At 61.5% G+C, this 57,671-nt stretch carries 44 protein-coding genes (2 of these 44 running past the window's edge); 21 read left to right on the top strand and 23 right to left on the bottom strand.

Going from position 1 to position 57,671, the window contains the following annotated elements; genetic code table 11:
- Window positions 1-838: the 3' portion of a histidine ammonia-lyase gene (gene hutH, locus M2360_RS14130; RefSeq protein WP_280775830.1), read on the top strand. 656 nt of this gene lie to the left of the window's left edge; only the last 838 of its 1,494 coding nucleotides appear in the window; its start codon lies beyond the left edge, outside the window; it ends in the stop codon at window positions 836-838.
- A 14-nt stretch (window positions 839-852) separates the two neighbouring features.
- On the opposite strand, the gene repC is transcribed toward hutH, so the two are convergent.
- From repC to repA, 3 genes are all read right to left on the bottom strand, one after another.
- Complete coding sequence (gene repC, locus M2360_RS14125; RefSeq protein ID WP_280775958.1) at window positions 853-2,004, bottom strand: plasmid replication protein RepC; 1,152 nt, start codon at window positions 2,002-2,004, stop codon at window positions 853-855.
- A gap of 396 nt (window positions 2,005-2,400) precedes the next feature.
- Window positions 2,401-3,465, bottom strand: coding sequence for a plasmid partitioning protein RepB (gene repB, locus M2360_RS14120; RefSeq protein WP_280775829.1), 1,065 nt, complete (start codon window positions 3,463-3,465; stop codon window positions 2,401-2,403).
- Between the two features lie 2 nt (window positions 3,466-3,467).
- Window positions 3,468-4,712 (bottom strand): plasmid partitioning protein RepA, encoded by a 1,245-nt coding sequence (gene repA / locus M2360_RS14115; RefSeq protein WP_280775828.1) that lies wholly within the window; start codon window positions 4,710-4,712, stop codon window positions 3,468-3,470.
- Window positions 4,713-5,285: 573 nt separating this feature from the next.
- Here repA and M2360_RS14110 point away from each other — a divergent pair.
- The 8 genes from M2360_RS14110 to M2360_RS14075 are packed head-to-tail and all read left to right on the top strand — an operon-like array spanning window position 5,286 to window position 13,745.
- Window positions 5,286-6,701 carry an aldehyde dehydrogenase gene (locus tag M2360_RS14110; RefSeq protein WP_280775957.1) on the top strand — a complete coding sequence of 472 codons (1,416 nt, stop codon included), beginning with the start codon at window positions 5,286-5,288 and terminating at the stop codon, window positions 6,699-6,701.
- Window positions 6,702-6,750: 49 nt separating this feature from the next.
- Window positions 6,751-8,052, top strand: a complete 1,302-nt coding sequence (locus M2360_RS14105) for an ABC transporter substrate-binding protein (protein WP_280775827.1) — start codon at window positions 6,751-6,753, stop codon at window positions 8,050-8,052.
- A gap of 15 nt (window positions 8,053-8,067) precedes the next feature.
- On the top strand, window positions 8,068-8,820 hold the full coding sequence (locus M2360_RS14100) for an ATP-binding cassette domain-containing protein (protein WP_280775826.1): 753 nt from the start codon (window positions 8,068-8,070) through the stop codon (window positions 8,818-8,820).
- On the top strand, window positions 8,817-9,545 hold the full coding sequence (locus M2360_RS14095) for an ABC transporter ATP-binding protein (protein WP_280775825.1): 729 nt from the start codon (window positions 8,817-8,819) through the stop codon (window positions 9,543-9,545). The genes M2360_RS14100 and M2360_RS14095 overlap by 4 nt, the downstream gene beginning before the upstream one ends.
- Window positions 9,542-10,438 carry a branched-chain amino acid ABC transporter permease gene (locus tag M2360_RS14090; RefSeq protein ID WP_280775824.1) on the top strand — a complete coding sequence of 299 codons (897 nt, stop codon included), beginning with the start codon at window positions 9,542-9,544 and terminating at the stop codon, window positions 10,436-10,438. Before M2360_RS14095 ends, M2360_RS14090 begins: the two co-directional genes overlap by 4 nt.
- Window positions 10,435-11,481 carry a branched-chain amino acid ABC transporter permease gene (locus tag M2360_RS14085; RefSeq protein ID WP_280775823.1) on the top strand — a complete coding sequence of 349 codons (1,047 nt, stop codon included), beginning with the start codon at window positions 10,435-10,437 and terminating at the stop codon, window positions 11,479-11,481. Before M2360_RS14090 ends, M2360_RS14085 begins: the two co-directional genes overlap by 4 nt.
- A gap of 5 nt (window positions 11,482-11,486) precedes the next feature.
- A complete protein-coding gene (locus M2360_RS14080) occupies window positions 11,487-12,272 on the top strand; it encodes a coniferyl-alcohol dehydrogenase (RefSeq protein ID WP_280775956.1) in 786 nt (261 codons plus the stop codon).
- 24 nt (window positions 12,273-12,296) lie between these two features.
- Window positions 12,297-13,745, top strand: coding sequence for an aldehyde dehydrogenase (locus M2360_RS14075; RefSeq protein ID WP_280775822.1), 1,449 nt, complete (start codon window positions 12,297-12,299; stop codon window positions 13,743-13,745).
- A 38-nt stretch (window positions 13,746-13,783) separates the two neighbouring features.
- Here M2360_RS14075 and M2360_RS14070 read toward each other — a convergent pair whose 3' ends face one another.
- The gene (locus tag M2360_RS14070; RefSeq protein ID WP_280775954.1) at window positions 13,784-14,680 is read right to left on the bottom strand and encodes a LysR family transcriptional regulator; all 897 of its coding nucleotides are present in this window, start codon (window positions 14,678-14,680) and stop codon (window positions 13,784-13,786) included.
- A 4-nt stretch (window positions 14,681-14,684) separates the two neighbouring features.
- The gene (locus M2360_RS14065; RefSeq protein ID WP_280775821.1) at window positions 14,685-15,155 is read right to left on the bottom strand and encodes an Lrp/AsnC ligand binding domain-containing protein; all 471 of its coding nucleotides are present in this window, start codon (window positions 15,153-15,155) and stop codon (window positions 14,685-14,687) included.
- Between the two features lie 156 nt (window positions 15,156-15,311).
- Here M2360_RS14065 and putA point away from each other — a divergent pair, with 156 nt between their 5' ends.
- Window positions 15,312-19,007, top strand: a complete 3,696-nt coding sequence (putA, locus tag M2360_RS14060; protein ID WP_280775820.1) for a trifunctional transcriptional regulator/proline dehydrogenase/L-glutamate gamma-semialdehyde dehydrogenase — start codon at window positions 15,312-15,314, stop codon at window positions 19,005-19,007.
- Window positions 19,008-19,019: 12 nt separating this feature from the next.
- Here the strand turns inward: putA and speB are convergent, their stop codons facing one another.
- The gene (speB, locus tag M2360_RS14055; RefSeq protein WP_280775819.1) at window positions 19,020-19,967 is read right to left on the bottom strand and encodes an agmatinase; all 948 of its coding nucleotides are present in this window, start codon (window positions 19,965-19,967) and stop codon (window positions 19,020-19,022) included.
- 184 nt (window positions 19,968-20,151) lie between these two features.
- Here speB and M2360_RS14050 point away from each other — a divergent pair, with 184 nt between their 5' ends.
- On the top strand, window positions 20,152-20,676 hold the full coding sequence (locus M2360_RS14050; protein ID WP_280775818.1) for a gluconokinase: 525 nt from the start codon (window positions 20,152-20,154) through the stop codon (window positions 20,674-20,676).
- Here the strand turns inward: M2360_RS14050 and M2360_RS14045 are convergent.
- The 7 genes from M2360_RS14045 to M2360_RS14015 all read right to left on the bottom strand — a co-directional run bounded on the left by M2360_RS14045 (window position 20,671) and on the right by M2360_RS14015 (window position 32,620).
- On the bottom strand, window positions 20,671-22,644 hold the full coding sequence (locus tag M2360_RS14045; protein WP_280775816.1) for a CHASE2 domain-containing protein: 1,974 nt from the start codon (window positions 22,642-22,644) through the stop codon (window positions 20,671-20,673). The genes M2360_RS14050 and M2360_RS14045 overlap by 6 nt on opposite strands.
- Entirely contained in the window at window positions 22,644-26,291 is a 3,648-nt protein-coding gene (locus M2360_RS14040) for a FecR domain-containing protein (protein WP_280775815.1), read from the bottom strand. The genes M2360_RS14045 and M2360_RS14040 overlap by 1 nt, the downstream gene beginning before the upstream one ends.
- Window positions 26,292-26,393: 102 nt before the next feature.
- A complete protein-coding gene (locus M2360_RS14035) occupies window positions 26,394-27,986 on the bottom strand; it encodes an ABC transporter ATP-binding protein (protein WP_280775813.1) in 1,593 nt (530 codons plus the stop codon).
- Between the two features lie 2 nt (window positions 27,987-27,988).
- The gene (locus tag M2360_RS14030) at window positions 27,989-29,131 is read right to left on the bottom strand and encodes an ABC transporter permease subunit (RefSeq protein ID WP_280775812.1); all 1,143 of its coding nucleotides are present in this window, start codon (window positions 29,129-29,131) and stop codon (window positions 27,989-27,991) included.
- Window positions 29,124-30,047: an ABC transporter permease subunit gene (locus M2360_RS14025; RefSeq protein ID WP_280775811.1), complete on the bottom strand. Its 924-nt coding sequence runs from the start codon at window positions 30,045-30,047 to the stop codon at window positions 29,124-29,126. The genes M2360_RS14030 and M2360_RS14025 overlap by 8 nt, the downstream gene beginning before the upstream one ends.
- A gap of 109 nt (window positions 30,048-30,156) precedes the next feature.
- Window positions 30,157-31,698 (bottom strand): peptide ABC transporter substrate-binding protein, encoded by a 1,542-nt coding sequence (locus M2360_RS14020; RefSeq protein WP_280775953.1) that lies wholly within the window; start codon window positions 31,696-31,698, stop codon window positions 30,157-30,159.
- A 274-nt stretch (window positions 31,699-31,972) separates the two neighbouring features.
- On the bottom strand, window positions 31,973-32,620 hold the full coding sequence (locus M2360_RS14015) for a TetR/AcrR family transcriptional regulator (protein ID WP_280775810.1): 648 nt from the start codon (window positions 32,618-32,620) through the stop codon (window positions 31,973-31,975).
- Between the two features lie 96 nt (window positions 32,621-32,716).
- On the opposite strand from M2360_RS14015, the gene M2360_RS14010 reads away from it, so the two are divergent.
- From M2360_RS14010 to M2360_RS14000, 3 genes are read left to right on the top strand one after another with little or no spacing between them, the layout of a single operon-like run.
- A complete protein-coding gene (locus M2360_RS14010; RefSeq protein ID WP_280775809.1) occupies window positions 32,717-33,844 on the top strand; it encodes an efflux RND transporter periplasmic adaptor subunit in 1,128 nt (375 codons plus the stop codon).
- Window positions 33,841-34,914 (top strand): efflux RND transporter periplasmic adaptor subunit, encoded by a 1,074-nt coding sequence (locus M2360_RS14005; RefSeq protein ID WP_280775808.1) that lies wholly within the window; start codon window positions 33,841-33,843, stop codon window positions 34,912-34,914. The genes M2360_RS14010 and M2360_RS14005 overlap by 4 nt, the downstream gene beginning before the upstream one ends.
- Window positions 34,914-38,021 carry an efflux RND transporter permease subunit gene (locus tag M2360_RS14000; RefSeq protein WP_280775807.1) on the top strand — a complete coding sequence of 1,036 codons (3,108 nt, stop codon included), beginning with the start codon at window positions 34,914-34,916 and terminating at the stop codon, window positions 38,019-38,021. The genes M2360_RS14005 and M2360_RS14000 overlap by 1 nt, the downstream gene beginning before the upstream one ends.
- A 67-nt stretch (window positions 38,022-38,088) precedes the next feature.
- Here M2360_RS14000 and M2360_RS13995 read toward each other — a convergent pair whose 3' ends face one another.
- The 6 genes from M2360_RS13995 to M2360_RS13970 all read right to left on the bottom strand — a co-directional run bounded on the left by M2360_RS13995 (window position 38,089) and on the right by M2360_RS13970 (window position 45,972).
- A complete protein-coding gene (locus M2360_RS13995; protein WP_280775805.1) occupies window positions 38,089-39,003 on the bottom strand; it encodes a DMT family transporter in 915 nt (304 codons plus the stop codon).
- Between the two features lie 61 nt (window positions 39,004-39,064).
- Window positions 39,065-41,101 carry an NADH:flavin oxidoreductase gene (locus tag M2360_RS13990; RefSeq protein ID WP_280775804.1) on the bottom strand — a complete coding sequence of 679 codons (2,037 nt, stop codon included), beginning with the start codon at window positions 41,099-41,101 and terminating at the stop codon, window positions 39,065-39,067.
- 154 nt (window positions 41,102-41,255) lie between these two features.
- Complete coding sequence (locus M2360_RS13985; protein ID WP_280775803.1) at window positions 41,256-42,233, bottom strand: PDR/VanB family oxidoreductase; 978 nt, start codon at window positions 42,231-42,233, stop codon at window positions 41,256-41,258.
- A 36-nt stretch (window positions 42,234-42,269) separates the two neighbouring features.
- Window positions 42,270-43,013 (bottom strand): GntR family transcriptional regulator, encoded by a 744-nt coding sequence (locus M2360_RS13980; RefSeq protein ID WP_280775802.1) that lies wholly within the window; start codon window positions 43,011-43,013, stop codon window positions 42,270-42,272.
- A gap of 3 nt (window positions 43,014-43,016) precedes the next feature.
- Window positions 43,017-44,075: an aromatic ring-hydroxylating dioxygenase subunit alpha gene (locus M2360_RS13975; protein WP_280775801.1), complete on the bottom strand. Its 1,059-nt coding sequence runs from the start codon at window positions 44,073-44,075 to the stop codon at window positions 43,017-43,019.
- A 118-nt stretch (window positions 44,076-44,193) separates the two neighbouring features.
- Window positions 44,194-45,972 (bottom strand): sigma-54-dependent Fis family transcriptional regulator, encoded by a 1,779-nt coding sequence (locus M2360_RS13970; RefSeq protein WP_280775800.1) that lies wholly within the window; start codon window positions 45,970-45,972, stop codon window positions 44,194-44,196.
- Here M2360_RS13970 and M2360_RS13965 point away from each other — a divergent pair.
- The 4 genes from M2360_RS13965 (at window position 45,971) to M2360_RS13950 (ending at window position 49,418) form a co-directional block, all read left to right on the top strand.
- On the top strand, window positions 45,971-46,300 hold the full coding sequence (locus M2360_RS13965) for a hypothetical protein (protein WP_280775799.1): 330 nt from the start codon (window positions 45,971-45,973) through the stop codon (window positions 46,298-46,300). The genes M2360_RS13970 and M2360_RS13965 overlap by 2 nt on opposite strands.
- Entirely contained in the window at window positions 46,297-47,769 is a 1,473-nt protein-coding gene (locus M2360_RS13960; protein ID WP_280775798.1) for a benzaldehyde dehydrogenase, read from the top strand. Before M2360_RS13965 ends, M2360_RS13960 begins: the two co-directional genes overlap by 4 nt.
- 81 nt (window positions 47,770-47,850) lie before the next feature.
- Window positions 47,851-48,618, top strand: coding sequence for a coniferyl-alcohol dehydrogenase (locus M2360_RS13955; protein WP_280775797.1), 768 nt, complete (start codon window positions 47,851-47,853; stop codon window positions 48,616-48,618).
- Between the two features lie 149 nt (window positions 48,619-48,767).
- Window positions 48,768-49,418: a TetR/AcrR family transcriptional regulator gene (locus tag M2360_RS13950; RefSeq protein WP_280775795.1), complete on the top strand. Its 651-nt coding sequence runs from the start codon at window positions 48,768-48,770 to the stop codon at window positions 49,416-49,418.
- A 28-nt stretch (window positions 49,419-49,446) separates the two neighbouring features.
- Here M2360_RS13950 and M2360_RS13945 read toward each other — a convergent pair whose 3' ends face one another.
- Window positions 49,447-49,935 carry a MarR family transcriptional regulator gene (locus M2360_RS13945; protein WP_280775794.1) on the bottom strand — a complete coding sequence of 163 codons (489 nt, stop codon included), beginning with the start codon at window positions 49,933-49,935 and terminating at the stop codon, window positions 49,447-49,449.
- 83 nt (window positions 49,936-50,018) lie between these two features.
- Window positions 50,019-51,590 carry an NAD(P)/FAD-dependent oxidoreductase gene (locus M2360_RS13940; RefSeq protein ID WP_280775792.1) on the bottom strand — a complete coding sequence of 524 codons (1,572 nt, stop codon included), beginning with the start codon at window positions 51,588-51,590 and terminating at the stop codon, window positions 50,019-50,021.
- 287 nt (window positions 51,591-51,877) lie between these two features.
- On the opposite strand from M2360_RS13940, the gene M2360_RS13935 reads away from it, so the two are divergent.
- From M2360_RS13935 to M2360_RS13925, 3 genes are read left to right on the top strand one after another with little or no spacing between them, the layout of a single operon-like run.
- Window positions 51,878-52,663 (top strand): cyclase family protein, encoded by a 786-nt coding sequence (locus tag M2360_RS13935; RefSeq protein ID WP_280775790.1) that lies wholly within the window; start codon window positions 51,878-51,880, stop codon window positions 52,661-52,663.
- 60 nt (window positions 52,664-52,723) lie between these two features.
- A complete protein-coding gene (locus M2360_RS13930; protein WP_280775789.1) occupies window positions 52,724-54,313 on the top strand; it encodes an NAD(P)/FAD-dependent oxidoreductase in 1,590 nt (529 codons plus the stop codon).
- 13 nt (window positions 54,314-54,326) lie between these two features.
- Entirely contained in the window at window positions 54,327-54,833 is a 507-nt protein-coding gene (locus M2360_RS13925) for a MarR family transcriptional regulator (RefSeq protein ID WP_280775788.1), read from the top strand.
- A 74-nt stretch (window positions 54,834-54,907) separates the two neighbouring features.
- Here the strand turns inward: M2360_RS13925 and M2360_RS13920 are convergent, their stop codons facing one another.
- Both M2360_RS13920 and M2360_RS13915 read right to left on the bottom strand, forming a co-directional pair.
- A complete protein-coding gene (locus tag M2360_RS13920) occupies window positions 54,908-55,840 on the bottom strand; it encodes a dihydrodipicolinate synthase family protein (protein ID WP_280775787.1) in 933 nt (310 codons plus the stop codon).
- 313 nt (window positions 55,841-56,153) lie between these two features.
- A protein-coding gene (locus tag M2360_RS13915) for an indolepyruvate oxidoreductase subunit beta family protein (protein WP_280775786.1) crosses the window boundary here: on the bottom strand, window positions 56,154-57,671 show its 3' portion. Its footprint extends 42 nt past the window's final position; 1,518 of the gene's 1,560 nt are visible here — the last part of the coding sequence; its start codon lies beyond the right edge, outside the window; its stop codon occupies window positions 56,154-56,156.

Genomic DNA, 57,671 nt, shown 5'->3' with positions numbered 1-57,671 from the left:
GACGCTTGAAGCCGCCGGCGCGCAGGTCGACGCGCTCTCTGAATTCGCTGTATCGATGCGCCCCTCACCCGGAAGTCTGGAGGTCGCCCGGAAGATCGAGACCTATATCTCCGGCAGTGGCTTAATTGCCGCAGCAAAAGGTCGTCGCACCCAGGACGCTCTCAGCCTCAGGGCCATACCGCATGTGCATGGCGCGGCGCGCGATGTCTTTGCCGCCGCTGCGGTGACCGTCAATCAGGAACTGGCCTCGGTTACCGACAATCCCTTCGTCTCGGGAACGCCCGACCAGCCTCATGTCCAGTCGGAGGCGCATGCGGTGGCCCCGCATCTCGCCCAGGCCATGGACAGTCTCGCCATTGCGCTCGCGCAACTGTCGATCATGAGCGAACGCCGCCTCGACAGACTGGTCAGTCCCCTGGTCAGCGGTCTGCCCGCCTTTCTCGCAAAGGATGCCGGCGCCCATTCCGGCTTCATGATCGCGCAATATACGGCCGCCGGCCTCGCCAATGAAAACCGCCGGCTGGCTATGCCTGCCTCCGTGGATGGCGGCGTCACCTCTGCGCTGCAGGAGGATTTCCTGGCCAACCCGACGCCGGCAGTCAACAAACTTCTCGCTGCCCTGGACAATGCCGAATATATCTTCGCCATCGAGCTGATGGCCGCAGCGCAGGCCCAGGATTTCGTGGCGGGGGAGGGCCAGCGGGCACCTACCACCGAGAAACTTTACAAGGCCGCCCGCCGCCAAGCTTCATTTTACGCTGACGACCGGCCTCTGAACCCGGACATCGAGGCGCTGCGGGTCATGCTGCACGCCTCCGACTGGTCTGAATTCCGATAAAGCAGGACCGAGCCCTATTTGACCTTTCTTTCGAGCGCCTGAAGCATCGGCAGGATGCTGAAGGCGCCGGCTTCCGCTTTGGCCGTGAGATTGCGCAGGTAGCCGCCAGGCGATTTGATCTCTTCCGCCCTTTCCAGCATCACGGCAATAACAACGGCGGCCGCCTCTTCGCCCATGGCTGCGCGCGCTTTACGCCACGCATCCGGTGATACGCCCAACATCGAGCGGACGAGATCCGCTGTTTTGATGAGATCGCTCCAGCCTCTTACGCCCTCGCGGGCATAGTCCAATATTTGCGGGCAAATCTTCTGCAATCGCGCCAGGCTGACCATCGCCTTGCGCTGAGGCGCTTCGCTCTTTTCTATTTCATTGCCGTTAGATTCAATAATCTTATCTGTATTTGAATTCTGATTATGGCGCTCAATTTGAGAGTCATTGGCGCTCATTTCTTCTTCAGACAAGGCCTTTAGATAGGTGTTTTCTACCTTGCTTCTCAATAGGTTGAGCTCGGTCCTCGTTTGCCGGAGCAATTCCGTATCGGCTTTGCGCGCAGCCTTCGAGCGAATAGTGGCGAGTTGGGCGGAGAAATCGAGCCAGTCGCCTACGCGTCCCTCCTCAAGAGCGATCTCAACGATCTTGGCGATGTCGCGTTGATGCAGCGTGATTTCAGTTCTGAGAGACCGCTGCAGTTTCTCGACTTCGCGGGCCTGTTCCGCCAAGTCGAAGATTTCGTCGGCTTTGAGCGCTAAAGGCGAAAGATCGAAACCGAACGCCTCTTCGACGGCGCCATGATCGCCTCGGCGGCAGTAGCGTTTGCCATTGGCGCTGTCGCGTCGGAAGATGAGCCCAGCCTCCACGAGCGCCGCAACATGCCGTCGAATGGTGGCAGGCGACATGCCTCGCGCCCGCAAAGACAATTCGCGATTAGACGGGAAAACGATGATCGGCTTGGCGCCATCGAGTTCACGTTCGGCAGCGAAACTCGCCAGCGCATCGAGAAGGGCGATCGCCCGATCGTTCAGCCCGTAATGCGACTTGGCCTCGGTCAGCGCCCTGAGCAGCCGCCACTTGTCGGCGCGGCCTGTTTCGTTGCCGCCCTCGCCGCCTTGCAGCGCTTGCTGGCGCTCCGTCACGTCGATCTGGCGCTTGAAAAGGCGCGCAGACATCTTGCCGCCGCCGAAAGGCGTCGTTCCAGGTCGTTCGATCATGTCCAGTCCCCTGATCAAGAAGACAAGCGGGCCTGAAACGGCATTTCGACGGGACACAGGTCATCATTGCCCGCAAGCATGCCTGCGAAGCGCGTCAAGCCATGAAATTCAAGTCGCAACAAAGGGTTCGTCGTCTGCGAAAGGCTCCGCAGGAAGCAACGAATGAACTTTGCGGCGCACGAAAAACGCGGCCGACTCTTGACTTTGATCTCGGGAAGTGATTCTCTTGGAGTGCTACATCAAAGAGGGCTTCCGAAATGGCAACGTTTTGGGGCCTTTTTTCTTGTCTCGATGTTCCCTTTCTCTTATGTCAACGCCGCCACAGGGGCTGTGTCCAGCCCCCGCGACCTGTCGTCACGACCCCGCCTTTGCGGTGAATCGCGCATAGTCCTCCGCCATCCGTTCGATCGCGACCTCGATAAAGGCCTGATCCGCATCGGCGGCGAATTCTATTTTTACAGTCTTGCCCTGGCGGTTCACGCGCGCGAACACCTTGCCATCAGGCGCCATCAGTGCTTCCGGGGCGGCTTTATCCGAACGGGCCTTTCTCGACAGGCGTTCGAACAGCATCTGGAACCGTTCATCGCTCGCCGACGATTTAAAGCGCTCCGATGCGATTTCCGACTCCGCTTTGTTTTTGGCGCCGTCGTCGTCGAACAATTGACCCAGCGCCATCCAGCGCTCGCGGCCGATCTTCGGGGCGGGACCAATGGCCCGGATCAGCGCGTCGGGCACACTGTCGGCCACCTGCAGGAGACGGGACAATTCGCTTTTCTGCACCGCGAGCGCATCGCAGGCGATCTTGCGTTCGAACCCGCGCGAAATCAGCGCCTTGGCGAACAAAGCGCGTTCGATGAAAGAGAGATTGCGCCGCTCGGCGTTTTCCTTGCCTTGCGCCAGCACCAATTCGTTGTCGGAGAGATTGCGAATGACCGCCTTGACCTTGAGGCCGAGGCGATGCACGGCGCGCAAGCGACGATGACCATAGGCAACTTGGAAATGGCCCTGCTTTTCCGGATGCGGACGCACCAGGATCGGCTGCTGCTGGCCGCTTTCGCGAATGCTGTCGACCAATTGCAGAAAATCGGGGTCGTCGCGCTCTTCCTCGCTGAGGCGATCACTGATGAAAGAGCCCGACAGCTTATCGGTGTCGAGCGATACGATGCGTTCGCCCTCCTCCAAAGCCTGGCGCAGGACGCGAGCTTCCTCCGCTTCCCGGGTGATATTGGTGAGCGACAGACCCATGGCCTTGATCGCGCCGGAAGCGGCGCGCGGCGGCGGCGCGGACGGTTCGGCGACAGGCGTCTGGGGCGCGCCTTCGGGAGTGATGGCCACGGTGAGATTGGTCACGTCGCCCGAAGGGATGGCCGCGTCACCGAACAGCGCTTTCAGCGAATTCTTGCGATCACGCCCCGCCATTTTCAGCGTCCCCATGCCGTGTGAATGAGCTTTTCGATCTCGGCGTTGACGGCGTCGAGGGACTCCATCGCACGATCATAGGTTCCGCGGCTGAAATTCTCGCGTCCCACTTCGTAAAGCGTCTGCTTGGTGAGGCCGGCGTCGGAGACCGCCGTCGACTTCAACATCGGCGCGGTCAACACCCGATCGCCGAACAGCGAGCGGAGGAAGCCGACGATCTGGGTCTGCGGCCCGTCATGCGGCTCGAAACGCGTCACGAGATAGCGGAGAAAATCGAAGTTCAGCGAACCGCCGGCTTCGCGCACCACGGCGAGCAGATCAGCCGTCATGAACAGAAACTGGCTCATCGAGGCGACATCGAGCATCTGCGGATGCACGGTGACGATAACCGATGTCGAGGCGCAGAGTGACGACAGAGTGAGATAGCCAAGTTGCGGCGGGCAATCGAGAACCACCACGTCATAATCGTCCGCCACCGTTTCCAGCGCCTGCTGGACCCGGGCGAAGAACAGGCTGTTTTCATCGCCCGGCTTCCGCGTCGACAGCGCTCGCGGCGTCTGGTGCTCGAATTCCTGCAATTCGAGATTGCCGGGCACCAGATCGAGCCCATGAAAATAAGTCTTGCGGATGATTTCCCGCAACGGCCGCACTTCGTCGTCGTAGCGGATGGCGCCGTAAATCGTGTCGTTGCCGCTCAAATCGAGTTCAGGCTGATAGCCGAACAGCGCCGAGAGCGACGCCTGGGGGTCGAGATCGACCGCGAGCACGCGATGTCCCATCATGGCAAGATATTGAGCAAGATGCACCGCCGAGGTGGTCTTGCCGGAACCGCCTTTGAAATTGGTGACCGAAATCACCTGCAAATGCTCGTTCCGCGCCGGGTCGCGCCATTTGAGATAGGTGCGCGCCTTGGCCTCATTGCCCTTGGCGAGCGCCTGATCGGCCAGGAATCGCCGGAGCGCGTCGATGTCGGCGAGGGAATAGTAACGCCGCCCGGCCGAGCCAATCTGCGGCTGAGGTCCTTCGCCGGCCAGCGTCAACTGCCGCAGATAACCATCAGAGACGCCGACCAACCGCGCGGCCTCGCCGGAGGTGAACGACCTCAGGGTCTTTTGAGACGCGGGCGCAAACAGACGTTCGCGCATCGCCTTTAACTGCGCCGACAACGCCTGCGCGTCGAGCGCGATTGTCTCGTCGGCGGACCGGCCTGCTGCTTTGTCGACGTTCATGCTGGACGGGATAGCCATCCAAATCTCCGTAAGTAATGGTATTGTCCCCGCAAGCCCGGCGTCATGCCGGCTCTTAACGGTGCGTCAACCTTTGACGCATCCCTTCCACGATTCTCGCCGATTTGAAATACGCGCAAGGACGAAACTAACAGGAAGCGATGTCAATTACGGCGAAACAAGCATTCTTCGCCAAACTCCGTAACAACGGTGCGACAGACGATGAGTCGCGTCAAGATTTTTTTGGGCTGGCGCCGGGATGCGGCTGCCCACGACGCAAGCCTCGCACAAGCCTCCATCTCACGCAGTTTCGCCAGAGAGATCAATTGCTCCACACTCGAAGTGAGCTTTTGCCGCGCCTTGAGCCGGGAGAAGGATGCTTCGTGACACGAGATGACCTGTTTACAACATGTATCACCCATTTTTTCACATTCTTTAATCCTCCCTCGCCGCTAGTGTTGCGGCTGCCTTTGGGAGGAGGCGTCAATGGGCACAAAGCCGATAGCGACGGAAAGGGATTTGACAGGGCGGACATCAGACCGCCGTCGCTCCTTCGCGCCATTCCAAACGAATCTGCTGATCAACGGCCAGTCGATGGCCGCGCAGAATGGCGCCGTTTACGAACGGATCGGCCCAGTGTCTGGCGATCCGGCAACGATTGCATCGGCAGCCACGATCGAAGACGCGCAGACAACTGCGCTTGCCGCCGCAGCCGCCTTTCCGCAATGGTCCGCAACCTCTCCCGCCGCACGCCGTTCATTGCTGACAAAAGCTGCGGAGATCTTGCGAAACAAGCGCGAGGCCGCCGCCGAGCGAATGATGGCGGAGATTGGCGCGACCCGCCACTGGTGCGACGAAAATGTCGATTTCGGGGCTGAAATCCTGCTGGACGCAGCCGCAATGACCACCATGATCAGCGGTGCGGTGCTTCCGACCGACAAGACCGGCATGACCTCCTTTGCCTTGCGGCAGCCGGCGGGCGTCTGTCTGGCGATGGCGCCCTGGAATGCCCCTTTGCTGCTCGGCGTCCGTTCGATCGCCATGGCGATCGCTTGTGGAAATACGGTAATCCTCAAATCCTCGGAGTTATGCCCGGCCAGCCATCGATTGATTGGCGACGTAATGACCGAGGCGGGCTTTCCCCCCGGCGTCGTCAATGTGATCAGCAATGCGCCGGCGGACGCTTCCGTCGTGGTGGAGGCTCTGATCGGGCACCCGGTCATCCGGCGCGTCAATTTCACCGGTTCCACGCGCGTGGGCCGCACGATCGCTATGATGTCGGCGAAATATCTCAAGCGCAGCCTGCTGGAGCTCGGCGGCAAGGCGCCCTTCATCGTACTCGATGACGCAGATCTCGATGAAGCCGTTCGCGCTGCGGCCTTCGGCGCATTTTACAATCAGGGACAGATCTGCATGTCGACAGAGCGGATTATCGTGGTCGACAGCATTGCGGACGCCTTTGTCGAACGTTTCACCGCCAAAGCGAAAACGCTGAGGGCTGGGGATCCGGCTCGCGGCCACCTGCCTCTCGGAGCGCTGATCGCCGCCGATTCCACGCGCCGCGTTCGTGCGATGATCGACGATGCAGTGAGCAAAGGAGCGGTGCTTCGCGCCGGCGGCGACGCGCGCGACGCCTTCATGGACGCGACCGTCGTTGACCAGGTGACGCGACCGATGCGGCTTTATCATGAAGAGAGCTTCGGGCCGGTCGCCTCGATCATCCGCGTCGAGGACGTGGAGGAAGCAATCTCGGTGGCCAATGATTGCGACTACGGCCTGTCGGGCGCTGTGTTTGGACGCGATGTCGGACGCGCGCTGCAGGTGGCGCAACGCATCGAATCCGGCATCTGTCATATCAATTCAGCGACGGTCGAGGACGAACCTCACATGCCGTTCGGCGGCGTGAAAGCGTCGGGTTATGGCCGCTTTGGAGGACAGGCGGCACTGGATGAATTTACGGAATTGCGATGGGTCACCATCGCGGAGGGGCCGCGCCACTATCCGATTTGACGGTTAGGCGCGGAAATTTGGAAACGAAATCCACATGGGAGGTGGAAAAATGACGGTTCATGACAAGACTATTACTGGCGTAACGCGCCGCGAACTGATGGCGGGCGCTGGCGCGCTTGTCGCTGCTACGGCCATGGGCGCGCGCCCTGCATTCGCAGCCGACGTCATCAAGGTCGGCTTCATCAGCCCGCGCACGGGTCCGCTCGCCGGCTTCGGCGAAACCGACGGCTACGTGCTCGACCTCGTGCGCAAGTCGCTCGCCAATGGGTTGGAGATCGGCGGCAAGACGTATCAGGTGGAAATCCTCGACCAGGACACCCAGTCCGATCCGTCACGCGCCGGCCAGCTGGCCAAGGACCTGATCAACAATCAGGGCATTGACCTGATGCTGGCCGTCTCGACCCCTGAGACCATCAACCCGGTGTCCGACGCCTGCGAAGCGGCGGGTGTGCCCTGCCTCTCCACCGTCATGCCCTGGGAAGCCTGGTATTTCGGCCGCGGCGCCAAGCCGGGACAGCCCTCGCCGTTCAAATGGACCTATCATTTCGGCTTCGGCGTCGGCGAGTTCCACAAGACCTATGTGTCGCAATGGAATCTGATCGAGACCAACAAGAAGGTCGGCGTGATGTATCCCAACGACGCCGATGGCAACGCTATTCGCGCCAATCTCGCGCCGCTGCTCGAGAAGGACGGCTTCACCATTATCGATCCCGGCGCTTACGAGACCGGCACCACCGATTTCTCCAGCCAGATCGCACTGTTCAAGCAGGAAGGCGTCGAAATCATCAACACTTTCCCGATCCCGCCGGATTTCGCCACCTTCTGGCGCCAGGCGGCCCAGCAGGGCTTGCATCGCCAGGTGAAGATCATCCAGGTGGCCAAGACAGGCCTATTCCCCTCAGGCGTCGAGGCGCTGGGGCAGTTGGGCGTCAATCTCGGCAGCGCCGCCTATTGGCACAAGGCTTTTCCCTACAAGTCCAGCGTGACGGGCGTCTCCGGCCAGGAATTGGCGGACGGTTACGAGGCGGAGTCTGGCAAGCAGTGGACGCAACAGCTCGGCGCGACGCTGTCGCTGCTCGATGCCGGCTTCGATACGCTGAAGAAATCCGCCGATCCCAAGAGCAAGGATGCGGTGGTCAAGACGCTGTCGACGCTGAACACGGTGACGATCGCCGGCAAGGTCGACTTCACATCCGGCCCGGTGCCGAATGTGTCGCCCGGTCCGATTATCGGAACACAATGGGTCAAGGCGCCGGAAGGCTCGAAATTCCCGCTGGATTACGTGGTGACCGAAAACGCCACTGATCCGAACGTGCCGGTGGGAGCCAAGCTCCTGCCCTATAACGGCTGAGGCGCGCGAGGCGACATGCTATATGCGGAAGAGACAGGAACCGGCGCGGGCCGGTTCTCGGGAAAAGGCATCTACAAGCGTTTCGGCTCGCTGAGCGTTCTGGAAAATGTCGATTTCTCGATGGGAATGACCGAGGCAGTCGGCATTGTCGGTCCCAATGGGGCCGGCAAGACCACGTTGCTTGCAACGCTTGCGGGCGCTTTTCCGCCAAGCGCTGGCAGCGTGGAATTCGCCGGCCAGAACGTGACGCGCCGATCTGCTGCGGAGCGCTGCCGGTTGGGCGTGGTGCGCACGCATCAGGTTCCGAAACCGTTTCTCGGCATGACGACCTTCGAAAATGTCTATGTCGCGGCGTCTCATTCCGACGTGAGAAACCGCGATGAAGCCTATGACCGGGTCATCCAGTCACTTGACGTCTGCGGCATGCTGCCCGTCGCAAACCGCAAGGCTGAGACGCTCGGCCTGCTTGACCGCAAGCGGCTCGAGCTCGCCCGGTCGCTCGCCACCCATCCCAAAGTGATTCTGCTCGACGAGATCGGCGGCGGCCTTACCGATTCAGAAGCGCAGGAGCTTGTCCACACGATCCAGGGGCTGAAGGGCCGCGGCGTCGGCATCGTCTGGATCGAGCATATCGTCCATGTACTGCTGCAGGTGGTCGATCGGCTGATCTGCATGGACGCCGGCCGCATCATCGCCGATGGCGAGCCCAAAGCGGTGATGTCGCATCCCGAAGTCGTCAAGGCCTATCTCGGCGGAGGCCCCGCATGAGCATTCTTGAGATCCAGAACCTCACGGCCCGCCATGGCCTGTTGGAAGCAGTCCGCGGCGTGTCCTTTTCCGTCTCCAAGGGCGAGACGCTGGCGCTTGTCGGCGCAAATGGCGCAGGAAAAACGACGTTGCTCAGAACGCTTGCGGGAGGCCATGCCGCAGCCGGCGGCAAGATCCTGTTGAACGGCGATGATGTCACCGCCCTTCCCTCCCATAAACGGGTCCGCGCCGGCATCGCGCTCGTGCCGGAGGGCAGACGAATGTTCGCCTCGATGACCGTGCGGGAAAATCTCCTGCTCGGCGCGGAAGCCGGTCGCAAGGGCGACTGGTCGGTCGAGCGCGTGCTGGAAATCTTTCCAAATCTTCAGAAGCGGCTGCATTCCAAGACCGGGCATCTTTCAGGCGGCGAGCAGCAGGCGACCGCCATCGGCCGCGCCCTGATGAGCAATCCCGATATCCTCATTCTCGACGAAGTGTCTCTCGGCCTGTCGCCACTGATCGTCGATCGGGTCTACGCATCGCTCGATGGCCTGATGAAGTCGGGAACCACCATTATCCTGGTCGAACAGGACCTGACGCGCGCCATGCGCGTCGCCGATCGCCTGCTCTGCATGCTGGAGGGTCGCGTGGTTCTCGAAGGCCCCGCAGCATCGCTGACGCGGGACCAGGTGACCGACGCCTATTTCGGTCTCGGCCGCGCGCAGGGCAAGGAGATACACGCATGATCAACCAGCTCATCCAAGGCCTTCTGCTCGGCGGCTATTACGCGCTGATCGCCTGCGGCCTCTCCTTCATGTTCTCTGTCATGCGGATCATCAATCTGGCCCATGGCAGCCTAGCGGTCGCCTGCGCCTATCTGTTGTTTGTTCTGACCGAGAAGGCCGGGCTGCCGCTCTGGCTCTGCTTCATCATCGCCATGGCCGTGATGGCCGTGGCCGGCTGGCTGATCCAGCGCCTCATTCTCGACCGTTCGGCGCGGGCTGGACAACTCCTGCCGATCCTGTCGACCTTCGGCCTCGCCATGGTCATCGACAATGCGCTGTTCGAGCAATTCGGCGCAGACACCCGCTCGCTCGCCAACGCCATCGGCGATCTGTCCTGGGAGAGCTGGGAGCTGCCGGGCGGGCTCTATGTCGGCAAATTGCCTGTCTATATCTTCCTCACCGCTGTTGCTCTGCTGGCAGGGCTGCAACTGATGCTCAGCTACACCCGGCTCGGCCGCGCGATCCGCGCAACGGCTGAAGATCCTGACACCGCCGGGCTCGTCGGCATCGACGCCGCCAAGGTCAATGCGGCGGCGGCAGCGATTGCGATGATGACGGTGGCCATCGCCGGAATGTTTCTGGGCATGCGCGCCACCTTCGACCCCTATTCCGGCGCGCCGCAACTGCTATTCGCCTTCGAGGCCTCCGTTATCGGCGGCGCGGGCTCGCTTTGGGGCACGCTGATCGGCGGCATCGTGCTGGGAATCGCCCAGTCGCTCGGCGCCTCCATCCATCCGCTCGGCTTCCTGATCGCCGGTCACGTCACCTTCCTCGTCGTGCTGCTCGGCAGGCTGTTCCTGCCTGAACTCGCATTGCTTCCGGCCAAACTTCTCGCGAAAGGACGCGCCGCATGAGCCGCTCCGCAACAGATTCCCTGCCGACCGCAGCGTCGGTCGAACGTTGGACGCCTGCGTCACGCCGCGCGGCCTGGTCGGTCGCAGCAATCCTTGTTCTGCTCGCTCTAGCCCCTGCGGCGATGGGACCGGGCCTGATCGACCGCATGACCACCCTCTTCATCTATGTGATCCTGGCGGCAATGTGGAACGCTCTGGCCGGCTTCGGCGGATTGGTGTCGGTGGGTCAACAGGTGTTTTTCGGCCTGGGCGCCTATTTCACCGTGCGCATCGCCGATCAGGGCCTCGACCCGTTCGTATCCATGGGCATCGCAACCGTAATCGTCGCCGGCGTTTCCTATCCTCTATCGCTCGTCATGCTCAGGCTCAAGGGCGGCGAATTCGCCATCGGCATGTGGGTCGTCTCGGCGCTGACCCATATGCTGGTCAATCTCGACAGTCTCATCCAGGGTGAAACCGGCACCTCGCTGATCTCGCTCAACGCCTATGACGCCGGCCCTCGCCGCGCGATCATCTACTGGCTGGCGCTTGTTGCGATGACGGCGATTCTGGGCGCGCTCTTCGCTCTGCTTCGCAGCCGCACCGGAGCCGCCATCCAGGCGATCCGCGACAATGAGGACGCAGCTCGCGCTCTTGGAGTCAATGTCGACGGCGCCAAAAGATTGATTTTCGTGCTCGCCGCGCTCGGCATTGGCGCCGCTGGCGCGCTCTGGCTCGCCAGCGCCACCAGCTTCCAGCCCAAAACTTATTTCTCGGTGCAATGGACCGCCTACATGATCTTCATGGTGCTGGTCGGCGGCATCGGAACCTTCGAAGGCGCGATCCTCGGGGCGATCATCTTCTTCATCATCGAAACCTGGTTTGGCGCCTTCGGCGTCTGGTACCTGATCGGGTTGGGGCTCGCCGCCCTGCTGTTTTCGCTGTTTGCCCCCAAGGGCATCTGGGGGGCGATTGAACAGCGCACCGGACTGTCGCTGATGCCGGTGGGCTACCGGCTCAAACTACCGCAACATCTGCAAAAAAGACTGAGAGAAAGGGAGTGAACACCATGCTTCTCGGCAAGACCATCGTCGTGACCGGCGCCTCGTCCGGCATCGGAGCCAGAACCGCCGAACTCGCGATTGCCCAAGGCGCTGACGTCATCGGCGTCGATATTCGGGAGCCCGCCGCGCCGCAGGCAAATTTCATCGCCGGCGATCTATCGAATCCCGCCGGTATTGCAGCCGTCGTAGACCGCATGCCCCAACGCGTCGACGCCGTGCTCAATGTTGCGGGCGTGTCGGGCGTGATCGGCGCCGAAAGAACGCTGGCGATCAATTTTTATGGACTGCGCGCCTTCAGCGAAGCCATTGCGCCCAAAATCCGTGAAGGCGGCTCTGTCGTCAACGTTGCCTCCATAGCCGGCTATGGATGGCGCGCCAATCTCGCCCGCGCCAAGGCGATGGTCGGCGTAGAAGGCTTTCCCGACATCGCCGCAGTAATTGCCGCAAACGGCGTCAACAATGAGGAAGGCTATCCGCTCTCCAAGGAATTGCTTCTGCTCTGGACGATGATGGCGGCGCATCAGCCGCTGTTCAAGTCGCGCGGCATTCGCGTCAACGCCGTCAGCCCCGGCCCGGTCGAAACGCAAATTCTCAAGGAATTCCGTTCGGTGCTGGGAGACGCGAAAGTCAATTCCGACATCGACCGCGTCGGGCGCGCCGGCAATGCATCCGACATTGCGCCCGTGGTGCTGTTCATGGCCTCCGACGCCGCGCGCTGGATCAACGGCGCCAACATCGCCAATGACGGCGGCCTTGAAGCTTCCATCAACGCCGACGTTCTCGGCTTCTAAGTTTACGTGAAGAAAGGACTGAACATGATTGAAATTCAACAGATCATCGGCGGCAAGAAGGTCGGCTCCGAATCCGGCGCGACCTTCGACCGGATGGATCCCTTTACCGGCGAAATCGCCACCCGCGCCCCGGCCTGCACGGTCGAGGATGTGAAGGCTGCGGTGGCCGCAGCACAGGCCGCCTTTCCGGCCTGGTCGCAGACCGGCCCCGGCCAGCGCCGCACGCTTCTCCTCAAAGCGGCCGACATCATGGACAGCAAGGCAGGCGACTTCATCCAGCTGATGATCACCGAAACCGGCGGCACCGCGCCATGGGGCGGCTTCAACACCATGCTCGCCGCCAACATCCTGCGCGAAGCTGCAGCGATGACCACCCAGATCCAGGGCGAAATCATTCCTTCGAACAAGCCGGGAACGCTGTCTATGGGCGTGCGTCAGGCGGCGGGCGTCTGCGTCGGCATCGCGCCCTGGAATGCGCCCATCATTCTCGGCACCCGCGCGGTGGCCATGGCGATCGCCTGCGGCAACACCGTCATCCTCAAGGCGTCCGAAGCCTGCCCGGGCATGCATGTGCTGATCGGCCAGGTGCTGGTCGAGGCCGGGCTGCCGGATGGCGTGATCAACGTCATCACCAATGCGCCGAAAGACGCCGCACAGGTGGTCGAGGCGCTCATCACCGCGCCGGAAGTCCGCCGCGTGAACTTCACCGGCTCCACCAAGGTCGGCAAGATCATCGGCGAACTCTGCGGTCGTCATCTGAAGCCGGCGCTGCTGGAACTCGGCGGCAAAGCCCCGCTGATCGTGCTCGATGACGCCGATATCGACGCGGCTGTCAACGCCGCCGCCTTCGGCTGCTACATGAATATGGGCCAGATCTGCATGTCCACCGAGCGGTTGATCGTGCATGAGGCGGTGGCCGACGAATTCGTCGCCAAACTCGCCGCCAAGGCGTCTGGCCTGCCCTCTGGCGACCCACGCGGTCATGTGGTGCTGGGTTCGCTCGTCAATCCCGAAGCCGCCAAGAAGATGGAAGACTTCATCGCCGACGCCATCAACAAGGGTGCAAACCTTGTGGCTGGCGGTAAGGTGACCGGCAGCGTGGTCGAGGCGACCCTGCTGGACGGCGTCAAGCCGGGCATGCGCAGCTATGACGAAGAAAGCTTCGGCCCGGTCAAGCCCGTTGTCCGCGTCAAGGATGAAGAAGAAGCCATCCGCGTGGCCAACGACACGGAATATGGTCTGTCCGCCGCCATCTTCAGCCGCGACATCCAGCGCGCGATGTCGGTGGCTCAACGCATCCAGTCCGGCATTTGCCATATCAACGGCCCGACGGTTGGCGACGAAGCCCAGATGCCGTTCGGCGGCGTCAAGGATTCTGGCTACGGCCGCTTCGGCGGCAAGGCGGCGATCGCGGAATTCACCGATCTCCGCTGGATCACCATCGAAGATCCGCATCAGCACTATCCGTTCTGATCGATCGCGCAATAACGGCGGCGCGGGCGACCGCGCCGTCATCTCTCATTGGCGGTCTCCAAAAGCAGCCATTCTCGAAAAGCCTGCAAGGGCGGATAAGAAGCGCGCTCGCTCGGCCAGACGAGATAATAGGCGCCGTCGCTTCTCATCGGCAGGTCGATGACTTTGACCAGCCTCCCCGACGCCAATTCGTTTTCAATGAGAAAGTCCGGCAACAGCGCCACGCCCATCCCGGCCATCGCCGCCTCGCCGATGGTGGAAAACTGATCGAACAACATGCCTCGAACGCTGTCATCAGCTGCGCCGTGATGCCGAAGCCACCGCTCCCAGGCATCGGGACGGGTGGTCAGATGCAGGAGCGGCGCGTCCCGCACTGATGCCGCGTCGCGGAAATCATAACGAGACTTAAGATCCGGGCTGCACACCGGCGACACGGTTTCGCCGCGCAGCATTTCCATCTCGCCGCCCTGCCATTCCGGTCCTCCGAAATGGATCGCGGCATCGACGGGGTCGAGACGAAAATCGAAATAACTCAGCCGGGTCACCAGATTGAAGCTGACGCCGGGATGCGCCTCCAGAAATTTTGGCAATCGCGGCGCGAGCCAGCGCGCGCCAAATGTGGGCAGCACGGCGAGGTTCAATGTCCCACCAAAGGGATTGGCGCGTAGATTGAGCGAGGCGGTGCTGATCAGCCTCAAAGCATCTCGGATGTCCCGGGCATAGGCCTCGCCGCCGGCAGTGAGCCGGATCGTCTGCTTCTCACGGTGAAAGAGTTCGACGCCCAATTGCTCCTCGAGCGCTCTAATCTGCCGGCTGACCGCGCTCTGGGTCAGCGACAATTCACGGGCCGCCGCCGTAACACTGCCGGTGCGCGCCGCCGCTTCGAAGGCCGAGAGATAGTGAAGGGCAGGAAGGAAACGCCGGGGGCTCTGCATCATCTCAACCCCAGTTTTCCTTGACCGATTCCATCACCACATTGGTCGAGGTGCTGGCGACGAAGGGCAGGCTGGAGATCTTTTCGCCAAGAACCTGGCGGTATCGGTGAATGCTCGGCGTACGAATTTTCAGGAGATAATCGAAACGCCCGGCGATCATGTGGCATTCCTCCACCTCCTTGATCCGCTTTACGGCGGCGTTGAAACTGGACAGAGCCTCTTCACGGGTGTCGGTCAGTTTCACCTCGGCGAAGGCGACGTGATCGAGGCCTATCTTGATCGGATTGAGCACCGCCTTAAAGCCGTCGATATAGCCATCGTCGATCAACCGACGCATGCGGATCTGGCAGGGCGTTTTCGATAGGCCGACCCTCGAGGCGAGATCGGTCACGGAAATGCGGCCATCCTCGGCGAGCACATCCAGGATCCTGAGATCGAATTGGTCTAAATCACCATCCGTGACGGCTTTTCTCATCTCTTTGCCTGATTAATGACTACACTTTAGTCGATACGTTTATTTTCCAGCATATTTTTAGTCAAGCAATTCCGCATGAAAGGCGCTATGATCCTCGTCGAGAAAACCCGTGCATCCGCCCGGTTTTGCGCCCTTGAGCCCCCAAAGAGGTGATCCATGTCCCAGACCGCCGCTTCGCCCGCACTTCAATCCGAACCGACGCCGTTCAGCGATTTCGCGCCGCAGGTCCGGGCGCAATCGGCGTTGCGTCACGCGATCACGGCGGCTTACAGACGGCCTGAGACGGAATGCCTGCCGCCGCTGCTGGATGCTGCAACGCTTTCTTCGTCGACGAGCGCCCAGGCGCAGGCCACCGCCCGCAGCCTGATCACGGCGCTCCGCGCCAAGCATAAGGGAACCGGCGTCGAAGGATTGGTGCAGGAATATTCGCTGTCGAGCCAGGAAGGCGTCGCGCTGATGTGTCTCGCCGAAGCGCTGCTGCGTATTCCCGACACCGCCACCCGCGACGCGCTGATCCGCGACAAGATCGCCGAAGGCGATTGGAAGTCGCATATGGGCGGCGGCCGCTCGCTGTTCGTCAACGCTGCGACCTGGGGACTGGTCGTGACAGGCAAACTGGCCTCCACCGTCAATGACCATTCGCTGTCGGCGGCGTTGACCCGGCTGATCGCCCGCTGTGGCGAGCCGGTGGTGCGTCGCGGCGTAGACATGGCCATGCGGCTGATGGGCGAGCAATTCGTCACCGGCGAAACCATCGACGAAGCGCTCCGTCGCGCCCGGCCGCTGGAAGAGCGCGGCTTCCGCTATTCCTATGACATGCTCGGCGAAGCGGCCACCACAGCCGCCGACGCCGACCGCTATTATCGCGATTATGAAAACGCCATCCATGCCATCGGCAAGGCCGCCGCTGGCCGCGGCGTCTATGAAGGCCCGGGCATTTCCATCAAGCTGTCGGCATTGCATCCGCGTTATTCCCGCGCCCAGGCGGCGCGGGTGATGGGCGAGTTGCTCGGCAAGGTGAAGGCGCTTGCCGCACTCGCCAAGCGCTACGACATCGGCCTCAACATCGACGCCGAGGAAGCCGATCGCTTGGAGCTCTCGCTCGATCTGCTGGAAGAATTGTGCCTCGACGAGGCGCTGTCGGGCTGGAACGGAATGGGCTTCGTGGTGCAGGCCTATGGCAAGCGCTGCCCCTATGTGCTTGATTATATCATTGATCTCGCCCGCCGTTCGCGTCGCCGCATCATGGTGCGTCTGGTCAAGGGCGCTTACTGGGACGCCGAGATCAAACGCGCACAACTCGACGGGCTGGATGGCTTTCCGGTTTTCACCCGCAAGATCTATACCGACGTCTCCTATATCGCCTGCGCCCGCAAGCTTCTGGCGGCGACTGACGTGATCTTCCCGCAATTCGCAACCCATAACGCGCAGACGCTCTCGACCATACTCCATATGGCCGGGCCGGATTTCCATGTCGGAAAATATGAGTTCCAGTGCCTGCATGGCATGGGCGAACCGCTCTATGAGGAAGTCGTCGGCGCCGACAAGCTCGACCGTCCCTGCCGCATCTATGCCCCTGTCGGCACGCATGAGACGCTGCTCGCCTATCTCGTCCGGCGCCTGCTGGAAAACGGCGCCAACTCCTCCTTCGTGAACCGCATCGCTGATCCGAATGTCTCGATCGACGAGCTGATCGCAGATCCCGTCGACATCGTCCGCGCCATGCCCGTGGTCGGCAGCCAGCATGATAAGATCGCCGCGCCCGCAGACCTCTTCGGCGCGCGTCGCAATTCAGCTGGTCTCGACCTCTCGAATGAAACGACGCTGGAACAGCTGTCGGCGTCCCTTAAGGCGACCGTTTCGACCGGCTGGCTCGCGGAACCGATGCTGGCGGGCGTTGAAACGCGGGGCACGACGCGGCTGGTGCTCAATCCCGCCAACCATGCCGACGTCGTCGGCCATGTCACCGAACTCGGAGCCGAGGATGCAGGTGCAGTGATGGCGGCCGCGGCGCTGGGAGCGGCGGACTGCGCCGCCACGGCGCCCGCAGAACGCGCAGCATGCCTGGACCGTGCCGCCGACCTCATGCAGGCGCGGATCGAAACGCTGATGGGAGTCATCATGCGCGAAGCCGGCAAATCCGCGCCCAACGCCATCGGCGAAGTGCGCGAGGCGATCGACTTCCTGCGCTATTACGCCGATCAGGCGCGTCGCACGCTTGGGCCTGCGCATCTGCCGCTCGGCCCGATCGTCTGCATCAGCCCCTGGAACTTCCCGCTGGCGATCTTCACCGGCCAGGTGGCGGCAGCCCTCGTCGCGGGCAATCCCGTCGTCGCCAAGCCCGCGCCGGACACGCCGTTGATCGCCGCCGAAAGCGTCAAGATTTTGCATGAAGCGGGCGTCCCCGTCTCTGCCCTGCAACTCGCACCCGGCGGCGGCGAACTGGGCGGCGCGCTGATCGCCGCGGCCGAGACGGCTGGTGTGATGTTCACCGGCTCGACCGAAGTCGCCCGCCTCATTCAGTCCAACCTTGCCGGACGGCTGTCAAAATCGGGCCGCCCGATCCCGCTGATCGCCGAAACCGGCGGCCAGAATGCGATGATCGTCGATTCCTCAGCGCTTGCCGAACAGGTGGTGGCCGATGTCATAGCCTCCGCCTTCGACAGCGCCGGCCAGCGCTGCTCGGCGTTGCGCGTGCTCTGCCTGCAGGACGATATCGCCGACCGCACGCTGACCATGCTGAAAGGCGCGTTGAACGAACTCAGCATCGGCTCCACCGACAGGCTCGCTGTCGATATTGGCCCCGTCATCAACGCCAAGGCCAAGTCAATTATCGAGGCGCATGTCGAGCGCATGACCGCGCTCGGCTGCAAGGTCGAGCGGCTTCCGCTCGGAGCCGATACGGAAAAGGGGACGTTCGTCGCCCCCACGATCATCGAAATCAAATCGATCGCCGACCTGAAGCGCGAAGTGTTCGGCCCGGTCCTGCATGTCATCCGTTACCGTCGCAAGGATCTCGACCGACTGCTCGACGCCATCAACGCCACTGGCTACGGCCTGACCTTCGGCCTGCACACGCGGCTTGACGAAACCATCGCGCATGTGACGAGCCGCGTTCGCGTCGGCAACATCTATGTCAACCGCAATGTCATCGGCGCGGTGGTCGGCGTGCAGCCCTTCGGCGGTCGCGGCCTGTCGGGAACAGGGCCCAAAGCAGGCGGCCCGCTCTATCTCGGCCGTTTGGTGGAGAAAGCGCCGGCGCCGCCGCAGATCAGTTCGGCCCATAGCGATGCGGCGCTGCGCGACTTCGCCTCCTGGCTCGACGCGCAGGGGCATGAAGACGAAGCGGAGTTCGCCCGCACGCTCGGCAGCCGTTCGGCGCTTGGTTTTGAGACCGAACTCGACGGCCCGGTCGGAGAACGGAACCTCTATGCACTGCACCCGCGCGGCCGCATCATGCTTGCGCCGCTCACGAAACAAGGGCTATTCCGCCAGTTGGCGGCGGCACTTGCGACCGGAAACACGGCCGTCGTCGACAAGGACGCCGGGCTTGGCGACCATCTCAAGGATCTGCCGCAGAGCCTGTCCGGCCGTCTCGTCTGGGCGAGCAACTGGGCTGCAGCCGGCCCCTTCTCGGGCGCGCTGGTGGAAGGCGACGCCGGCAGGATCACCGAAGTGAGCCGCCGCATCGCCGATCTCCCCGGCCCGCTGGTGCTGATCCAGGCGGCGACGAGCGAGGCTGTCGCCAGCGATGCCGACGCCTATTGCCTGAACTGGCTGCTCGAAGAGGTCTCGACCTCGATCAACACCGCTGCCGCAGGCGGAAACGCCAGCCTGATGACCATCGGCTGACGTTTCCGGATCTCAACGAAACTTCGCGGCGATCACGCAGAGCAGTTCAAACATCATGGTCGCGCCGGCAAGCGCGGTCATGCCGCCGATATCGAAGGGCGGCGCAACTTCGACAACGTCAGCGCCGACAATGTCGAGGCCCTCTAGCAGACGCACCATTGCCTGCGCCTCGCGGGTGGTGAAGCCGCCAATCTCAGGCGTGCCAGTGCCGGGGGCCTGTGAGGGATCGATGCAATCGATATCGAAGGTGACGTAAATCGGCTGGGCGCCGACGATGTCGCGCGCCTCGGCCATCACATCCTCGACGCCGCGGCGGACGAATTCCTCCATATAGATGATGCGGATGCCCTGTTCGAGCGCCCAGCCATGTTCGTGAAGCTCGTAATTGGATCCGCGAATGCCAATCTGCACGATGCGCTTGGGGTCGAGCAGACCTTCTTCGATGGCGCGGCGGAAGGGCGTGCCATGGGTGAAGCGGTTGCCGCCGAAATAGGTGTCGTTGGTGTCGGAATGGGCGTCGAAATGGATCATTCCAATCGGACGGCTTCTCGCCACGGCGCGCAGAGACGGTAGCGTTGTCAGGTGATCGCCGCCCGCCGCAAGTGGAATGGCCCCGGCCGCCACGATCGAGGCGATGCCGTCCTCGATGCGCTTCAGCCCGTCCATCAGATCAATCGGATTAACAGAGACGTCGCCGACATCCGCCACATTGGCGAGGTCGAAGGGCGCGATCTTGGAGACGTGATGGATGCGCCGCATCAGGCTCGACTGATTGCGCATTTCGCGCGGTCCATGGCGCGCGCCTGCCCGGTTGGTCGTGCCACCGTCCCAGGGAATGCCGACCAGCGCGATATCGAGCCCTTCGGCGGTGGGAACGGCCGGCAGGCGCATGAAGGTGGCGTGTCCGGCAAAACGCGGCACTTCGGCGGCGTCGACGGGCTGATGCGTGGTCTTTTTCATTTTGGTTCCCTTGGAGGCGCATTGTCTTTCGCAGCCGCGAAAGATTTCCCGATTCGGCTTCGGAGTAAATCGATGGGCGCCGTTTCATTCGTGTTTCGGAGCGTGCTATTGGGAACGCCTTGCCGGGCGACACATTTCATCTGGGCGATGACCAAGCAGCTGAGGCGACAGGGAGAGACGACATATGACCCAAAGCGATGCGAGCAAGCCCATCGCCATCAATGTCATGGGCGTGTCCGGCTGCGGCAAAACCACGATCGCCGAGGCGCTGGCGGAAGCTCTCGACGCCGATTTCATTGAAGGCGACGCCCTGCATCCGGCGGAAAATGTCGAAAAAATGTCCAGGGGCGAACCGCTGACCGACGACGATCGCGCCGGCTGGCTCGAAAGCATCGGGCGGGCTCTGGATGGCAACCTTGCCAAGGGTCGCTCGACCGTCACCACCTGTTCAGCGCTCAAGAAGAAGTATCGCGATGCGTTGCGCGACCATGCGCCTGAGCTGATCTTCGTCTTCCTCGACATCAGCCGCGAAACCTCGTTTGAGCGCGTGTCGCACCGTCCGGGGCATTTCATGCCGGCAAGCCTCGTCGACAGCCAGTTTGCGACGTTGGAGCAACCGCAGGCGCCCGAACGGCATGTCCGGGTGGATGGGACTTGGTCGGTCGAAGAAATCGTGGAGAACGTGCTTCAGCGCATCCGGACGCTATAGCGCGCGCCCCTCTCCTGCGATCACATCGAACCGCGCATAATAGCCCGCGAGCGCCGGGTTATCCTCGGCAAGCGTCGCGGCGCATTGCTGAGCCAAGGCTAGATCGCCGCCGTAATAGGCGTCGAGAAGCGCCCGGTGGCGAGCCAGAACATCCGGCGAGGCGGTGCGCAGAACCGTGAACACCGGCGCTTCCTCGGTCTTGCCTTTGACGACGATCCGATCGAGTTCAAACACGGCGAGCCTGTCGCCGATGATGCGAGCCGTCTCCGGACCGATCAGCAGCGGCACATCGTAAAGCTTGGACGCGCCTTCGAGGCGGGAGGCGAGATTGACCGCGTCGCCCAGCACCGAATAGTCGAAGCGCGCCATTGAGCCCATATTTCCCACGACGCAATCGCCCGTATTGACCCCGACGCCGATGCGCAGCGGGAAATGGCGCCTGCCATGCGCGCGCGCGTCCGCCTCAAGCGTATGATTGAGCGCATCCATGGCGTCCAGCATGTCGAGCGCCGCCGAGACCGAGAGAAAAGCGTGGTCGGGCGATTCCAGCGGCGCATTCCAGAACGCCATCAGGCAATCGCCGATATATTTGTCAATCGTTCCGCTGCGCGCCAGCACTATGTCCGAAAGCGGCGTGAGCAGGCGGTTGATCAGCGTGGTCAGTTGCTCGGGATCATCCTTGAGCTGCTCGGCAATGGTGGTGAAGCCGCGCACGTCGCAGAACAGGATGGAGAGCTCGCGTTTTTCGCCGCCCAACCTCAAGCGAGAGGGGTCGCGGGCCAGCTGATGCACCAGTTCCGGGGCGAGATATTGCGCAAAGGCCTTGGTGATGCGCTGGCGCGACTTTCGTTCCTGCGCGTAATCGATCATCGCCTGGCCGGCATGGATGGCGACGAAGGCCGCCAGTGACGGCATGGGCGAGATGAACAGCCGACCGAAGCGCAGCATGAACCAGGTCGCAACGAAGACGGCGGTGATCAGGGCCAGCCCGACGCCAAACCCCTGCCAGCCGGAATTTGTCGAGACGATCAAAGCCGAGGCGATCGCCACGAACAGCAGCAGCCCCAGCCGCAGGGCGTCCGAGCCGTCACGGACCGCGAGGGAATAACGGAGATTGTCGAAAATCGTCGCCTGGATTTCCGCACCCGCCGTCAGCCGCCCGTCATGCACCGTATGCGCCGTGGCGAACGCGTCGGCGCCGCCGCTGTCGAGCGTCGGGGCGTTCTGCAGACTGAGACCCACAACCACGACGCGGCCGCGGATCAGGCCGGGCGGTAGAAAATTGTCGGGATCAAGCGCCTGGTAATAAGAGATCGTCTGGTAGCTGCGTGGCCCTCCAAACACCTGGATCAACCGGCCCGGCTCTGGCGGATCGAAGGCCTCGCCTGCGGCTTTCGCCAACATGGCGGCGAAACCGTCGGGATAGGCCGGCGCCTCGCGCAACACGCCGTCCCGGCCGAGAGTGACAGAGGCGATGCCCCCCGCGGCGCCTGTGTCGGAAAACATCTGCAGCGGCATGGCGCGGATCAACTGATCGGCCTGATCTGCGGTGACGAGCGATTCATCGGCGGCCAGCACAACGTCTGAGCCGAGCGCCTGCTTCAAGGCCTGATCTTCCGCCTCGGTTGAGGGCTCGGAAAACACGATATCGAAGCCAATCGCCTTCGCGCCAGCAGTCCGTAGCGCCTTGATGAGACGGCCGTGCAGGCTGCGCGGCCAGGGCCAGCGTTGATTGATGTCGGCAAGCGACGGCTCGTCGATCGCCACCACAAGCGGCGCATCTTCCGGCAGCGGCGGCGCGCCGACGGTCGAAAGATAGTCAAAGGCCCGATAATCCACGAGCGCCCAGAAAGGCAGCCGCGCCAGGCCGGCAACGGCGAGAAAGAGCAGCGTCGAAAGGATGACGATCTGGCCGCGTCGACCAACGAAGCCGCGCCATCGCCGCCAGAGCTTGGCGAGTGCCATCATCAGAAACGGGCCTTGAACATGCCGCGGAAGGAGGGACCCCAACCGGGAACCCCATCGGAAATCTCGAAATCGGCGTCGAGAATATTGTAGGCCGTGAGCTCAAGCGAATAACGCTTGCCGAATGGCTCCCAGGTCAGCCCGGCGTCGAGCGTCCAGACATCGTCAAGTTTAACGCCCGCGCCGTCGATACGCTTGCCGAGATAATTGCCCGCCACAGTCAGACGAAGATTGTTTTCATTGACCCAGGTTGCCGCGACCTGCCCGGCCCAGGAGGGCATAAACGGCATGCGGTCGCCTACGTTGCGCGAAAGCGGATCCTGGTTTTCCGACCACGTCCGGACTGCGGTGGCGGACAGGCCGAGCCCGCCGCCTAACGCCAGATTGCCGGTTGCGCTCAAGCGGTCAGATGAACCTTGCGAGACGGAAATGCCGAAATTCTGGCTTGGGACCAGCGCGAAAAAATCGTCGATCTCCTGATGCTGATATTCGACAGCGGTGAAAACGCTTCGCGTCCATTCCGCATCCCATCGTGCCGCGAGCGTATCGACGCCGCCATTCGAATCCACCGGAACCTGTGCAGCCTGCAATCCAACAACGCCAATTGGCGATAGAGTCGGCGTCGTGAATTCGGAACTTTCTCCGAGATAGCCGAGACGAAGCCATTGGCCATTGACCGGCTCCCAGGCAAAACCCGCGCGGGGATCAAGCCTTCGAGCGCCATCCTCTCCCCCGCCTGACATCGACGCCGTGAAGCCATATTCTGCCTTCCAGCCGGGCGCAAAGTCGTGCAAGGCGTCGAGATAGGCGCGGCCAATCATCTTGTCGCCGATGACGGACGAACCGGTTATGATGGCAGGGCTTCCTGCTCGCACATAAGCATATTGGCTATTCTGCCACTGCCAGCCGGCTTCCACGCCGTACCGCCAGGTGACGTCGCCTGTCTCGACCGTACGCCCGAGGGAAGCGAGCGCGGCTTGATGATCGACATCCTCGATGCTGACCAAAAAAGGAACGGGAGCGCCGGGAGTGGGAAAGAAATTGACCGTTTGCAGTACATCGCTCTTGGCCTTAGTGTAAAACAGAGCCGCATTGACGACGTCGTGATAGGCGAGCGTGTGGCTCCAGCCGAGACCGGCAGCGATGACGTCGCCGTCGCCGTCGATGTCAGATTCGCCGGGCGGAACGCTTCGCAATGTCTGCAGAAAATCATCATTTTCCGTGGAGCGATTGAAAAAGCCGATCACCCGATCGTAGGGTGTCGGACTGGCCGTGATGTAGACCAGACCATTCGCGATTTCGTTGGTCGACGTGATGTCGCCTGACGCGTCAACGGTCCGCTCATCAGTCGCACGTTCCCAGTCGACATTGGCGTAAATGCTGAGCGGGACGCCGGAATTTGAAAACGCCTGCACCTCGGCATTGACCAAAGGCCCCACATCCGAACCCGATACCACCACCCCGCCGCCAATTGTGGTCTCGACGAAAGGCGCCCGAAACAATTGCGGATGCATCGTGGGGCCGGACACCATATGCGGCTCCAAGAGCAATCCCTGAAACAGCGCGGAAGCGGAGCGGCTGGTTGTGGCGTTCTGGACGATGTCGACGCCATAGGAATAATTGGTGAAATAGCCGGGCGGACTGCCGCGTAACGCCTGATCGATCAATGCCGAACCCGAGAAGGCATCAAAAACGGCGTCCGAATAATACTCAGCCCAGGCATTGAGACCCTGAAAGCGGAAGGCGCCGTTGAGGGTCGAGCCAGACTCCTGATTGGCCCCGAGAGCCCCGTAATAGCCGCCTCGCGCACGAGACAGGCGAACATAGTCGCGTGCATACCGAATGGCGTTGACGGAATCATAGTCGTCGAGCGCCATGCGCGCCCGCACGGCGGACACCACAGGATCATTGCCGTCGAGCCGCTCGGCGTTGTCGAGCGCCTGATCGGCGGCAACGCGGTCGCCTTTCTGATACTGAGCCGCAGCGAGCCCCAGCTGGGCCTGAGCATAGCCGGGATCCGTCACTGACCCAGCGAACAGATCCTCGACGCCGATATCCGTTTTGCCGGTCTGCAGAAAATATCGGCCACGGGCAACCAGCGCCGGCGAGAAACCCGGATCCAGCGACAATGCTTTGTCGATCAGGGGCTTCGCATCGTTGACCCTATCGAGATCGAGATAGAATATCGCGAGATTAGTATGGCTGACGGCATCGAACGGATCGAGAAAAATCGCTTTGCGAAAAGCGGCCTCTGCTTCCCGCGCGCCACCCAATTCCGATTGAATATTGCCAACTTCATTCCAGCCGGAATCAGCCCCCGGCTCGATCTGAACCGCGCGTTCCACGGAGGCAAGGGCTCCTTTCAGATCGCCCTCAATGCCGGATTTGAAGTGTGACGAAACCTCCATCGCCACCGGTTCGTCAGGATCAAGCGCCAGCGCGCGCGCAATCGCTTCCTTGGCCTGGCCACGGTCGTTAAGAAGCAGCGCGATCCAAGCGCGATAGGCCGGCAATACGGGATCCTCGGGGAAGCGGTTTTCCGCGCTCTTAAATTCCGCTATCGTCGCCCTGAGATCCTTCAGAAACCCCAGAGCATACGCGCGCAAGAACGCCGCTTCAGGACCATCCACGGAAGTCGGCAGCGGCTCGACATGGTTTGGATCGGCGAGCGTGCGGGCGTAGTAGCCGCCATAAAGCGCTATCCCCTGCCGGCGTTTGTCGAGCCCGGGCTTCGCCTCCGCGAACAGGCGGGCGGAGGTCTTATAATCACTCTTGAAACCGGCGATGATCGCCTTGACCAACGTCAGACGGGCGCGCTGGCTGCGGCTGAATTTGCTGTCGTCGAGATGGGCCAGCGTCTGCTCCGCCGCCAGAACGCCGTCGAGCCGCAACTGTCCCTCGACCAGGGAGACCCACTCTTCGGCGCTGCGCGCGGCGGCGTCTTTCTCGGAGATAGCGATGATCGTGCGACGGACCTCCACAGGCCGACCGAATGTGGGCGACATTCGTTCGAAAGGTTCGCGACGCGGCAGATAGAACAGCATCTGCTCGCGGTCGTCGGAATCGACGATCGCCAGCATCTCCGGCGCCTGGCCAACCGTCGCCGCAGCCGCCTGGCCCTGCGACACATCGACCGAGCCCTGGGGATTGCTGAGCGACACGCGGCCGTCGAGCACGCGCAGCGCGGTGCGAGCTCCCGCAACCGTCATCGTCCAGTCCGTGCCGCGGATCGCGGCGGTGGCCGCTGGGGTCTCGACTTTCACGCTTGAGCCGCCGCGCTCGGCCCGCGCCCAGATCGAGCCCGATTGCAGTTCGAACACCGTCTCTTCAGCGTCCGACGCAGCGAGCTTCTTGACCACCAGCGAGGAATTGCGGCCAAGCCGGATCTGCGTGCGGTCGGAAAACAGGATCGCAAGTTGGCCCACGGCATTGGTGCGCAACACGTCGCCGGCCAGGAGGTCCTGTTTGACATCCACGAACCGCCATTGCGAGGCGTCGATAAACCGGACTTCCTCGCCGCTCTTGCGAGCGATGACGGCGCCTGCTGCGGGCGGCGGCCTGGGGAGGGGATCGGCAAGCACAGTGAGGCTGGACGCGCTGATCAGCGCCCCGCCCAATAGTGCCGGTATCGTAAATCCACGTGCCCCCATGCCGTATCAGTGGAAGGGCAGCATTCGCTTGTCAAGCGTTTGCCGATATGAGGCAATGACGGACAGCCAGGCCGCGATCACGCGCCGCCCGGAAATCCAAAACTACCCGCCCATGGCGGCAGCCATCAATTCCTTGGTGTAATCCATGGAAGGCTGATCGAAGATCTCGTCCGTCAACCCCTGCTCCACCACCCGGCCGTTCTTCATCACCATGATATAGTCCGACAGCGCCCGGACGACCGCGAGATCATGGCTGATGAACAGATAGGCGAGCTTATGTTTGGCCTGCAGATCCCGCAGCAGTTCGATGATCTGCTTCTGCACCGACCGGTCGAGCGCCGAAGTAGGCTCATCGAGCACGATGACCTTGGGCTTGAGGATGATGGCGCGCGCGATGGCGAGACGCTGGCGCTGTCCGCCCGAGAATTCGTGCGGATAGCGATTGCGGCTCTTCGGATCGAGGCCGACCTCGATCAGGCTCTCGATCGCGCGCTTGTCGCGCTCGGCCTTGCTCAGATGCGGCTCATGGATCAGCAGGCCCTCGGTGATGATTTCGCCCGCCGTCATGCGCGGCGAAAGCGAGCCATAGGGGTCCTGGAAGACAAGCTGCAATTCGCGTCGAAGCGGACGCATCGCCGCCTTGTCGGCCTTGGAGATGTCCTTGCCGCAGAACACCACCCTGCCCTCGCCGTCATAGAGGCGCAGCAGGATGCGGCCGAGCGTCGATTTGCCGGAGCCGGATTCGCCGACCACGCCGATCGTCTGGCCCTCCTTCAGCATCAGCGACACCTTGTCGACGGCGATCAGATATTTCACCCCGCGCCCGAGGAAATCGCCGCCATATTTGAAGCGGATCGACATGTTGCGCGCATCGATCAGGATCGGCGCATCAACCGGCGGCGGATCCTTGCGACCGGTCGGCTCTGCGGCCAGCAGCATCTTGGTGTAGTCATGCTGCGGATCGGCGAAGATCGCCTCCGCGCCGCCCGTTTCCACCACCTCGCCGCGCCGCATCACCGCGACGCGATCGGCAAACCGCCTGACGACGCCGAGATCATGGCTGATGAAGACGATGGCGAGGCCCAGGCGATCCTTCAATTCCTTGAGGAGATCGAGAATTTGGGCCTGGATGGTCACATCGAGCGCGGTGGTCGGCTCGTCGGCGATCAGCAATTCCGGATCGTTGGCAAGCGCCATGGCGATCATCACGCGCTGGCGCTGGCCGCCCGACATCTCATGCGGATAGGAATCGAGCCGTCGCTCGGCATCGGGAATACGCACGAGATTGAGCAGTTCCAGGGCGCGCGCCCGGGCTTCCGCTTTGGAAACCTTGCGGTGGTAGCGGATCGGTTCGGCAATCTGATCGCCGATCGTGTAGAGTGGATCGAGCGAGGTCATCGGCTCCTGGAAGATCATCGTCATCTTCACGCCGCGCACGGTGTTGAGCGTCCTGACCGGCTGGCCGATCAGCTCCATGCCCCGATAACGAGCCGAGCCGGTGACGCGGCCGTTGGCCGCCAGCAGGCCCATCACCGCCATCATGGTCTGGCTCTTGCCGGAACCGGATTCGCCGACCACCGCCAGCGTCTCCCCCTTGGCGACCGAAAGGCTCACGCCTTTCACCGCATGGATCTCGCCGTCTTCGCCGTCGAAACGGACATTGAGGTCGCGTATGTCGAGTACAGTGTCCGCCATGGTCAACGGTCCTTCGGATCGAATGCGTCGCGCAAGCCGTCGCCGATGAAGTTCAACGACACCAGCGTCACGACGAAAAACAGCGACGGATAGAGAAGCAGCCAGGACGCCGCCTCGATGGAGCTCGCGCCCTCTGCAATCAACACGCCCCAGCTGGTCAGCGGCTCCTGCACGCCCAGTCCGAGGAAAGATAGGAAGCTTTCGAGCAGAATGACCTGCGGCACGAGCAGCGTCACGAACACTACCACCGGACCGATCGTGTTGGGGATGATGTGCCGGCGGATGATCTGGCCATCCGTCAGGCCCATGGCCACCGCAGCGCCGACGAATTCTCGGCGTTTGATGGCAAGCGTTTGTCCGCGCACGATCCGCGCCATATCCAGCCAGTTGATCGCGCCGATGGCGATGAAAATCAGCGCGATATGGCGGCCGAAGAACACCACCAGCATGATGACGAAGAAGATGAAGGGCAGCGAATAAAGGATCTCGACAAGCCGCATCATGATATTGTCGACGCGGCCGCCCAGATAGCCGGAAATCGCGCCATAGACCACGCCGATCACCAGCGAGACGAGCGTGGCGAGAATACCCACCATCAAGGAGATCTGTCCGCCGACCATGATGCGCGCCAGCATGTCGCGGCCGTTGCGATCGGTGCCGAGCAGAAAGTACTGGCCGTTTATGCGTCCCTTGACCGTGGCGGTCAGCCCGTCGGCGCCGGTCTCGGTAATCTCGGCGCCATCGAATTCGTCAGGACGATCGAGATAGCGCACGATACGCGGATCGATCGGTTTCTCGGCTTTGACCCGCACCGTATAGGTCGAACCGTCGACGTCAAAACTCTCCATTTGCGCACGTCCGCGTTCGATCGCCGCGTTCATCACCGGCTCCATCGTGTCCCTGTGCGGATATTGCTCAAGGCTTGGCGGCACGGCGACATAGCTCGGATAGATGTCGGCATAGCCATGCGGATTGAACAGCGGGCCAAGGAAGCAGATCAAGGCGACCAATGCGAGGGCGAAAATACTGGCGACGGCGGCTTTGTTGCGGCTGAGCCGAACAAGCGCCAACCGCGTCAGGCTGCGGCCCGCGCCGGAGTCAGGACTTTCGAGAGCGGGGGTTGTCGGATGGATCGCGTCACTCATAGCGCACCCTCGGATCGATGAATGCATAGATGACATCCACCAGCAGATTGAGAACGACAATGAACACCGAGATCAGCACCACCGTGCCCATCACCAGCGTATAGTCCCGATTGAGAGCGCCGAGCACGAAGTAACGGCCAACGCCCGGCAGCGAAAACAGTGTTTCGACAATGATCGAGCCTGTCAGCACCGAGGCCGCCGTCGGCCCGAGATAAGAAATCACCGGCATGAGGCCGGCTCTCAGCGCATGGCGTCCGACCACGCTCGACGCGGGCAGCCCATAGGCGCGGGCGGTGCGGACATGGTCTGCGCGAAGCGCCTCGATCATCGAACCGCGGGTCAGGCGGGCAAACACCGCGAGCTGCGGCAGAGCCAGCACGATCACCGGCAGAATGAGATTGCGGAAGCCGCCATCCCCCCAACTGCCTGTCGGCACGAGCTGCAACCCGACGGCGAAAATCAAGGTCAGGATCGGGCCGATGACGAAATTCGGCACGGTGTTGCCAAGCGCAGAAAACGCCATCAGCGCATAATCGGGCCAGCTATTTTGGCGAAGCGCGGCGTAGACGCCCATGATCACACCGCCAACCACGGCGATCACCAGCGCCCAGGCGCCGAGGATCATCGAATAGGGCAGCGCCTGAAGGATGAGTTCGGCGACAGAGTAATCCTTGTAGATGAAGCTCGGGCCGAAATCCCCGCGCAGCACATTGCCGAGATAGTAGAAATACTGCGTCCAAAGCGGTTGGTCGAGATGATAGACCGCCTTGAGATTGGCGAGCACCTGCGGCTCAAGCGGACGTTCGAGATTGAAGGGACCGCCTGGCGCGATCCGGATCATGAAGAAAGACAGGGTCACGACGATAAACACCGTCGGCAATGCGGACATCAGCCGCAACAACACGAAACGCAACATGGGCGCCTCCTCGATTTCGAAATGGCCAAAAGCCGCCGTCGTGAAGACGGCGGCGTCTGGGCCGCGCCCGTGTTCCGAAAACGGTCCGCGTACGCGAGCCCGGTCGGGATCACTCGATCGAGAGATATTTGGTCAGATGCTCGTTGACGGTGTTTTCCTCAAAGCCCTTCACCTTGCGGCTGACGAGCCAGAGGCTGGCATAGTTCATCATCGGGGTGATGGGATAGTCGTTCAGCGCCAAGGCTTCGGCTTCCTGCATGATCTGCATGCGTTTCGCCTGATCCCGCTCCTCATAGGAGGCTTTCATCAGGGCGTCGAATTTGGCGTTGGTCCAATGGCCATAGTTGAAGGCCTTGTTGGTGGAAACGAGCAGATTGAGGAAGTTTTCCGGGTCGGCATAGTCGGCCGCCCAGGCGGCGCGGGCGACGTCGAACTGGCCGCCTTCCTGCAGGTAAGCATAATGCGCCTTGACGTCGAGATTCTGCGTCGTCACGGTCGCGCCGACCGCCTTCCACATGTCGGCCACGGCGATCGCCACTTTCTTGTGGTTCTCATTGGTGTTGTAGCGGATATCGATCTTGAGCGGCTTGCCGCCTTCGCCATAGCCGGCTTCCTTGAGAAGCGCCTTGGCCGCATCCTCACGATCGAGCTGATCCATGTCGGCAATGTCGAACTTAGGCGAGGTGTAGCCTTCCATACCCTCGGGAACGAGGTTGTAGGCCGGCAGCTGCGCGCCGCCAAAAATCTTCTCGGCGAGGAAATCGCGGTCGATCGCCATGGACAGCGCCTTGCGCACGCGGACATCGCTGAAAGGCTCATGACGGCTGTCGAAAGCGTAATAATAGGTCGAGAGCGCCGGGCTCGCGAACACCTGATCCGCGCCGAGCTTCTTGGTCAGAAAATCGCGCTGATCGGCCTGGTAATTATAGGCCATGTCAAGTTCGCCGTTTTCGAACATGCGCTCGGTGGCGGCTTGGTCTTCGGACGGATTGTAGATGACTTTGTCGATCTTCACATTCGCCGCATCCCAGTAATTGGGGTTCTTGACGGCGGTGATATGGTCGTTGGCGACATATTCCGTCAGCATATAGGCGCCGTTGGTGACCATCTTGCCCGGCTTGGTGAAATCCTTGCCGTCCTTTTCGATGCTCGCTTTGTTGACCGGCAGCGCGGTGTAATGGGTCATCAACTGCAGGAAATAGGGCGTCGGCCGCTCAAGCGTGATTTCAAGCGATTTCTCGCCGACGGCCTTGAGACCGAGATCCTCAGCCTTGGCCTTCTTTTGATTGAAGGCTTCGGCGCTCTTGATCGGGTAGAGAATGTTGGCGTAGCCGGCGGCAGTCGCCGGATCGAGCAGGCGCGTCATCGAATAGACGAAATCGGCGGCGGTCACCGGCGAGCCGTCGGACCACTTGGCCGCGTCACGGATCTTGAATGTGTAGACCTTGCCGTCATCGGATACGGTCCAGCTTTCGGCGGCGCCCGGCGACACTTTGCCCTTGGCGTCATACACCGTGAGACCTTCGGACAGGTCGCGAATGATAAAGCCTTCGATGTCGATCGATATCTGCGCCTGGTCGAGCGATTGCGGCTCGCCGCCATTGCCGCGACGGATCACGGTTTCGGCCAAGGCTGGCAGCGCCAGCGACATGGCCAGCGCGCCTCCGAGCAGAAGACGATTGATGGACTTGAAATAGGGATGGACGCTCATTGCAGCACCTTTCTTTTTTAACCGCCAGTTTCCCCTCTGACGCGGAGCCAGACTATTGGCTCCAGGAGAAATTGCAACATCGATCCGATCGGGCGCAACCGCGCCTCGGGGCCAAGGCGTTGGCCTATCGGGCGAAACACGGTGAAATCAGGCCTTTGCAGCAGATGAAAACAGCAGTGAAAATCAGATGCGGCTCTTCACGCCGGCTCGCTCCCTAGGCTTTGAGTATCCTCGCCAACAAAGCGCTGACGGCGTCCTGCCAGCCGCCGTCGGCCCGCGCCACGGGCGTGAGCCGTGTCAGGAACGGCCGTGTCGACACCACGAGCCCAGCCATCGCGAAAGAGGCGACCACCATCAGCACCTCGTCCAAAACGGGCTCTTCGCCGTCGCGATGAATTGACCGGAGCGCGGGCAAAAGCACACCCAGCATGGGGGCGACCAGCCGAGTTTCGAGAATGTCGCTTCTCGTCGTATCGTCGGCTGCGATCATCTCGCCGACCATCAACTGGGCGAATTGCGGCCGCTCGCTGATCATCTCGACGATCCGCGCCGCAATCCGGGAGAGTCGCTCGCGGTCGTCCAAGCCTGCGCAATCGCGCAGGAATGACGTGAGCCGCTCCAGTGAATCGTCTGCGACACTGGTGACGACATCGGTCCAAAGCCCGAGCTTCGAGCCGTAATGGTAGGAGATCAACGCGACATCCACCCCGGCCGTCGCGGCGATCATCCTGAGCGAAGTGTTTTTGAAGCCGTTTTCCGCAAAACAGGCGAGCGCGACCGCCAACAGCGCGGCGCGGTCATGGCCTTCACCGCGTCGAGGCCGACCCCGCCCTCGCTCCTGTCCCTTATTACCATCGATCAAAATTAGCCCCTCCTGGAGACTTGACAAAAATAGCCATTCCCCCGCATATATTCAACAGCCGATGAATAAAATTCGATCGTTTCATAGGGAAAGAACATGCTGGATAGCGCTGCTGAGCCAGATAACTGCATAAATTTCGGAAATCGGGCGCGTGCGCTTCCCTTACTCCTCGGACTTTGCCTGATCGGGTTAGCTGCCTGCGATTCGCAAAAAAAGGCAGAGGGTCCAACGATCTCGCAAGTCGCGGTGCAAAAAGCCGCGATGACGCAAGATGCCGAGGAGGGCTCGGGAACGGGCGAAATAAAGCCGCGTATCGAAAGCGAACTTTCCTTCAAGGTGAGCGGCCAGGTGAATGCCCGCTATGTCGGCGTCGGCGATCACGTCAAGACAGGGCAGATTCTCGCGACGCTGGACGACACCGAGCAACGCGCCGATGTCGCATCCGCCCGCGCCTCCGTCGATTCCCAGGAAGCAAGCCTACGCATCGCCCAATCGGTCTTGAAGCGCCGCGAGGCGCTCACCGCCACGGGCGCTCTGTCGCGCCAGCAACTCGACAGCGCAGTGCAGGAATTCCAGTCTGCGGAAAACGATCTCGCTGCGGCGAAGGCCTCTCTGGCGACGGCGGAAGAGGCGCTCGGGCAAACCGTTCTCCGCGCAGACGCTGATGGCGCGATCACTGCTCGCAACATAGAAACCGGTCAGGTCGTTCAGCCCTCTTCGACCGCCTTCACACTTGCGCAAGATGGCGCGTTGGACGCCGTTTTCAACGTCCAGGAAAATGTGTTGAGCGCGCGCGACGTTGCGCCAACCATCGAGATCTCACTCCTGTCTCGTCCTTCGATCAGAGCAAAAGCGAACATCCGAGAAGTGAGCCCGGCGCTCGATCGGACGCTCGGAACGGTGCGGGTCAAGCTGAGCATTGAAAATCCGCCGCCTGAAATGACGCTTGGATCGACAATTGTGGCTCATGTTCGTTTCGCGACCTATGAGCGCGTGAAAATCCCGTGGCAATCGCTCTATTCTCTCGACGGCCAGCCGGCGGTCTGGGTCGTCGATCCCACATCCATGCAGACAACACTCAAGACCGTTTCCGTAGAACGTTACGACGCGACACAAGTGGTGCTCGCAAAAGGGTTGAAGCCCGGCGACATCTTTGTCGTCGATGGCGGCCAGTTTCTGAGAAACGAAGAGAAAGTCGCAATTACCGGCGAGGCCGTCCAATGAAGCTTACCTTTTTTCCACCACTTGTCCTGATGGCGGTGGCGCTGGCGGCCTGTAATGAGGCTCCGGAAGCCGCCGAAACGCCGATCCGGCCGGTTCTCACCACGATCGCTGAAGCAAAGCGCACGGAAGCCGTCGGATTTACGGGTACGGTGGAGGCAGCCTATAGCGCCGATCTCGGCTTTCGGGTCCTGGGACGCATCACCGCCCGCAATGTGAATGTCGGCGATCTGGTACACAAGGGCGAAGTGCTGGCGACGCTGGACAATTCCAGTCTTCGCCTCGCGGTCGACAAGGCCAAGGCGGACGTCGCCTCGGCGAAAGCCAAGCTGGACCTCGCCAAAGTGACGGAAGAGCGGCAGAAGAAGCTCCTGGCCACCAACGCAGCCACGAAGGAGAGCGTCGAGGAATCGGTGCAGTCCCGCGAGGCCGCCGAGGCCTCGGTGCAGCAGTTGCAAGCAAGCCTAACCAAGGCTCTGGAGCAGTTGAGCTATGCCAAACTGACCTCGGAGACCGATGGGGTCGTCTCTGCCGTTTCGGGCGAAGTCGGCCAGGTCGTGTCCGCTGGCCAGACGATCGTCACCATTGCTGGCCTCGGCGCCCGCGACGCCGTTGTCGACATTCTAGACAGCTATGACGCGCTGACGGCGATCGGAACACCCTTTGTCGTCACGCTACAGGCCAATCCAACGATAAAAGTGAAGGGCAAAGTTCGCGAAGCCGCGCCTCAGGCCGATGCGGCGACGCGCTCGTTGCGCACCAAGATCGCACTCGACGCCCCCCCCGAAACCTTTCGACTTGGAAGCACTGTCACGGCCACGCCGGAACAGCCAGTCCGCGACGAGGTTTGGCTGCCGCAAAGCGCCATCGGCGGCGAAGGCGCAAGCCATTTCGTCTGGATTGTCGATCAGGAGACCAAGAAGGTCTCGACACGGCCGGTCACGATCGAGACCGCAGTCGGTGGCGGCGCTCACATCCTGTCTGGCGTCAAACCCGGAGAACGCGTCGTCACAGCCGGCGTGAACTCGCTTTCCAACGATCAAACAGTTCGCATTGACGGTGAGACGCCCTGATGACCTCAAAATTCAATTTGTCCGAATGGGCGCTCGCGCACAAATCCCTGGTCTGGTATTTCATGATCCTGGCTGCGGTGGCCGGCGTTTTGTCCTATATCAATCTCGGCCGCGAGGAAGATCCTGATTTCAGCATCAAGACCATGCTGATCCAGGCCAGCTGGCCCGGCGCATCGATCGAGGAAATGACGGGCCAAGTCACCGACCGGATCGAGAAGAAGCTCCAGGAACTGGACAACCTGGACTACACCAAGAGCGTCAATGCGCCAGGTCAGGCAACGATCTATGTAAACCTGCTCGATACGACCAAGGCATCGGATGTGAAGCCGACCTGGGTCAAAGTTCGCAACATGATCGCCGACGTCGCGCCACAACTGCCGTCCGGCGTGCAAGGCCCGACCTTCGTCGATAGTTTCGGAGATGTTTTCGGCAATATCTACGCCTTCACCTCCGATGGCCTCACACAGAGGCAGTTGCGCGACTATCTCGAAGCCGCCCGAACCGAAATCCTGTCGGTTCCGAATGTCGGCAAAGTAGAGCTGATCGGCGCCCAGGACGAAGTTGTGTATCTGGAATTCTCCACTCGCCAGATGGCCGCTCTCGGAGTAACCCAGAACCAGATACTGACCACGCTGCAGAACCAGAACGCGGTGGTCGCCTCTGGCACCTTGCGCACGACGAGCGAGCAAATCAATCTGCGCGTCTCGGGCGGCTTCGCCTCTGAAGATAGCCTGCGCAACATCAATCTGCGCGTCAATGACCGGTTTTTCCGGTTGAGCGACGTCGCCAAGATCACCCGCAGTTATTCCGATCCTGAAGATCCGCTGTTCCGCGTCAATGGCAAACCGGCGATCGGCCTCGCCATCGGCATGAAGGCCGGCGCTAATCTGCTGGATTTCGGCGAAGCTCTGAACAAGACCATGGAACGGGTCATTGAGGATCTGCCGTTGGGCATCGGCGTCCATCACGTCGCCGCTCAGGCGGAAGTCGTGGACGAAGCGGTCGGCGGTTTCACCAAGGCGCTGTTCGAGGCCATCGTGATCGTCCTGGTCGTCAGCTTTCTGAGCCTTGGCATGCGCGCCGGCCTCGTCGTGGCCGTCTCTATCCCGCTCGTTCTCGCCATTACCTTCGTGTTCATGGAATATGCCGGCATTTCGCTACAGCGCATTTCCCTCGGGGCCCTCATCATCGCGCTCGGCCTGCTGGTCGACGATGCGATGATCGCCATCGAAATGATGGTGTACAAGCTTGAGTCTGGAGAAACGCTGCAAAAAGCAGCCACGGCCGTCTACACATCCACGGCGTTTCCAATGCTGACCGGAACACTTGTCACAGTTGCAAGCTTCATCCCGGTCGGCCTCAACAATAGCGCGGCGGGCGAATTCACCTTCACGCTGTTCGTGGTCATCGCCGTATCCCTAGTCGTATCCTGGATCGTGGCCGTGTTGTTTACGCCTCTGCTCGGCGTGCTAATGCTGCCCAAGACGATGAAAAAGCACCATGAGGAGAAGGGACGGGTCGCCCGCGCCTTCGCTAGCCTTCTCAATCTGTGCGTCAGTTGGCCCAAGGTCACCATTGCGTTGACAGCGATCGCTTTCGGCGTGTCGGTCTATGGAATGGGTTTCGTGCAGCAGCAGTTCTTCCCCTCCTCCGACCGCCCCGAACTGGTGATCGACTGGACCGCGCGGCAAAACAGCACGCTTGCGCAGACCAAGGCGGAAATGGTCAGTTTCGAAGAGAAACATCTTGCAGGGAACCCGGATATCGATCACTGGACGTCCTATGTCGGCCAGGGCGCAAAACGCTTCATCCTGTCTTTCGACGTTCAACCCAACACCTCGAATTTCGGGGAAATGGTCATCGTCGCGAAGGATATCGAAGCGCGCGATCGCCTGAAAATCAGCCTGAGCAAAGCTGCGGAACAGGAATATCCGGGCTCCGACGTGTTCGTGAAACTGCTTGACCTCGGCCCGCCCGTGGGGCGCCCGATCCAGTATCGCGTTTCTGGCGCGGACCCGGAAAAGGTTCGCATTTATGCCCGCGACATCGGCGCGATCCTTGGCGGCGACTCTCGTCTCGGCCGTGTGGTTTACGACTGGATGGAGCCGGCTCGCACGGTGAAGGTCGAGATCCTGCAGGACAAGGCTCGCCAGCTTGGCGTGACGTCCTCTGATATCGCGACTGCGCTCAACAACATGACCGGCGGATCGACCATTACCCAGATCCGTGACAGCATCTACCTGATCGACGTGGTCGGGCGCGCGGTCAAGGACGAACGACAGTCGATCGAGACACTGCGAAACCTGCAGCTTTCGGGTGGGGACGGTCAGTCTATTCCGCTCGCCTCCATCGCCAATTTCCGATATGAAATGGAGCAGCCGATTATCTGGCGCCGCGACCGCATGCCGACGATTACGGTGAAGGCGGCGATCAACGACTCCACGCAACCCGCGACCATCGACCAAAAGCTTGAGCCACAGATCAAGGCCTATGCCGCGAAATTACCTGTCGGCTACAAGGTCGAAGTGGGCGGTTCGGTGGAAAGCAGCGCCAAGAGCCAGGCGCCGATCGCTGCGGTGACCCCGCTGATGCTGCTGACCATGGCGACGATCCTGATGTTCCAGTTGCAGAGCTTCCAGCGCCTGTTCATGGTCGTCATCGTGGCTCCGCTCGGCCTGATCGGCGTCGTCGCAGCGCTGTTGCCCAGCGGCGCGCCGCTCGGTTTCGTGGCGATCCTCGGCGTGCTTGCCCTGATCGGCATCCTTATCCGCAACTCGGTGATCCTGGTCGTTCAAATCGAGACCCTGATCAAAGAAGGCCTAGCGCCATGGAACGCGGTGATTGAGGCGACCGAGCATCGCATGCGGCCGATCATGCTGACCGCCGCCGCCGCCAGCCTCGCGCTGATCCCGATTTCGAGGGAAATTTTCTGGGGACCCATGGCCTACGCTATGATGGGCGGCATCATCGTCGGCACCGTGTTGACGCTGCTGTTCCTGCCGGCGCTTTACATCGTCTGGTTCCGCATCAAACGGCCCGATGGCAATGATGCGGCAAAGGAAGAAAAGGCTGAAGGCGCACCCTCCATAGAGGCTCACCCGGCCTGACGCCCTGAAAACAACGCGGCCCCTCAGCAGGGGCCGCACTCATTTTGCGCCCATCTCTTTATGACGCTCAGTTTCGGGCGACGATGACGATGCCAACCAGCGAGACGACCAGACCCGCCACCATCATCCAGGACATCGGTTCGCCGAACATCGCCCAGGCCCAGATCATCGTCACCGGCGGGCTGGCGTAGAGGACCGCGGTGACCCGCGCCGGCGAGGACTTCTTCAAGGCGACATAATAGAGCGTCCAGGCGCCAAACGTCGCCACCACCACCAACCACAATACGCCGCCGATGAATTCCATCGCCATTACCGGCGCAACTCCGCCATCGCGATAGGCGAAAATCGAAAAGACGGCCGCCGCGGCCAGGCACTGGATGCAGAGACTTTGATACACTGGCATGTCCCGCGATCGGAACCGGCGCTGGAGCAGAGTCGAGGCGGCAAGAGCCAGTGTTCCGATCACCGGCAAAAAATAAGCCCATGGCTGGACCGAGCCGAGCGACAGGGTTTCCACGGAGGCGAGCACAACCCCGGCCATGCCCAGGAATGTGCCGAACCATTGCTTGCCATTCAACGCCTGTCCGAGAAGCGGCCAGGAAAGGACGGCCACCGCCAGCGGCAGCATGTCGGTGATCAGCGCAACGAGGGCCGTCGGAACGCCGAGCCCGATCGCCAGGCCGAAACCCGCGAGATAGCCGGCCATCGCAAAGCCGCCGATGCCAGCCTGCTCCAACGCGTCGCGAAAGCGGATCTTCGGGCCGAACAGCAGAGCTATCGGCAGGAGCACCAGGCCGGAGACCAGACTACGCCACATGAGGATGAGAAAGATCGGCGCATGATCGCTGGCGAAACGCGTTCCAACAAAACCTGCGCTCCAGGAAAGGAGCATGGCGATCTCAAGCCCGATCAGACCATAGGCCGCAACCGAACTCTTCGGTGAAGCAGGAGTGTCGCCATTGCGCGGTCGAAAGTCTGTCATGGATGGGTCAGACACCGATCCACCGTCAGCCTCGAGCCCGCATGCGACACCCCCTCGCCCATCAAATATTTTTCACCAGTCGCAGGGCGTCATAGATGGCGGCATGGGTGTTGCGCGCCGATACCGCGTCGCCAATCCTAAACAGTTGAAAGCGACCATCGGGATTGCGGGCGACAGTCTGCGGCAGTCCTTCGATCAGATCGTCATAGGCCACCTCGCCGCCATTCACCGACAGGGGCTTGAGCTCAAAATAGAGATCGTCGAGCGGAATCGTACCATTGTTGACCACGACCTGATCGACAAGACGCGTCTTGGAGACGCCGCCATAATCGCTGCCGACATGGGCGGCGAGGCCATTGCCCTCGCGCTCGACCGATTCCACACGATAAGTCACCGTGAACGTCACGTCCTTGTTCTGCAACGAGCGCATATAGGGCACGAGATTCATGGCCATCACCTCCGGCGAGAAAGACCGGTCAGGCGTCATGATCTCGACCTTGGCGCCGGAATTGGCAAGGATTTCCGCCGCCTGCAACGCTGCGTGATCGCCGGCGTCGTCGAAGACGAGCACATTCGTGCCGGGCTTGACATCGCCGGAGATGATATCCCAGGAGGACACGACGAGATCGTTGCCCTCCGCGAGCACGTCAGTGTGCGGCAAGCCGCCGGTGGCGACGATGACGACATCGGGATTTTCAGACAGAATTGTCTCCGCATCCGCCCAGATATTGTAGCGGATGGTGACGCCGAGTTTCTCGCATTGCGCCAGACGCCAGGCGATAATGCTCATCATCTCCCGGCGCCGCGGGCTCTGCGCTGTCAGGCGGATCTGTCCGCCCGCCTCGTTGGCGGCTTCCAGCACCACGACCTCATGGCCGCGTTCGCCAGCCACGCGGGCGGCTTCGAGACCGGCGGGGCCCGCGCCGACGATCACCAGCTTGCGCTTCGCCTCCGCCTTGGGGATGGCGTGCGGCATGGTGAGTTCCCGTCCGGTCGCGGCATTGTGGATGCAATAGGCTGCTCCGCCCTGATAGATGCGGTCGAGACAGTAATTGGCGCCGACGCAGGGGCGGATATCCTCCTCCCGCTTTTCCATGATCTTCCGGACGATATGCGGGTCGGTCATATGGGCGCGGGTCATGCCGACCATATCGACCTTGCCGGCGGCGATGGCGTGGCGGGCGGTCGCTACATCCGGGATCTTGGCGGCGTGGAAGGTCGGGAAATTCGTGGCGGCGCGAATTTCGCCTGCAAAATCCAGATGCGGCGAATTGGCCATGCCTTGGATCGGAATGAGATCGGTCAAGCCGGGATCGGTGTCGATATGGCCGCGCACCACGTTGAGATAATCAATCAGGCCGCTATCGCGCAAGCGTCGGGAAATTTCCAGGCCTTCGGCCTTGCCCGTCCCACCCTTCAGCTGTTCGTCGGCGGTGTAGCGGACACCGAGAATGAATTTTTCGCCGACCCGTTTTCGAATGGCGGCAAACACGTCCAGACAGAACTTCATCCGATTTTCGAGCGACCCGCCATAGGGGCTATCCAATTCGTTGGTGATCGGGGATGCGAACTGGTCGATCAGATGGCCATAGGCTTCCAGCTCGACGCCATCCATGCCGCCTGCCTGCATGCGCTCGGCCGCATCGGCGAAATCCTTGATGATCCGCTCGATATCCCAATCCTCGATCTTCTTCGGATAAGCGCGGTGTGCCGGCTCACGCAGATGCGACGGCGCCACGACCGGCAGCCAGTCTCCCTTGTCCCAGCGCGTTCGACGACCGAGATGAGTGAGCTGAATCATGATTGCGGAGCCCGCCTCGTGAACCGCGTCCGTCATCTCCCGCACCCAGGGCACGATCTCGTCCTTATAGGCGAGGAGATTGTTGAAAACCGGCGGGCTGTCCTTCGACACGGCCGCCGATCCCGCCGTCATCGTCAGCGCCACGCCGCCGCGGGCGCGCTCCACCGTATAGGCGCGGTAACGCTCCTTCGGCATGCCGTCCTCGGGATAAGCTGGCTCGTGCGAGGTCACAATAATCCGGTTTCTCAGCGTGAGATGCTTGAGCTGGTAGGGTTGAAGCAGGGGATCGTTGGACATGGCGCGGCTCCATTTTCGCTATCGCCGCAATCTAGACAGAAATGTACACCCGAGTCAATTATAGTGACATAGGTGTACATTCAGGGCGAAACTAACCTTTCCGACAGCGGAAAGCCGACCTACCCGGCCCAGGATCAACCGCATTTATCCAGAGCTATATGGCTCCGGGCCTGTAGCCGGTGCCAATGGTGATGGAGCCACCCGCCGCACGGGACACACAGGCGCACATTTTCGCGCCCTCATGCCGCTCCTCCTGGGAAAAGAAAACATCGCGGTGATCGACGGCGGAGGAACAGTCGAGGACATCGACTGCGCAAAGGCCGCATTCTCCTCGCCGACAGTCATAAATCATGGAAATGCCCGCCTCCGTCAACGCATCGAGCATGGTTTGGTCGGCGCGCACCTCGATCGTCCTGTCGTAAGCGGCAACGTTCACAGAAAAAGCTTGCTCGGCGAACCGTCCGCTATCGCCGAATACTTCGAAGCGCAGCCTGCTCATCGAGCGTCCGCTTGCCCGCCAGAGATTGCGCGCCGCCTCCAACAAGCCGTGCGGGCCGCAGATATAGGCTTCGCCATCGGCGGGGAGCGCCGCAAATTCGGCGGCGAGATCGAAATTGCGCCCATCGTCCTGGATGAAAGTTTCAAGCCGATCCCCAAGCAAGCCTTGAAGTTCATCCACAAACGCCATTTGCGAACGGCTCTTTGCGCCATAGATCAACCGAACTGACTGATTGCGCGCGCAAAGCGCCTTCGCCATGCCGTAAATTGGCGTGATGCCGATGCCGCCGGCGATCAACAGGTAGCGGGACGCGCGCCAGGACAGTTCGAACCTGTTCTCCGGCTCGGTCACCTCGACCGCATCTCCGTCGGCAAGCGACCAGATATAGGCCGAGCCGCCACGGCTGTTCGGATGAAGCTTCACGGCGATTTTGAGGTGGCCCGGCGCGCTTGGCAGAACGGTGTAGGTCCGGATCGCGATTTGTCCTCGGATCACGACCTTGACATTGGTGTGCGAGCCCGGATCGAAGACCGAGCGCAGCCCGTCGACCGCAAACGTCACGGCCCGCACATCCTCCGCCGGGTTTTCAATAGCGATGACGCGCGCGGGGCGCCATTCCAGTTTGGAACGCATGGATTTCCTCCCTTAATCTGATTGGCAGCCTTCGTTTCAGCCCGCCATCAAAGCGAGCGCCGCCACTTTTCGGCGCAATTCCGGCTGCTCCTCCAACACGAAATCGAGATTTTGCCGCGCCAGACGGGCATGCTCGCGGGCCAGGGCCTCGGCGCGCCCACCCTCGCGCAAACGGATGGCCGAAACGATCGCTCGGTGTTGCGCTTGGGCGACCACAAGCGTTCGATTGAAGGCCGGCGCATCGACGTCGGTGTTCACGAACGCGTTGGGGCTGGCGAATGGCAGACTGGTCATCCGCTCGATTTCCCGCTGGAGCACATCACTGCCGGCCAGCCGCCACAGCAGGCGATGAAACTCGCCATTCAGCGCTTCATACCGCTCGAAATCCATCGACTGCGGCTCGCTCTGCATCACGATATCAAGCTGATCCACGATGGCGCTGATCCTGACGATCGCCTGCGGGGCAGCCCCGCGCTCGGCCGCCAGGCGCGCGGCTGTTCCTTCAAGTACGCCGCGCAACTCGATCGCATCGATGACATCCTGGCGGCTGAAAGACCGTACCGCATAACCGCCGGAGGGGATGAGCGTGATCAACCCCTCCTGCTCCATGCGCTGAAGCGCCGCGCGCAGTGGCGTGCGTGAGACATTCAGCCGCTCGGCCAGCGCGACCTCCGACAGTCGCTCGCCGGGTTCCACCTGACCGGTCAACACCAGATCGCGCAGCCCGATGAGCGCCTTCGCCGTCTGTTGCTTCGGAGCCTGTTCCCGATAGTCAGACATGGCTTACTCCGCCGCAACGACGCGCGGCGAGAAGGCAGGGCTTTCCCGGTCGATCATCCGATCGATCAACTTTCTCGCCCACATCGAACCCGCGTCGATGTTGAGATTGTAGAACTGATGATCGGGATTGGCGTCGATAGCCGCCTGTTGCGCTTCGAGCACCGCTTCGTCTTCGCGAAAAACGCCCGCGACACCTTCGCGCAATTCATGCGTTCGCGCCTGATTGCCGAGATCGTAATTGCGGGCGAAAGCCCAGAAATACAGACAGGTCTTGTCGGTGGAGGGCGTGATGGTGTTGAGCACATAACCGTTCACGCCCTTGGACCGGTCGCCCTGCTTGGCTCCCGTTCCCGTTTCGGCGACGCCGACATCGATGGTGACGGTGCAGGGCGCCTCGAAACGGATGATCTGCCAGCGATCGACCTTACCGGGCCGTCCATACTGTTTGCGCCAGAAGGGCGGCGGATCAATATCTTCCATCCAGCGGGTGATATAGGCGAAGCGATCAGAATGGCTGGCCTCGAACGGCGCTTCGGCCACGGCGCGATTGCCGATCGACGAGCCATGCACGAAGGTCTCATGCGTGAGATCCATCAGATTGTCGACCACAAGCCGGTAGTCGCATTTCACCTCGATCAGTTTGCCGTCAGCGGCCCAAGCCGGATCTTTGTTCCAATGCATATCGGGAATGAGCGCCGGATCCGCCAAAGCCGGATCGCCGGGCCAGATCCAGATGAAGCGGTGCTTCTCGGCGATCGGATAGGATTTCACGCATGCGGACGGATTGATGGTGTCCTGGGACGGCATGTAGACACAACGGCCAGTGTCGTCGAATTCCAGGCCATGATATCCGCAGATGACATTGTCGCCTTCCAGCCGGCCAAGCGACAAAGGCACGAGGCGGTGCCAACAGGCATCCGCAAGCGCCACCGGCGAGCCATCCTCCTTGCGATATAGCACCACCGGCTTGTTGCAGATCGTGCGCGGCAGCAAGGCGCGCTTCAACTCGACATCATAGGCCGCAGCATACCATGCATTCAGCGGGAATGTGGGTTTGGACATGACAGATCCTCCTCTATCGCCCACAGCAAACCGCAATGTATACAAACTGTCAAGAACAATGCGAATATTGTCCTATTTTCGCGACTCTACGACGAGTTCATCATTTTATGTATACAGCCTATATCAAGCCATGTTTCCTGAGGCGGTATTCAAGCTTGGCGCGCGACAGCCCCAGCAAACGCGCCGCGCCGGAGATGTTGCCGGCAGCCTGCTCGAGAGCACGGCGATAGAGTGCCGCCTCGGCGCCTGCGAGATCCCCCGCCGTGCGCAGAGAGCCGGTCGACAGGGAGACTTGCTCGCCCGAAGCCTCAGGCGCAATCGACAGGCGGCCATCGGGCGTCAGTGACGGCTGGAAGGACTGGACGCTTTCGCCTGCAGTGAACAAATGCGGCATATCGATCCAGCCGCCCTGATCGGCGAAAATGACGCCGCGTTCGATCAAGTTCTGCAATTCCCGGATATTGCCCGGAAAACTGTAACCCAGCAGCGAGTCCATGGCCCGGCGGGTCAGGCCGACGACATCGCGCCGATGCAGATCACAAAACCGCCTGAGAAAATGATCGACCAGAAGAGGGATATCATCTCGCCTCTCACGAAGCGGCGGGATCGAGATTGGAAACACGCAGAGCCGGTAATAGAGGTCCTGACGAAACCGCCCGGCCCGCACCTCTTCGGCAAGGTCGACATTGGACGCCGCGATGACCCGGACATCCACGGGAACAGTCTTGGAGCCGCCCACCCGCTCGATCGTCCGCTCCTGGAGCGCCCGCAGCAACTTTCCCTGCGCGGCATAAGCCAGTGAGGCGATCTCATCGAGAAACAACGTGCCGCCATTGGCGCGCTCGAAATATCCGGGACGCGAGGCGGACGCGCCGGTGAATGCGCCCTTCTCCACGCCGAACAATTCGGATTCGACAAGGGTATCGGGGATTGCCGCACAATTGAGGGCCACGAAAGCTCCATCCGCCCGTCGGCTCAGCCGATGCAGTTGCTGCGAAAAAAGCTCCTTGCCGACCCCGGATTCACCCACCAGAAGCACGGTGGCCTCGGTGTCGGCGACTTTCTCGACCATCAATCTGGCGCGCAAAAAGCTAGCCGACACGCCAACCACGGCGTCTCCGCCTGCGGTTGCGGCCTCACGCGGAGCATCAGAACGGCTGGCGGCGCGCGACGCGCTGCGTCGGCCACTGGCTCGTCGGGGCCATTCAAGACCCAGATAGGCGCGCTCGGGCGCGGCGTCGCCCCACTCCTCGGCGTTCTGACCCACCACATAGCAGCGTTCGGCCCCCATGGCGCTGCATTCGATCTCGCGGAAAATGACCGGCCGGCCGAACAGCGTGCTGGTATAGCCGCTGGGATAACCCGTCTGCATCCAGCAGACCGGCTCGCTCGCCAGACCATGATGAGCCAGATGCTCGGCGGCCTCAGAGGAATCATGCCAGTAGAATTCCCCGAAATAGCGCCCCTTTTGGCTGTCGAATTCGAACTGTTTCGTCACGACCTTGACGAAGCCCTCAAGCGTATGGACGCGCGGCCCCGCCGCCAGCGCATGGGTGAGATCCTTGTTCGGGAACCGCTTCTGAATCAGCTCCGCATCGCGCACGCCCTGCATATAGCCAACCCGCATGAAGATGCCCTTGGCGACTTCGATGCCAAAGGCGTCGATGATTTCCTGCCGGAGCCGTCCAAGCACCTGGCTTTGCATCAGCACCATGCGCTGGTCATTCAGCCAGATTCGACCGTCGCCAAGCGCAAACCGCAATGCCTCGCTCAGTTCCGCCAATGTCGGAGATGCGCCGGTATCGAGTTCGCGAAACGCGCCCTTCGACAGACCGCCGCCCGCTGCCCGCGCGACGTCAGCCAAAGTCACCAGATGCGGAAGATCTCTGATCGGCATGACATTTTCCTCAAATAGACAATTTTTCTTCAGTTATTCATCATTTGATGAATCGCGCAATGGAGCGACCGAGATTATTCAGAAACCTCGACAATTGAGAAAACGCTATTTTTCCAAAGCCGTGGCCGAGGAATTCGGGAACTTCTCCAAACGCCGCCGAAATTGGCACGATGCTTGCGACATACAAAACAAGTCGCTTGAGGAGGCGACATGGAGGACTGCACGGATAAAGCTCGACCGGCGAGAGGCAAATAATAGCCATTTCCACGACGGCGAAGCCATGCCTGCAACCTTCTCAACCTTTGGGGCAGGAGGCCCAGGACAATGAACATTCACACCACCAACTTCATCGACACTGCCCGCTGGACCGGACGCGCCTATATTTCGGGCTGGCGCGAAAGCACGGATGGCGCGCTGGCAGTCAACGATCCGGCCAACGGCAATCTCATTGCCTCCGTGGGTCACTGTGGCGCGGCAGATGTGGCGCAAGCCGCCGAACTGGCGCGTGCGGCGCAGAAGGCTTGGGCCAAGACGCTGCCGGCCGAACGCGCCAAGATAATGAACCGCGCCGCCGATCTCCTCGAACAGAACGGCGCGGAACTCGCAACCTGGATCATGCAGGAAACCGGCTCGATTCACGCCAAGGCGATGATCGAGATCGAACACGGGGCCCTGTTCATCCGTCACGCCGCGTCACTGGCCATGCAGCCGACCGGCATGTTCCTGCCGGGTATGGACGATCGCACGAATTATGCGCGGCGCGTGCCGCATGGCGTGGTCGGCGTCATCTCGCCGTTCAATTTTCCGCTCGTTTTGTCCGTCCGCTCCATTGCCGCCGCCATCGCGCTGGGCAATACGGTCGTTCACAAGCCCGATCCGCGCACGCCGATCTCGGGCGGGGTCATCATCGCCCGCATCTTCGAGGAAGCAGGCCTGCCGGACGGCGTGTTGCATATCCTGCCAGGCGGCGCTGAAGCCGGCGAAGCAATCTGCAGCGACCCCAACATCGCCATGGTGTCGTTCACCGGATCGGCGCGCGGCGGCGCCAAAGTCGGCGAAGTCTGCGGCCGCAACCTCAAGCGCGTCCAGCTCGAACTCGGCGGCAAGAATGCTCTCATCATTCTCGACGACGCCGATCTGGACATCGCCGCCTCGAACGCCGCCTGGGGCGCCTTCCTGCATCAGGGCCAGATCTGCATGGCCACCGGCCTGATCCTGGCTGATGAGAAGATCGAAACAGCTCTCACGGAACGTCTCGTCGTCAAGGCGCAGCATTTGCCCGTAGGCGATCCTTCGACCAACCGGGTCGCGCTCGGCCCGATCATTTCGGATGGACAGGTCAAGGCGATCCAAGCGATCGTCGACGACGCCGTCGCCAAAGGCGCCCGCCTTCTCGCCGGAGGAACCCATGACGGTCGCTTCTACGCCGCGACCGTTCTGTCAGGCGTAAAGCCGGGAATGCAGGCTTTCGAAGAGGAAATCTTCGGTCCGGTCGCCTGCATCGCCTCCTTCAAGACCGATGACGAGGCGGTAGAACTCGCCAACCGGTCTGACTACGGCCTTGCCGCAGGCGTCATCTCGACCAATCTTGGCCGCGCCATGGCGCTCGGCGACCAGCTCAATGTTGGCCAGTTGCACATCAACGACCAGACGGTGAATGGCGGGCCTTACGCGCCCTTCGGCGGCCGTGGAAAATCGGGCAACGGCACACGAGTGGGCGGCCCTGCCGACATCGAGGAATTCACCCAGTGGCAATGGGTGTCGGTCAAGCAGCAAGCGACGCCCTACCCCTTCTGAGGCGATGATCCTTCACCCTTCTTCAGCCCTGTCCGCAGAAGCGGGCAGGCGCAGCACCCCATGACCATAGGAAAATCCATCATGAACCTCGCAGGAAAAACCATTGTCATCACCGGCGTCTCCTCAGGCATTGGCGGCGAAGTCGCCCGTCTGGCGCGTTTCAGCGGCGCCACCGTCATCGGCGTTGACCGCAACGACGCCATGCTGACGCTCGACGGCTTCATCAAGCTCGACCTCGGCTCGCCCGAGGCGATCGACGCGGCGCTTTCGCAGTTCCCGGCCAAAATCGACGCATTGGTGAATGCCGCAGGCGTGCCGGGCACGGCGGACAAGGACCTTGTGGCGCGCGTGAACTATCTCGGCCTCAGACACCTGACCGAAGCGTTGCTCGACCGCATGCCGAAAGGCGCCGCAATCGTCAATTTCGCCTCGATCCTCGGCGCGGAATGGCCAAAGCGGGTGGATATTCACAAGACTCTTGCATCGACAGACAGTTTTGCGGCGGGACATGCTTGGTTGGAGGCCAATCCCGTCCTGCAGGAAACCTGCTATCAGTATTTCAAGGAAGCCCTCATTGTCTGGACGATGGCGCGCGGCCATCAGCTTTTCCTGGAGCGCGATATCCGGATGAATTCAGTAGCCCCGGGTCCCGTCTTCACGCCGATCCTCGGCGACTTCGTCGCCATGCTCGGACAGGACCGCGTGCAGGAAGACGCCGGCAAGATGAAGCGCCCGGCGCTGGCCGATGAGATCGCGGGCCCCGTCCTGTTTCTATGCTCGGACGACGCCCGTTGGGTCGCTGGGATCAATCTGCCCATCGATGGCGGCCTAGCCGCAGCCTATGTCTGATTTTTCGTAGGATGCGGCGGCGCCCGCCGCCGCGTCCAATTCCGGATACGCCCATTTCTTCAGGTCTCACGCCGTTATCGATTTCTGAGCAGCAATGTCGAAATTTCAGTCAAGCCGTCGTAATGAAGATGGATTGCTGGGAATCATCCATGGAACAAACATCTCCCGAAAGCGGGTGGCGCGGATCGATAGACGGATGGCTGGAAGCCGCATATGAGGCGTTGCTCGAAGGCGGGGTCGATGCAGTGAAGATCCTGCCGCTCGCCAAACGCCTCAATCTTTCCCGCACCAGCTTCTACTGGTTCTTCAAAGATCGCGAGGAACTGCTGGCGGCGCTCGTCTCGCGCTGGCGCGACAAGAACACCGGCAATCTGGTGAAGCAGACGGACGCCTATTCAGAAACGATCGCCGAGGCCGTGTTGAACGTGTTCGATTGCTGGCTCGACACCACGTTGTTTGATTCACAATTCGAATTCGCCATGCGGAGCTGGTCGCTGCAATCGGAGGACATCCTGAGAGAAGTGCAATCGGCCGATCAGACACGATTGGATGCGCTCTGCCGGATGTTTCAGCAACACGGTTTCGACGCCGTCTCGGCTGACGTGCATGCGCGCACGCTCTATCTCGTGCAGATTGGCTACATATCCATGCAGACGCGTGAAGATCTGGAAACCAGATTTCTGCGGATACCGGAATATGTGACCATCTTCGGCGGCGTGACGCCCAGGCAATCGGAACTCGATCGCTTCTTTTCACGTCACCGACGACGGGAAGAGCAGTTGGCGACCAAAGAGGCGTGATGGGCGCTGCCTTCACATCGTAAAGAGCTCAGTCCGTGCCCGACAGATGGTTCCGAACGGAGGCCTGCAATTGATCAATGCTGTGGTTGAGTGTGGCGAAAACGTCTTTGTCGACATCCGCCATCATCTCGCCGAGCCAGGTTTCATGCACCCGCGCCATTTCCGCGAAGGTTTTCCGCCCCTGTTCGGTCAACCGCGCCACGGTCACGCGACGGTCGTCGCCCGGCGTTTCCCGCACCAGAAGCCCATCGGTTTCCAATCGCTCGACGAGACCAGTGATATTGCCGTTGGTCACCATGGTGCGCTTGGAGATCTCTCCGAGCCGCAGGCCTTCAGGCTCGCGATAGAGCTGCGCCAGAAGATCGAACTGCGGCAGGGTCGCGCCGAATTCAGCGCGCAGGCGGCGACGGATTTCCTGAGTCACGAGTTTGGTCGTCGACAGCATCCGCAGCCAGACCCGCAATTCCTGCTTTGCACTCTCCGCGGCTTCAATCCCGCTATCCTGGTCCGCCGTCACTAGCCTGTCCCTATGCCTCTCGCCTCTATCGATCCCGCTTCATGCCTCGAAATCGCGCGATATTCAATCTTCGGCGGCGAAACTCACGTCCCCGCCAGCATTGAGGCCAGCATGAAGCCCGAACCCGCGCCTGTGCCGGCGCCCGGCCAGGTGGAAGCGCCGCAGATATAAAGGTTCTTGACCGGCGTCTTGTAGCGCGAATAGCCAGCAACCGGTCGAAAAAGGAAGTTCTGATCAAGATGGTGGGAACCAGACAAATTGTCCCCGCCAATGAGATTGGGATTTTCCCGTTCGAGATCGACAGGCGAGAAGACGGATCGACCAAGAATCTTGGCCTTGATGCCCGGAGCGTAACGCTCCAGAAGAGAGATCACGCGGTCCGCATAGATCTCCTTGATGGCGTCCCAGTCTGTCCCGTTGATTTCCCCCGCCGCGTCGCCACGGATGTCAGCCGGCAACACGCGGACCTGAACCCAGAGCACATGCTTGCCATCAGGAGCGCGGGTGGGATCGATCGCGGTCGGCTGACCGACCACCAGCGCGGGTTCAACCGGCAAGAGACCATCGACAGCTTCCGCATAGACCCGCGACATCATTTCGAGATCTGGAGCCAGATGAACATAGGCGAAGCGCTTCAGCGCCTCCCCCGCAGCCCAATCCGGCAGGCCGTCGAGCGCCAAATGGATCATCATTGTTCCCGGACCGGCGCGAAACTTGGCGATCTTGCCATCGAACTCGGCGCGGGATGGTTCCGGTTTCAGAAGCTTGCCGAACACCAATTGCGGATGCGCATTGGCGATCACTGCCCTTTTAGCGTTGAGAACGCGCCCGTCAGCCAGCCGTACGCCGGTCGCTGCACCCGCAGCGGTCTCCACCGACGCCACCGGCGCCCCCAAAATAATCTCACCGCCCTTGGCCTTCAGAAGACCTGACATCGCCTTGATGATCGTATCGGCGCCGCCCTGGCCGATCACCATGCCGAAGGCCTGGTTGGCCATGCTTTCAAGATAAGGAAAGAGCGCCCCACCCGCGACATCCGGCGAAAAGTCGAGATGCAGCCCCCAAGCCGCCATCATCGCCTTGACCTTGGGATTTTCAAAGCGGGCGTCAAGGAAATCGCGCGGCGACGACAGGAGCAGCTTGACCGTCTCGTAGAGCCAGGCGGTTCCCCGCGCGCGCCAGGCCTTCCAGGCCACTTTCGCTGCGGCGAAGGACGGCATCGGCGACCCGAGCAGGCCAAAAATATGCGGCGCGTCCGCCCCGAATTCCGCAAACATCGCACGCCAGGCGGCGGCGTCGCGTTCCGAAAAGCCGGCGATCCGCCCAGCCGTCGCGTCGAGATCGGTACTGACGCCCAACCAGGTTCCGTCGCGAAACACGCTGGCGAAACAATCGCTAGCAGGAGCAAAGCCGAGACCATGGGCGAAAAGCGCGTCCTTATTCTTGTTGAAGAAAGCGGAGCCCGCGAACATCGACAGGTTCATGGCGCAGAGATCGTGCCGGAAGCCAGGAAGCGTGACTTCGCGCGTTTTCACCGCGCCGCCGGCCTCATCCTTCGCCTCGACGACAGCGACTTTCCAGCCGCGCGAAGCCAGTTCCACGGCGGCCGCCAGACCATTATGGCCAGCGCCGATGACGACGGCGTCGTAGTTCATTGTCTCGTTCCCCGTTTTTGTCGATAGCCTCATATGCATACATCTTGAAGACGACGCGGCAAGCAAAAAATATTTGAAGCCTAAAGGTTTTAGTTCAAACCATGCAATCTTCCGTTTTACGAGCGTTTTCAGAGAGATGAACGACCGAGTTCGCATGAATGCAGGCTTGACGAAGAGCGTGGCCGATACTTGCAATTTCATATTTGCTGACTTAGCGTCGAGGTTATCGGGCAGCTGCGGCGCTTGAAACAGGCCGCAGCGAGACCCTGGCAAAGAGGGAACAGATCATGTCAGCCACCATTCTCGCCGATGTCGCGAAAGCGCTTCTTTCCGGTTCCGTTCAGGTCGTCGACCTGACCGCGCCGCTCGGTCCCAACACGCCGGTGCTCTATCTGCCGCCGCAGTTCGGCAAGAACACGCCGAGCGTCAAAGTGCATGAAATTTCGCAGTATGACGAGAACGGTCCCTTCTGGGCCTGGAACTGGCTGGAGCTCGGCGAGCATACCGGCACCCATTTCGACGCCCCCTCGCATTGGATCACCGGCAAGGATCTGCCGGGCAACACCACCGACACCATTCCGCCGCAGGCTTTCGTCGGCCCGGTCAATGTCATCGACCGCTCGAAGGAATCCGCTGAGAACCCTGATTATCTGCTGACGATCGACAGCATCAAGGCCTGGGAAGCCGAGCATGGCGAGATCGAAGCCAATAGCTGGGTGGTGATGCGCACCGACTGGTACAAGCGCAACGGCTCCACCGAAACCTTCCTGAACGCCGACGAGAACGGCCCGCATTCGCCGGGACCGACAGCCGAAGCGATCGAATATCTCGTCTCCAAAAACATCATGGGCTGGGGGCAGGAAACCATCGGCACCGACGCCGGCTCCGCAGGCGGTATGAACCCGCCCTTCCCCGCCCATAACCTCATGCACAAGGCCGGCCGTTACGGTCTCGCCAGCCTTTGCCACCTCGACCAGTTGCCGCCGAAGGGCGCGATCCTGATCGCCGCGCCGCTGAAATTCGTCAAGGGCACGGGGTCTCCGATCCGCGCCCTGGCCCTGGTCAGCAAATAAGGCATCAAGCCGGCGGAAATCCCGCCGGCTTTTTCTTCGGCACATAGCAGGACGGGCGCCATGAGCATCCATGACTATATCGTCGTCGGCAGCGGCATCAATGCGCTGATCGCAGCTGCGCTTCTCGGCAAGAAGGGCAAGAAGGTGCTCGTATTGGAGCGCAATGACCGCATCGGCGGTTGCCTGCGCACCGAAGAAATCACGGAACCCGGCTTCCGCCATGATGTCATGGCGACGACCATGGTGCTGTTCCTGACCTCGCCCGCCTATGGCGCGCTCGGCAAGGATCTCGAAGCGCGCGGGCTCGAATTCGCCCATGCGCCGCTGCCCACCGGCGTTCTGATGCCGGATGGCCGCCATGCCATCCTGTCGATGAACCGCAAGCGCAACGTCTCAGCCTTCGACGCCTTCGCCACTGGCGACGGACAGGCCTTTTCGCGCGAGATGGACAGGCTTGGCGCCGACGCGCCCTTCCTGTTTTCGCTGCTGGGCGGCTCGCTCTGGTCGGGCAGCGTGTTGAAAACCGTACTGAAGGAAGCCTGGCGGCGCGGACCGCGCGGTCTGGCGGCCTGGTTCGGCGAAGCCTTGGTCAGCGGCAGATCGCATCTTGAAACCACCTACCGCTCCGAGGAACTGCAGGCGCTGTTCGCGCCTTGGGTTCTGCATTGCGGCCTGAACCCCGAAAGCGCCTATTCCGGCGAAATGCTGAAGGTGATCGGCTTCGCCATCGAACTGGCCGGCTGCCCGATCGTCAAGGGCGGCGCCGACAATCTGCTGAAGGCGTTCGAAAGGTTGATCACGGACCAAGGCGGCGAGATCCACACACATGCCGATGTCGATGTCGTGACCGAAGACGCAAGCGGCCGCGCGAACGGCGTTCGTCTCGCCAGCGGCGAGATGCTTCAGGCCAAGAGCGGCGTGATCGCCTCGGTGACGCCGACCCAGCTTTACGACCGGCTGTTGAAGACGTCAGCGAAGCCGCGTCCCGCAGAAGTGGGCGAAGGGCTGAAGTCCTATCGCTACGGCAAGGGCAATATGCAGATCCATTATGCGCTGAAATCCCCGCCGCGCTGGAAGGCCGGCGGCGAACTCGGCCAGGTGGCGCTGCTGCATCTGACCCCGGGTCTCGACGGCGTGTCGCGCGCCGCCAATGAATGCGAGCGCGGTCTCCTGCCCGCCGTGCCGACCATCTGCGTCGGCCAACCCGCTGCGCTCGATCCGAGCCGCGCGCCCGAAGGCATGTCGATCCTGTGGCTGCAGCTCCCTGAGACGCCGCGCTACATCAAGGGCGACGCCGCCGCTGAACTGCCGATCCCCGCCGATGGCCGCTGGACTGAAGAGTTGCGCGAACGCTTCGCCGATCGCGTCGAACGCATTCTCGAAAGCCATATCGACGGCTGGTCCGAGAATGTGCTGGCCCGCCGCGCCTATGCGCCGAGCGATCTCGAAGTCATGAACATGAACCTCGTCGGCGGCGATCCCTATGGCGGCTTTTGCGGCGTCGATCAGTTTTTCCTCTGGCGCCCGTTCAAGTCCTCGGTTAACCACCGCACCCATGTTCCCGGGCTTTACCACATCGGCGCGTCAACGCATCCCGGGCCAGGCCTTGGCGGCGGCTCCGGCTTCCTTCTGGCCTCATCGCTGACATGAACAGGAAGATTGCATGACGGATCGATTTTCTGGCGCGGTGTTCAGGCCGGTCGAAGGGCCTGAGAACAAGCGCCCGACCATGGGAGAAATCGGGCTCAACAATTTCGCGCCCTATCTCATGAACAGGGTGATCGCGCGCTGGAACGCCAATCTGGCCGACGATCTCAAGGCGCTCGATATCACCACTGCGAAAATGCGGGCGCTGGCCATATTGTCGATCACGCCCTCGGTCACCATCAACGAATTGTCCGTTTTCGCCGTCACCGAACAGTCGACCATGAGCAGGACGCTGGATTCACTGGAAGAACAAGGCTTCATCCGCCGCCAGCCGCGCCCCGACGACATGCGCATCCGCGACGTGACGATCACGGAGGAAGGTCGCGCCGCCTTCGAAAAACTGTGGCCGACCATGTATGACGATTTCCTCAAGATGTTCGAGGGCATCGAGGAAGAGGAATACAAGGCCTTTATCGGCGTGTTGCACCGGATCCTGCGCAACATCCGGCAAAACGACATCTGATCAGCACTGTCTTTATGATACGCGAACGCCCCGCGCAGAACCGGCGCGGGGCGTTTTCAGCATAGCTTTATAAATCAGGCGTAGCGGGCCGCGTACCAGGCCTTGAACAGGGCGTACTGGTTTTCGAGATGACGCTGCTGCGAGGCGCTGAGAGCGTCGGTCTCGTTGAAATGCAGCGTGTATTCACTATCGCCGTTCAGCACCATCAGATGCTTGTAGTGCAGGACGAGATCCGGGCCCTCATCGTAGGTCGAAAGCACCGTCAACGCTTCTTCGAGTTCGAGCGCTTCGCGGCGGGCGGCGGCATCGCCCTTGGCGGCCTTTTCGCAGAGCGACACCAGATGCAGCACTTCCTTGGGCAGCGCATTGCCGATGCCGGTAATGGCGCCGCCGGCGCCGCAATTAACGAAGCCGTGATAGACGCCGGTGTCAACGCCGACCATCAGCGTCAGCGCGTCATCGCCCGAGGTGATGTTTTCGGCCGCATAGGTCATGTCCTTCTTGCCGCCGAATTCCTTAAAACCCACCAGATTGGAGAATTTCGAACGCAGGTCGAAGAACAGGTCTGCGCGGGTGGCGAAGCCATAATAGGGGCTATTATAGATGACCGCCGGCAGATCCTTTGCCGCCGAAAGAATAGCCGAGAAATGATCGCGCTGCGCTGAGACAGAGGCGCCGCGCGACAAAACGCGCGGGATGACCATCAGGCCCTTGGCTCCGACCTTGGCGGCATGCGCAGCATGGCTGACGGCGGACTTGGTGTTGATCGCGCCCGTGCCGACGATCACCGGCACGCCGGCTTCCACCAGACGGCTCACGCCTTCCTGGCGCTGTTCATCCGTCAGCAGCGGCCAGTCGCCCATCGAGCCGCAATAGACGACAGCCGACATTCCCGCGGCAATCAGCTCCTTGCCCTTGCGGACGAGCAGATCAAAATTCGGCGTCCGGTCCGGATTGCAAGGGGTCATCAGCGCGGGCATGCAGCCGCTGAATACATTCGCCGTCATTATGGTCTCCTGCGTTTTGGCGGCGTCGCCGCGATCAAAGTGATGAATCTGATATATCAGATGACGCCAAACCTGTCTATGCCTTTCGCGGAATGGCCTAGATTCCTCACTGAGACCTGTTTCTATTCCATATTATGATCATCGAATTGATATTTCAGGATTCCCGAAGTCACCTAATTTTAAAGCCCAGAAAACAAAAAGCCGGCCCTCCTTTTGCAAGGAAGACCGGCAGCGCCGGCGGAGCCGACGACGGGGAAACGATAGTTTTCAGGCGGCTTGAATCGGGAACCCGGTCCGGGGCGCAGCAGTCTCCTCAGAGACTCGCCACCGTCTTGAGCGCGCCATCCAGCGCGACGCCGCCTTCATCGAGTAGCGCCGCCTGCTTGAGACGCCGCAGCCAGTCGGCGCCATCTTCGCGGTTGCGCAGCATGGGAAGAGCGGAGAGAACGCGATCAAATTTCGACAGGCCGCGCGAATGGGTGTCGGAATATCCCTTCACCAAGCGACGCGTGGCGAGAACCTCCGTCGCGAGATCATAATTTACCGGCAGCAGATCCGTCGCCGCTTTCAGCCAGGCGTTCATATGCTCCAGTTCGCGGGAATGCCGTAGCGTGCCGCGACGGCGGGAGCGCAGCGCCGAGACCAGATAGAGTCCCAGGAACCAGAAGAGCGTCGCCGTCTTCACCCGGCGTCCCTTGTTGATCCGACGATCGAGGAAATTGAACAGGCCCGGCCGATTTTCGACCCACAGCCCCAGGCCCTTCGGCAGCGTGCCGCAGACTTCCTCCATGCGCGGATGCATATATTCCGTCATATAGACGATCTGATCATCCTTGGCCCCGACTTCCTTCCGCACGCGTTCGAACCGGGATTGACGCACCTTGAGATCCGCCACGCGGATGACATCGTCATAGGCCATGGCGACCGCGACATATTTCGCCGCTTGCTGGGAAAAGGCAAAGTCCTTGGCGGCACCGCCCTGCGCCCGGTCGAGCCCGAAGAGCGCCGCGACCCGGTCGAGATATTCAGCCGCATAGGCGGGATCCTGGAAATCCGTGAGCTTCTTGACGCCCGCATAGAGCATGGCGTGCAGCGTCTCCGGGAAATCCGCGCAGATGCGCGCCACGAGACGATCGAGTTCCGCATGACCAGCAGAGGCCGGCAGCGGATCGAGCCGCTTGACCGGTTTAGCGGATACGGGATCACGCGGCTTGTCCCGCGCCCGGTCGAAGGCAGCGGCGAAGGCTTTCAGCGAGGGCTCGATGCCCTTGCCGCCAGCGCGGATTACTGCTTCGAAGGCTTCGCGTGCGAATGGCAGAGCGCCCGAGCCGGCGAGCGCGCCGAACATCGAGGCGGAAATGACGCTGCCATTGCGGGTCGCAAGCGTCTCCATGTCGAAGGCGATGGTGCGGCGCGCGGCAAAGTCGGTCGCCTCGACCACGATTTCGGGATTGCCGATGCCATCGCCAGGCGTCTGTTTTTCAGCCACCGCAAAAGAGCGATGGGTGGAAGCGATCAGGGTGGTCTTTTCCGGCGTCACCAACCCGCGCAGCACGGAGCGCCCGGCCTCCATCAACTCGGCTGCGATGACGACATCGACATCCCCAGGCGTCGGCATCAGCGAGAAGATCGGCGCAAGCCCATCCCGCTCCGGCAGCATTTCGATGTAATAGATGGTCGCGCCGGTGCGCTGGGCGACGCCCGGCACCGAGGTGCTCTGCGCCATCCAGCCCTGCGCTTCGGCCATTCCGACAATCCAGTCGGCCAGGACGCCGCCGCCCTGTCCGCCCATGGCGACGACGGCGATGGCAAGCGGCTTGTCTGTCGCCAG

Source organism: Rhizobium sp. SG_E_25_P2 (assembly GCF_029892285.1).
Classification (GTDB): Bacteria; Pseudomonadota; Alphaproteobacteria; order Rhizobiales; family Rhizobiaceae; genus Rhizobium_E.
Note: the sequence above shows the minus strand (reverse complement) of the source record. Positions and strands in the feature narration are given on the sequence as shown.

Bases quoted from the DNA above. Each gene is read 5' to 3' on its own strand.
- M2360_RS14000 (WP_280775807.1), top strand. From the start codon at position 34,914: ATGACCTCAAAATTCAATTTGTCCGAATGGGCGCTCGCGCACAAATCC.
- M2360_RS14075 (WP_280775822.1), top strand. From the start codon at position 12,297: ATGATTGAAATTCAACAGATCATCGGCGGCAAGAAGGTCGGCTCCGAA.
- M2360_RS13935 (WP_280775790.1), top strand. From the start codon at position 51,878: ATGTCAGCCACCATTCTCGCCGATGTCGCGAAAGCGCTTCTTTCCGGT.
- repC (WP_280775958.1), bottom strand. From the start codon at position 2,004: ATGTCTGCGCGCCTTTTCAAGCGCCAGATCGACGTGACGGAGCGCCAG.
- M2360_RS14085 (WP_280775823.1), top strand. From the start codon at position 10,435: ATGAGCCGCTCCGCAACAGATTCCCTGCCGACCGCAGCGTCGGTCGAA.
- M2360_RS13930 (WP_280775789.1), top strand. From the start codon at position 52,724: ATGAGCATCCATGACTATATCGTCGTCGGCAGCGGCATCAATGCGCTG.
- M2360_RS13925 (WP_280775788.1), top strand. From the start codon at position 54,327: ATGACGGATCGATTTTCTGGCGCGGTGTTCAGGCCGGTCGAAGGGCCT.
- M2360_RS13995 (WP_280775805.1), bottom strand. From the start codon at position 39,003: ATGACAGACTTTCGACCGCGCAATGGCGACACTCCTGCTTCACCGAAG.
- M2360_RS13960 (WP_280775798.1), top strand. From the start codon at position 46,297: ATGAACATTCACACCACCAACTTCATCGACACTGCCCGCTGGACCGGA.
- M2360_RS13965 (WP_280775799.1), top strand. From the start codon at position 45,971: ATGACATTTTCCTCAAATAGACAATTTTTCTTCAGTTATTCATCATTT.
- M2360_RS13955 (WP_280775797.1), top strand. From the start codon at position 47,851: ATGAACCTCGCAGGAAAAACCATTGTCATCACCGGCGTCTCCTCAGGC.
- M2360_RS14010 (WP_280775809.1), top strand. From the start codon at position 32,717: ATGCTGGATAGCGCTGCTGAGCCAGATAACTGCATAAATTTCGGAAAT.
- M2360_RS14025 (WP_280775811.1), bottom strand. From the start codon at position 30,047: ATGTTGCGTTTCGTGTTGTTGCGGCTGATGTCCGCATTGCCGACGGTG.
- M2360_RS14045 (WP_280775816.1), bottom strand. From the start codon at position 22,644: ATGATGGCACTCGCCAAGCTCTGGCGGCGATGGCGCGGCTTCGTTGGT.
- M2360_RS13980 (WP_280775802.1), bottom strand. From the start codon at position 43,013: ATGTCTGACTATCGGGAACAGGCTCCGAAGCAACAGACGGCGAAGGCG.
- repA (WP_280775828.1), bottom strand. From the start codon at position 4,712: ATGGCTATCCCGTCCAGCATGAACGTCGACAAAGCAGCAGGCCGGTCC.
- M2360_RS14035 (WP_280775813.1), bottom strand. From the start codon at position 27,986: ATGGCGGACACTGTACTCGACATACGCGACCTCAATGTCCGTTTCGAC.
- M2360_RS14070 (WP_280775954.1), bottom strand. From the start codon at position 14,680: ATGCAGAGCCCCCGGCGTTTCCTTCCTGCCCTTCACTATCTCTCGGCC.
- M2360_RS13970 (WP_280775800.1), bottom strand. From the start codon at position 45,972: ATGCCGATCAGAGATCTTCCGCATCTGGTGACTTTGGCTGACGTCGCG.
- M2360_RS14110 (WP_280775957.1), top strand. From the start codon at position 5,286: ATGGCCGCGCAGAATGGCGCCGTTTACGAACGGATCGGCCCAGTGTCT.
- speB (WP_280775819.1), bottom strand. From the start codon at position 19,967: ATGAAAAAGACCACGCATCAGCCCGTCGACGCCGCCGAAGTGCCGCGT.
- repB (WP_280775829.1), bottom strand. From the start codon at position 3,465: ATGGCGGGGCGTGATCGCAAGAATTCGCTGAAAGCGCTGTTCGGTGAC.
- M2360_RS14040 (WP_280775815.1), bottom strand. From the start codon at position 26,291: ATGGGGGCACGTGGATTTACGATACCGGCACTATTGGGCGGGGCGCTG.
- M2360_RS13940 (WP_280775792.1), bottom strand. From the start codon at position 51,590: ATGAACTACGACGCCGTCGTCATCGGCGCTGGCCATAATGGTCTGGCG.
- M2360_RS13990 (WP_280775804.1), bottom strand. From the start codon at position 41,101: ATGTCCAACGATCCCCTGCTTCAACCCTACCAGCTCAAGCATCTCACG.
- M2360_RS13975 (WP_280775801.1), bottom strand. From the start codon at position 44,075: ATGTCCAAACCCACATTCCCGCTGAATGCATGGTATGCTGCGGCCTAT.
- M2360_RS13985 (WP_280775803.1), bottom strand. From the start codon at position 42,233: ATGCGTTCCAAACTGGAATGGCGCCCCGCGCGCGTCATCGCTATTGAA.
- putA (WP_280775820.1), top strand. From the start codon at position 15,312: ATGTCCCAGACCGCCGCTTCGCCCGCACTTCAATCCGAACCGACGCCG.
- M2360_RS14020 (WP_280775953.1), bottom strand. From the start codon at position 31,698: ATGTCGCTGGCGCTGCCAGCCTTGGCCGAAACCGTGATCCGTCGCGGC.
- M2360_RS14050 (WP_280775818.1), top strand. From the start codon at position 20,152: ATGACCCAAAGCGATGCGAGCAAGCCCATCGCCATCAATGTCATGGGC.
- M2360_RS14100 (WP_280775826.1), top strand. From the start codon at position 8,068: ATGCTATATGCGGAAGAGACAGGAACCGGCGCGGGCCGGTTCTCGGGA.
- M2360_RS14090 (WP_280775824.1), top strand. From the start codon at position 9,542: ATGATCAACCAGCTCATCCAAGGCCTTCTGCTCGGCGGCTATTACGCG.
- M2360_RS13920 (WP_280775787.1), bottom strand. From the start codon at position 55,840: ATGACGGCGAATGTATTCAGCGGCTGCATGCCCGCGCTGATGACCCCT.
- M2360_RS14065 (WP_280775821.1), bottom strand. From the start codon at position 15,155: ATGAGAAAAGCCGTCACGGATGGTGATTTAGACCAATTCGATCTCAGG.
- M2360_RS14080 (WP_280775956.1), top strand. From the start codon at position 11,487: ATGCTTCTCGGCAAGACCATCGTCGTGACCGGCGCCTCGTCCGGCATC.
- M2360_RS14095 (WP_280775825.1), top strand. From the start codon at position 8,817: ATGAGCATTCTTGAGATCCAGAACCTCACGGCCCGCCATGGCCTGTTG.
- M2360_RS14005 (WP_280775808.1), top strand. From the start codon at position 33,841: ATGAAGCTTACCTTTTTTCCACCACTTGTCCTGATGGCGGTGGCGCTG.
- M2360_RS14105 (WP_280775827.1), top strand. From the start codon at position 6,751: ATGACGGTTCATGACAAGACTATTACTGGCGTAACGCGCCGCGAACTG.
- M2360_RS14030 (WP_280775812.1), bottom strand. From the start codon at position 29,131: ATGAGTGACGCGATCCATCCGACAACCCCCGCTCTCGAAAGTCCTGAC.
- M2360_RS13950 (WP_280775795.1), top strand. From the start codon at position 48,768: ATGGAACAAACATCTCCCGAAAGCGGGTGGCGCGGATCGATAGACGGA.